This window comes from Reinekea blandensis MED297, assembly GCF_000153185.1.
In the GTDB taxonomy this organism is placed as follows: Bacteria; Pseudomonadota; Gammaproteobacteria; order Pseudomonadales; family Natronospirillaceae; genus Reinekea; species Reinekea blandensis.
This window is the reverse complement of record NZ_CH724149.1, coordinates 115343-173013: the sequence shown is the minus strand read 5'-3', so window position 1 is coordinate 173013 and position 57671 is coordinate 115343. Positions and strand designations below refer to the sequence as shown.

53 protein-coding genes (2 of these 53 running past the window's edge) are annotated in these 57671 nt (G+C 53.5%); 26 read left to right on the top strand and 27 right to left on the bottom strand.

The genetic code is table 11. From position 1 onward, the window contains the following. On the bottom strand, positions 1 to 812 hold the 5' portion of the coding sequence (gene hemH / locus MED297_RS00895; RefSeq protein WP_008041489.1) for a ferrochelatase. Its footprint begins 205 nt before the window's first position; 812 of the gene's 1017 nt are visible here — the first part of the coding sequence; its start codon is at positions 810 to 812; the stop codon falls past the left edge of the window. A 68-nt stretch (positions 813 to 880) separates the two neighbouring features. On the opposite strand from hemH, the gene MED297_RS00890 reads away from it, so the two are divergent. Both MED297_RS00890 and MED297_RS00885 read left to right on the top strand, forming a co-directional pair. Beyond that, positions 881 to 4372, top strand: coding sequence for a PAS domain-containing hybrid sensor histidine kinase/response regulator (locus MED297_RS00890; protein WP_008041488.1), 3492 nt, complete (start codon positions 881 to 883; stop codon positions 4370 to 4372). 147 nt (positions 4373 to 4519) lie between these two features. Beyond that, the gene (locus MED297_RS00885; protein WP_008041487.1) at positions 4520 to 4891 is read left to right on the top strand and encodes a hypothetical protein; all 372 of its coding nucleotides are present in this window, start codon (positions 4520 to 4522) and stop codon (positions 4889 to 4891) included. A 3-nt stretch (positions 4892 to 4894) separates the two neighbouring features. Here the strand turns inward: MED297_RS00885 and MED297_RS00880 are convergent, their stop codons facing one another. The 7 genes from MED297_RS00880 to MED297_RS00850 all read right to left on the bottom strand — a co-directional run bounded on the left by MED297_RS00880 (position 4895) and on the right by MED297_RS00850 (position 11169). After that, positions 4895 to 5098, bottom strand: coding sequence for a hypothetical protein (locus MED297_RS00880; RefSeq protein ID WP_008041481.1), 204 nt, complete (start codon positions 5096 to 5098; stop codon positions 4895 to 4897). Positions 5099 to 5326: 228 nt separating this feature from the next. Further along, positions 5327 to 5983 carry a response regulator transcription factor gene (locus tag MED297_RS00875; protein ID WP_008041479.1) on the bottom strand — a complete coding sequence of 219 codons (657 nt, stop codon included), beginning with the start codon at positions 5981 to 5983 and terminating at the stop codon, positions 5327 to 5329. 61 nt (positions 5984 to 6044) lie between these two features. Continuing rightward, positions 6045 to 6533 carry a hypothetical protein gene (locus MED297_RS00870; RefSeq protein ID WP_154650804.1) on the bottom strand — a complete coding sequence of 163 codons (489 nt, stop codon included), beginning with the start codon at positions 6531 to 6533 and terminating at the stop codon, positions 6045 to 6047. Positions 6534 to 6648: 115 nt separating this feature from the next. Next, positions 6649 to 7887 carry a cystathionine gamma-synthase family protein gene (locus MED297_RS00865; RefSeq protein WP_008041477.1) on the bottom strand — a complete coding sequence of 413 codons (1239 nt, stop codon included), beginning with the start codon at positions 7885 to 7887 and terminating at the stop codon, positions 6649 to 6651. 5 nt (positions 7888 to 7892) lie between these two features. Further along, entirely contained in the window at positions 7893 to 8441 is a 549-nt protein-coding gene (locus MED297_RS00860; protein WP_008041476.1) for a DUF2058 domain-containing protein, read from the bottom strand. Positions 8442 to 8582: 141 nt separating this feature from the next. Beyond that, positions 8583 to 10526, bottom strand: coding sequence for an acetate--CoA ligase (acs, locus tag MED297_RS00855; RefSeq protein WP_008041475.1), 1944 nt, complete (start codon positions 10524 to 10526; stop codon positions 8583 to 8585). Between the two features lie 94 nt (positions 10527 to 10620). Beyond that, positions 10621 to 11169 carry an NnrU family protein gene (locus MED297_RS00850; protein WP_008041474.1) on the bottom strand — a complete coding sequence of 183 codons (549 nt, stop codon included), beginning with the start codon at positions 11167 to 11169 and terminating at the stop codon, positions 10621 to 10623. A gap of 130 nt (positions 11170 to 11299) precedes the next feature. Between MED297_RS00850 and MED297_RS00845 the strand changes: the two genes are divergently transcribed. Next, complete coding sequence (locus MED297_RS00845) at positions 11300 to 11794, top strand: C40 family peptidase (RefSeq protein WP_154650803.1); 495 nt, start codon at positions 11300 to 11302, stop codon at positions 11792 to 11794. 33 nt (positions 11795 to 11827) lie between these two features. Here MED297_RS00845 and MED297_RS00840 read toward each other — a convergent pair whose 3' ends face one another. The 4 genes from MED297_RS00840 to glnK all read right to left on the bottom strand — a co-directional run bounded on the left by MED297_RS00840 (position 11828) and on the right by glnK (position 15481). Next, positions 11828 to 12835, bottom strand: coding sequence for an amino acid ABC transporter substrate-binding protein (locus MED297_RS00840; protein WP_040556364.1), 1008 nt, complete (start codon positions 12833 to 12835; stop codon positions 11828 to 11830). Positions 12836 to 12895: 60 nt separating this feature from the next. Then, positions 12896 to 13720 carry an LEA type 2 family protein gene (locus MED297_RS00835; RefSeq protein ID WP_008041471.1) on the bottom strand — a complete coding sequence of 275 codons (825 nt, stop codon included), beginning with the start codon at positions 13718 to 13720 and terminating at the stop codon, positions 12896 to 12898. A 176-nt stretch (positions 13721 to 13896) separates the two neighbouring features. Continuing rightward, entirely contained in the window at positions 13897 to 15117 is a 1221-nt protein-coding gene (locus MED297_RS00830; RefSeq protein ID WP_008041470.1) for an ammonium transporter, read from the bottom strand. A 25-nt stretch (positions 15118 to 15142) separates the two neighbouring features. Further along, a complete protein-coding gene (glnK, locus tag MED297_RS00825; protein WP_008041469.1) occupies positions 15143 to 15481 on the bottom strand; it encodes a P-II family nitrogen regulator in 339 nt (112 codons plus the stop codon). Between the two features lie 390 nt (positions 15482 to 15871). Between glnK and MED297_RS00820 the strand changes: the two genes are divergently transcribed. From MED297_RS00820 to MED297_RS00765, 12 genes are all read left to right on the top strand, one after another. Next, positions 15872 to 16156: an accessory factor UbiK family protein gene (locus tag MED297_RS00820; RefSeq protein ID WP_008041468.1), complete on the top strand. Its 285-nt coding sequence runs from the start codon at positions 15872 to 15874 to the stop codon at positions 16154 to 16156. A 120-nt stretch (positions 16157 to 16276) separates the two neighbouring features. Beyond that, positions 16277 to 16873, top strand: a complete 597-nt coding sequence (locus MED297_RS00815; protein WP_008041463.1) for a hypothetical protein — start codon at positions 16277 to 16279, stop codon at positions 16871 to 16873. Positions 16874 to 17338: 465 nt separating this feature from the next. Beyond that, positions 17339 to 17902 (top strand): hypothetical protein, encoded by a 564-nt coding sequence (locus tag MED297_RS00810; RefSeq protein WP_008041462.1) that lies wholly within the window; start codon positions 17339 to 17341, stop codon positions 17900 to 17902. Beyond that, positions 17895 to 18458 (top strand): VTT domain-containing protein, encoded by a 564-nt coding sequence (locus MED297_RS00805; protein WP_008041460.1) that lies wholly within the window; start codon positions 17895 to 17897, stop codon positions 18456 to 18458. Before MED297_RS00810 ends, MED297_RS00805 begins: the two co-directional genes overlap by 8 nt. 25 nt (positions 18459 to 18483) lie before the next feature. Further along, positions 18484 to 19494 carry an NAD(P)-dependent alcohol dehydrogenase gene (locus MED297_RS00800; RefSeq protein ID WP_040556363.1) on the top strand — a complete coding sequence of 337 codons (1011 nt, stop codon included), beginning with the start codon at positions 18484 to 18486 and terminating at the stop codon, positions 19492 to 19494. Positions 19495 to 19574: 80 nt separating this feature from the next. Further along, positions 19575 to 20666, top strand: coding sequence for a MipA/OmpV family protein (locus MED297_RS00795; protein WP_008041456.1), 1092 nt, complete (start codon positions 19575 to 19577; stop codon positions 20664 to 20666). A 10-nt stretch (positions 20667 to 20676) separates the two neighbouring features. After that, positions 20677 to 21111 carry a DUF3019 domain-containing protein gene (locus MED297_RS00790; protein WP_008041455.1) on the top strand — a complete coding sequence of 145 codons (435 nt, stop codon included), beginning with the start codon at positions 20677 to 20679 and terminating at the stop codon, positions 21109 to 21111. Continuing rightward, entirely contained in the window at positions 21108 to 21830 is a 723-nt protein-coding gene (locus tag MED297_RS00785; protein WP_237613396.1) for a response regulator, read from the top strand. Before MED297_RS00790 ends, MED297_RS00785 begins: the two co-directional genes overlap by 4 nt. A 3-nt stretch (positions 21831 to 21833) precedes the next feature. Continuing rightward, entirely contained in the window at positions 21834 to 23120 is a 1287-nt protein-coding gene (locus MED297_RS00780; protein WP_008041452.1) for a HAMP domain-containing sensor histidine kinase, read from the top strand. Positions 23121 to 23204: 84 nt separating this feature from the next. Beyond that, complete coding sequence (locus MED297_RS00775) at positions 23205 to 24887, top strand: AMP-binding protein (protein ID WP_154650802.1); 1683 nt, start codon at positions 23205 to 23207, stop codon at positions 24885 to 24887. 192 nt (positions 24888 to 25079) lie between these two features. Continuing rightward, positions 25080 to 26342, top strand: coding sequence for an ABC transporter substrate-binding protein (locus tag MED297_RS00770; protein WP_161599253.1), 1263 nt, complete (start codon positions 25080 to 25082; stop codon positions 26340 to 26342). Between the two features lie 101 nt (positions 26343 to 26443). Then, positions 26444 to 27094, top strand: coding sequence for an LON peptidase substrate-binding domain-containing protein (locus MED297_RS00765; protein ID WP_040556493.1), 651 nt, complete (start codon positions 26444 to 26446; stop codon positions 27092 to 27094). Between the two features lie 26 nt (positions 27095 to 27120). On the opposite strand, the gene MED297_RS00760 is transcribed toward MED297_RS00765, so the two are convergent. Continuing rightward, the gene (locus MED297_RS00760; RefSeq protein WP_008041446.1) at positions 27121 to 28803 is read right to left on the bottom strand and encodes a methyl-accepting chemotaxis protein; all 1683 of its coding nucleotides are present in this window, start codon (positions 28801 to 28803) and stop codon (positions 27121 to 27123) included. 228 nt (positions 28804 to 29031) lie between these two features. Here MED297_RS00760 and MED297_RS00755 point away from each other — a divergent pair, with 228 nt between their 5' ends. After that, complete coding sequence (locus tag MED297_RS00755; RefSeq protein WP_008041444.1) at positions 29032 to 30258, top strand: TsoY family (seleno)protein; 1227 nt, start codon at positions 29032 to 29034, stop codon at positions 30256 to 30258. A 25-nt stretch (positions 30259 to 30283) separates the two neighbouring features. On the opposite strand, the gene MED297_RS00750 is transcribed toward MED297_RS00755, so the two are convergent. The 5 genes from MED297_RS00750 to MED297_RS00730 form a co-directional block, all read right to left on the bottom strand. Beyond that, positions 30284 to 30688: a phosphate-starvation-inducible protein PsiE gene (locus tag MED297_RS00750; protein WP_008041443.1), complete on the bottom strand. Its 405-nt coding sequence runs from the start codon at positions 30686 to 30688 to the stop codon at positions 30284 to 30286. A gap of 114 nt (positions 30689 to 30802) precedes the next feature. Next, on the bottom strand, positions 30803 to 32182 hold the full coding sequence (locus tag MED297_RS00745) for a serine hydrolase domain-containing protein (RefSeq protein WP_008041442.1): 1380 nt from the start codon (positions 32180 to 32182) through the stop codon (positions 30803 to 30805). A gap of 66 nt (positions 32183 to 32248) precedes the next feature. Then, positions 32249 to 33913 (bottom strand): GGDEF domain-containing protein, encoded by a 1665-nt coding sequence (locus tag MED297_RS20935; protein WP_050762837.1) that lies wholly within the window; start codon positions 33911 to 33913, stop codon positions 32249 to 32251. Positions 33914 to 34092: 179 nt separating this feature from the next. Next, positions 34093 to 35169: a class II fructose-bisphosphate aldolase gene (gene fbaA, locus MED297_RS00735; RefSeq protein WP_008041440.1), complete on the bottom strand. Its 1077-nt coding sequence runs from the start codon at positions 35167 to 35169 to the stop codon at positions 34093 to 34095. Positions 35170 to 35487: 318 nt separating this feature from the next. After that, a complete protein-coding gene (locus tag MED297_RS00730) occupies positions 35488 to 36648 on the bottom strand; it encodes a phosphoglycerate kinase (protein WP_008041437.1) in 1161 nt (386 codons plus the stop codon). 293 nt (positions 36649 to 36941) lie between these two features. Here MED297_RS00730 and udk point away from each other — a divergent pair, with 293 nt between their 5' ends. After that, positions 36942 to 37574, top strand: coding sequence for a uridine kinase (udk, locus tag MED297_RS00725; RefSeq protein WP_008041436.1), 633 nt, complete (start codon positions 36942 to 36944; stop codon positions 37572 to 37574). Positions 37575 to 37585: 11 nt separating this feature from the next. Here udk and MED297_RS00720 read toward each other — a convergent pair whose 3' ends face one another. Together MED297_RS00720 and MED297_RS00715 are read right to left on the bottom strand one after the other, a co-directional pair. Continuing rightward, on the bottom strand, positions 37586 to 39613 hold the full coding sequence (locus tag MED297_RS00720; RefSeq protein ID WP_154650801.1) for a methyl-accepting chemotaxis protein: 2028 nt from the start codon (positions 39611 to 39613) through the stop codon (positions 37586 to 37588). 185 nt (positions 39614 to 39798) lie between these two features. Further along, positions 39799 to 40287, bottom strand: a complete 489-nt coding sequence (locus tag MED297_RS00715; protein ID WP_008041434.1) for a TIGR00645 family protein — start codon at positions 40285 to 40287, stop codon at positions 39799 to 39801. A 107-nt stretch (positions 40288 to 40394) separates the two neighbouring features. Here MED297_RS00715 and MED297_RS00710 point away from each other — a divergent pair, with 107 nt between their 5' ends. Then, positions 40395 to 41264, top strand: a complete 870-nt coding sequence (locus MED297_RS00710) for a hypothetical protein (protein WP_008041433.1) — start codon at positions 40395 to 40397, stop codon at positions 41262 to 41264. Here the strand turns inward: MED297_RS00710 and MED297_RS00705 are convergent, their stop codons facing one another. Next, on the bottom strand, positions 41265 to 42788 hold the full coding sequence (locus MED297_RS00705; RefSeq protein WP_008041432.1) for a DUF3612 domain-containing protein: 1524 nt from the start codon (positions 42786 to 42788) through the stop codon (positions 41265 to 41267). It abuts the gene before it with no gap. Between the two features lie 151 nt (positions 42789 to 42939). On the opposite strand from MED297_RS00705, the gene MED297_RS00700 reads away from it, so the two are divergent. Further along, positions 42940 to 43521, top strand: coding sequence for an aldolase/citrate lyase/malate synthase family protein (locus MED297_RS00700; protein WP_008041431.1), 582 nt, complete (start codon positions 42940 to 42942; stop codon positions 43519 to 43521). Between the two features lie 92 nt (positions 43522 to 43613). Here the strand turns inward: MED297_RS00700 and MED297_RS00695 are convergent, their stop codons facing one another. Then, positions 43614 to 45527, bottom strand: coding sequence for a DUF3857 domain-containing protein (locus tag MED297_RS00695; protein WP_083779289.1), 1914 nt, complete (start codon positions 45525 to 45527; stop codon positions 43614 to 43616). Further along, positions 45524 to 46564, bottom strand: a complete 1041-nt coding sequence (locus MED297_RS00690) for a hypothetical protein (protein WP_008041428.1) — start codon at positions 46562 to 46564, stop codon at positions 45524 to 45526. Before MED297_RS00690 ends, MED297_RS00695 begins: the two co-directional genes overlap by 4 nt. A 234-nt stretch (positions 46565 to 46798) precedes the next feature. Here MED297_RS00690 and MED297_RS00685 point away from each other — a divergent pair, with 234 nt between their 5' ends. From MED297_RS00685 to MED297_RS00675, 3 genes are all read left to right on the top strand, one after another. Then, a complete protein-coding gene (locus tag MED297_RS00685) occupies positions 46799 to 48691 on the top strand; it encodes a hypothetical protein (protein ID WP_008041427.1) in 1893 nt (630 codons plus the stop codon). Continuing rightward, positions 48688 to 49278, top strand: coding sequence for a DUF924 family protein (locus MED297_RS00680; RefSeq protein ID WP_008041426.1), 591 nt, complete (start codon positions 48688 to 48690; stop codon positions 49276 to 49278). The genes MED297_RS00685 and MED297_RS00680 overlap by 4 nt, the downstream gene beginning before the upstream one ends. Positions 49279 to 49349: 71 nt before the next feature. Beyond that, positions 49350 to 50087: a DsbA family protein gene (locus MED297_RS00675; RefSeq protein WP_008041424.1), complete on the top strand. Its 738-nt coding sequence runs from the start codon at positions 49350 to 49352 to the stop codon at positions 50085 to 50087. A 70-nt stretch (positions 50088 to 50157) separates the two neighbouring features. Here MED297_RS00675 and MED297_RS00670 read toward each other — a convergent pair whose 3' ends face one another. The 4 genes from MED297_RS00670 to radC all read right to left on the bottom strand — a co-directional run bounded on the left by MED297_RS00670 (position 50158) and on the right by radC (position 52806). Then, positions 50158 to 50865: a lysophospholipid acyltransferase family protein gene (locus tag MED297_RS00670; RefSeq protein ID WP_040556486.1), complete on the bottom strand. Its 708-nt coding sequence runs from the start codon at positions 50863 to 50865 to the stop codon at positions 50158 to 50160. A 378-nt stretch (positions 50866 to 51243) separates the two neighbouring features. Beyond that, entirely contained in the window at positions 51244 to 51402 is a 159-nt protein-coding gene (rpmG, locus tag MED297_RS00665; RefSeq protein ID WP_008041420.1) for a 50S ribosomal protein L33, read from the bottom strand. 11 nt (positions 51403 to 51413) lie between these two features. Then, positions 51414 to 51650 carry a 50S ribosomal protein L28 gene (rpmB, locus tag MED297_RS21715; protein WP_008041418.1) on the bottom strand — a complete coding sequence of 79 codons (237 nt, stop codon included), beginning with the start codon at positions 51648 to 51650 and terminating at the stop codon, positions 51414 to 51416. Positions 51651 to 52131: 481 nt separating this feature from the next. Next, positions 52132 to 52806, bottom strand: a complete 675-nt coding sequence (radC, locus tag MED297_RS00660; RefSeq protein ID WP_008041416.1) for a RadC family protein — start codon at positions 52804 to 52806, stop codon at positions 52132 to 52134. 159 nt (positions 52807 to 52965) lie between these two features. Between radC and coaBC the strand changes: the two genes are divergently transcribed. The 4 genes from coaBC to argB form a co-directional block, all read left to right on the top strand. Beyond that, the gene (coaBC, locus tag MED297_RS00655) at positions 52966 to 54183 is read left to right on the top strand and encodes a bifunctional phosphopantothenoylcysteine decarboxylase/phosphopantothenate--cysteine ligase CoaBC (RefSeq protein ID WP_008041414.1); all 1218 of its coding nucleotides are present in this window, start codon (positions 52966 to 52968) and stop codon (positions 54181 to 54183) included. Beyond that, positions 54180 to 54638, top strand: coding sequence for a dUTP diphosphatase (dut, locus tag MED297_RS00650; RefSeq protein WP_008041412.1), 459 nt, complete (start codon positions 54180 to 54182; stop codon positions 54636 to 54638). The genes coaBC and dut overlap by 4 nt, the downstream gene beginning before the upstream one ends. A gap of 144 nt (positions 54639 to 54782) precedes the next feature. Beyond that, positions 54783 to 57338 carry a phosphomannomutase/phosphoglucomutase gene (locus MED297_RS22590; RefSeq protein WP_008041410.1) on the top strand — a complete coding sequence of 852 codons (2556 nt, stop codon included), beginning with the start codon at positions 54783 to 54785 and terminating at the stop codon, positions 57336 to 57338. A 125-nt stretch (positions 57339 to 57463) separates the two neighbouring features. After that, a protein-coding gene (gene argB / locus MED297_RS00640; protein WP_008041409.1) for an acetylglutamate kinase crosses the window boundary here: on the top strand, positions 57464 to 57671 show its start. Its footprint extends 698 nt past the window's final position; only the first 208 of its 906 coding nucleotides appear in the window; it begins with the start codon at positions 57464 to 57466; its stop codon lies beyond the right edge, outside the window.

Below are 57671 nucleotides of genomic sequence, written 5' to 3'. Positions count from 1 at the left end.
ACGCCTTCGCCAGGTAAGTCGGCCAGCGTATCGGACGTGTAGGGTTCAAGCCATTTCGCCGGACCAAAACGGCTTTGGAAAGTAATCAACACCTTGTCATGCGGCCATCCCAGCGCTTCTGCGAGCAGGCGGCCGGTTTTCTGACAATGGCAATAGTAAGGATCACCTAACTCCAGTGACCGCTTTGGTAACCCATGAAACGACAACAGAATCTTGTCAGGTGCAGGATTCGCCGAGCCTAAATGCGCATGAACCTGTTGGACCAGCGCATCGATATAGGCAGGCTGATCGTACCAGGGGTGCGCAATACGCACGGTCGGTTGCCAGCGCAATGTTTTCAAATGATCGAAAACCGCATCGTTGACCGATGCATTGGTGGTTGCTGAATATTGTGGGTAAAGTGGCACCACCAATAACCGGTCGCAGCCGGCGGCTCGCATGGCATCGAGTCGGGACGCAATATCCGGATTGCCATAACGCATGGCGAAATCCACAACCAACTCCGGCCAATGAGTTGCCAGTTTTTCGGACTGGGCCCGGGTGAAGTACCGCAGCGGTGATTCCTGATCGTCATGTCGCCAGATTTTTGCGTAGGCGGCGACCGACTTCTTAGGCCGGGTGTTCAATACGATACCATTTAAAATCAGCCACCAGATCGGTTTCGGAATTTCGACCACTCTGGAATCGGACAAAAACTCTCTAAGATAGCGGCGTACACTGCGCACCGACAGATCATCAGGCGTGCCCAGATTGACCAGCAGAACGCCAACACGGCCATACGCGACGGAGGGATGTTGCTTTGGTTGATGCATAGTCATTTTCAGTTATGGTAAAAGTGGGTAGTGTAGCGATTACGCTGACGAATAAGAATAAGATCTGCATGAACCCTTGGATTCTCTTTGCCTTTGCTGTGCTCTATTTCGCTTTGCTTTTTGGCATTGCGCTTTACGGTGATTCGCGTTCCGGTCAACGCGTAACCCGACGCCACAGCCATTACATTTATGCTCTGTCACTGGCAGTCTATTGCTCAAGCTGGACGTTTTACGGAGCGGTCGGTACCGCCGCCAACAGCGGCTGGTCATTTTTGCCGATTTATCTCGGACCGTTGCTGGTTTTTGTGTTTGGTCATCGACTGCTGCAAAAGATGATTCGGGTCGGCAAACGACAGAACACAACGTCCATTGCCGACTTTCTGGCGTCGCGCTACGGCAAACAACGCGGTATCGCCCTACTGTCGACGCTGATCTGTACTGTCGCCGGCATTCCCTATATTGCCTTGCAGCTTAAGGCCGTCACCAACTCCATTACCGTGCTCTCAGCGTCTGCGCACCCCGCGCTGCCGATACCCGACACGGCGTTAGTCGTTGCCATCTCGATGATGGGCTTTGCCATTCTGTTCGGCACCCGCCAGGTCGATGTGTCGAAACATCACCCCGGCATGATGCTGACCATCGCATTCGAATCGCTGATTAAACTCAGTGCCCTAATCATCCTGGCACTCTACGTCATCTTTGTTTTTTACAGTGGCACTGATGAATTTGCCAGTGAGCTGGCCGCGGCACAGGCATTCAATTGGTCGGGAATCAGTCTGAACTTCCTGACTCAGTTGTTATTAGCCGGCGCGGCCATTCTGGTACTGCCCCGGCAATTTCATGTCATGGTGGTTGAGAACACACAGCTCAGTCATTTGAAAACCGCGCGCTGGGTGTTTCCATTGTATTTAATCCTGATCAGCCTGGTGATCCTGCCCATTGCCTCCGCTGGTTTGCGTCTGTTCGAAGGCTCAGGCATCGATGCCGACACCTTTGTGCTGTTGTTACCGCTGGCCGGAGATCAGTTTTGGTTAACGGTACTGGTGTTTATCGGCGGTTTCTCAGCGTCTATGGCAATGATTGTGATCACCACACTCACGCTATCCACCATGCTCAGCAACGACGCGTTTGTGCCGTTAATGTTGAAACGACGACTGAACGAATCCTCCGAAGCCGTCGCACCCTGGCTGCTGTTGATTCGGCGTATCATTATCATTGCCGTCATTTTAATTGCCTGGTTGTACAACCTGCTCTTCGGTGAAACTGAAGCCTTATCAGCCATTGGCCTGCTGGCATTTTCTCTGGTGGTTCAGCTACTGCCCGCGCTCATTGGTGGTCTGTACTGGCGACAAGCTCACACCCACGGCGCCTATGCCGGAATGATTGTCGGCAGTCTGCTCTGGTTCTGGACGTTGATAGTTCCCATGCTCAGTCAGGCCGGATTTATCGATCAGACCTTGCTCACCCATGGTCCTTATGACATTCGCTGGCTGCGCCCGGAGTTCCTGTTCGGCTTTGAGTTCAGTGACGCCCTGTCCCGCGGTGTCTTTTTCAGTCTGGCGTTCAACGTGGCGGCCTACGTGTACTTTTCGAGGCGAGCCAAACCCACCTTGGCCGACCGGCTGCAAGCGTCCGCCTATGTTCAGTTCAACGAGCATCTGCAGTCCGATGACAATCGACAGAAGAAAAAACCCCAGGTTAAAACCGGTGAACTGATCTCCATGCTTGAGCGATTCGCCGGAAGCAATCAGACACAACGCTGGATTGATGACTTCGAGCGAGTTAATCATATCCGTCTGCAAGCCCATGACATTCCGACCGCGGATTTCATCCGCTACATTGAACGGACGCTATCCGGCGTCATTGGTGCCAGCTCGGCACGCGCGATGATGCATTCGGCGTTAGCTGGTCGAGAGCTGCACCTCGAAGATGTGGTGACCTTTTTTGATGAAGCCACTCAAGCCATCCAATTTAATCAAAAAGTCCTGTCATCAACGCTGGAGAACCTCGATCACGGGGTTTCGGTGATCGATCGCGACTTGCGGCTGGTCGCCTGGAATCGCAAATACCTGGAAATGTATGACTACCCGAAAGAACTGATTCGCGTCGGCAAGCCGATCGAGGCGCTGGTTCGCTATAACGCCGAGCGCGGGGAATGCGGCCCCGGTGAAGTGGAAGAACACGTACAAAAACGTCTGAATCATTGGCGCAGCGGCACAGCGCATCGCTTCATTCGCGTCCGCAACAATGGTCGCGTGACTGAAATACGGGGTAACCCACTGCCCGGTGGTGGCTTTGTTACCACATTCAACGACATTACCGAGTTCGTCCGGGCTCAGGATGAACTGCGTGAAGCGAAAGACACACTTGAAGCCCGGGTACAACAACGCACTCAGGAAGTTCGTGAAATAAACGCAGAGCTGCGCGCCGAGATTGCCGAACGCGAACGAGCCGAATCTATGATCATGGAAGCCAAGACCGAAGCGGAACTGGCGAATGAAAGCAAAACCCGATTTTTAGCACTGGCCAGCCATGACATTCTTCAACCGCTGAATGCGGCCCGTTTGTACAACACTGCGCTGCTCGAGCAATGGCCGGACAACGCCATTCTGCCAAAACTGGAAAGCTCGCTGCGTACAACAGAGGAACTGATCTCGACGCTGCTGGAAATCGCCAAGCTGGACGGTTCCACGCAGGCACCCAGCTTCGAAACCGTGGAACTGAACCGCCTGTTTCAGTCCATCAATGATGAATTCAGTGCTATCGCCGGTGACAAGCAGCTTCGTCTGATCGTTCGCGAAACCAATCTGTATGTCCGCAGTGAAGCCCGCCCGCTACGCCGGATACTGCAAAACCTGGTGTCCAACGCAATCAAGTACACCAGACGCGGTGGTGTCCTGCTGGCGGCCAGGAAACGGTCGGATCATGTGCAAATTGAAGTCTGGGATACCGGCTTGGGCATTAATGAGTCAGACTTTGAACGGATCTTTCTCGACTTTAACCGCCTGGACCAACATCAGCAGGAAGCACAGGGAGTCGGCTTGGGCCTGAGTGTGGTCTCGCGGATCAGTCAACACCTGGATCATCCGATCCAGGTCCGTTCGCGTCTGCATCGTGGCTCGTGTTTTTCTTTACAGGTACCGCTAGTGGACGACGTACCGATGCCGAAAGCCGAAGGCCCTAAGCGGACCATTCCATCTCATCAGCTTCAACTTAAGGTTCTGGTCGTCGACAACGACCGGCAGAACACCGATGCGCTGAACACCCTGCTCAGTGGCTGGGGCTGCCAGGTCACAACCGCTTCCACCCGAGCCGAAGCGCTTGCCGCCGAGCCACCTGAACTGTTGATTATGGATTACCATCTTGGTGAATCCCTGACCGGGTTCGAGCTGTTTAAGGAACTGAAGCGTCAATGGGGGCAAACCGTGAACGCCATTCTGGTAACGGCCCACGGCGATGCCGAGTTACAACAACAGGCTGCCAATGCCGGCATGGGTTATCTGGCCAAACCGGTAAAACCCATCGCGCTTCGAGCGTTGATCAAAAACCGACAGACCTGACGAACTGGGGCCATGAAAGGGCATCAAAACGCATGAAAGTGTTAACTGGAACTAAAAATCGGTAAAAACCAAAAAGCCAGTGAGAAGCAGTCGACGGATTTAACGGAACAGAGTCGTTACTGTTATTCGTCAGAGGAGACTTTCATTATGTACAGACACAAACTGACCGACGTCCCTGACTCGGTTTTGAAGCAACCCAGCGGAATAAAAAAACAAATGCGCTGGCAAGCGGATTATAACGTGGCTGCGTGGTTCAGATTCGATCGGGTTGCACAGCAACCCATTCGCTTACAACTGTTCTGGCACGATGACAGCGGCCAACACAGTATGAACATCGACCAAACCAACGTGAACGCATCGTCATTGCTGTTGTCGGGCATTGCAAAACTTAAGGTGAACGGACCTTTGCAGGCGATGAGTATCATCGTTGAATGCGAGCACCACGACTATCGAGTCGATGAGCTGTTTGTTCAACCGGCTGCCAACCCCGCGCAGACGGCACAGCGCGCCCAAAGCTAACGCTCAGGCTTTACTGAAGACCGGCTCGTCAACGATGTCGGTCAATACCGGGGGAACTGGCTGATGGCCGCTGGTTTTTTCCACTCTATCGGCCAGGTTTTCCGGTAATTCGTCAAAATCCAATCCTGTTGAACGCTTCAGATGCTCCAGAGCCAGTTCCGGTTTGACATCGTACAGTCGGATGACATTGCTCTTCACTGCTGACATGTTGGCGAACCTGTTATTCACTGTTTCGTTACTATCAGTTCAGCGAGAACCGTGCCAATGAAGTGTTTTCAGGGTTATTTTTCGGGGATTGGAAGCGCAAGCCGCTGATTGCTGGCTTTCAGATTTTTGCCGCGATATCCGAACGATAGTCACATTCGAAAGGATCACAGGTTAAATGCGAAATAGGACGGGAAGTGACCTATTTCGTCACCTCCCATCAGCCTTGGATCAGGCGGAAATCGGCGGGTCGACGTGGAGCTTGTTCGCTAAAATCACCGCTTGAGTCCGATTCAGCACATTCAGCTTACGAAAGATAGCGGTGACATGCGCCTTTACCGTCGCCTCGGAAATGTCGAGATCGTAGGCAATCTGTTTGTTCAGACGACCGTCCTGAAGGTGACGCAGCACTCGCAGCTGCTGGTCCGTCAGTTCGTTAATGCGACGGGCGATGTCTTCCAGCTCAGAATCCGGCGATAGATCGATGTCTGGCCAGTACTCATCGCCTTGTAAGACCGACTGTACTGCGTGCAGTATGGACTCCGCTGCCAGCGATTTAGAAATAAACCCGGCTGCGCCACAAGCCCTTGCCTTGGCAATAATCGAAGGGTCATCGTTCCCCGAAATCACCAGCACAGCGATGGCAGGATAAAGCTTGCGCACTTCAAGCAAGCCAAGAAACCCATCATTACCCGGCAGATGAAGATCCAGCAAAACCAGATCGACTTCGGCATTTTGTTTCAGGAACGACAGCGCCTCTTCCAATGAGGAGGAGAACTCGATTTGTCCAGCCGCCTGCAGCGCATGCGGACCGGTACTCTGAGTTAAAGACAACTTCAGAGCATCTCGAAACAACGGGTGGTCATCAACAATCAGTATTCGATCCACAATTTCCGTCCTTTTCTGATGTTATTCATCAACAGGCTGCACCCAGACATTCTATCGACGATCAATTTACCAACTCACCATACAAAAAACCGGAGCAACCGGACAGTTCAAACATCAGTCGGCTGTAGGCATTTGTCAGCGAAGGAATAAGCTCGGCAAGACGATCTCTGGCCGCTGTGTCATTCAAATCCTGCCAGAGCCGGAGTTGTGTCTGGCTGCGGGTCACAGTTTCTGCAACCGACGTATATAAACGACTCAGGTCGGTCATTGACTCGTAGGCATCGGCTTGAGGCAAAACGCCATTTGCGCAATCAATGGCACGGACAGATAAGGTCGTCGCTACGTCGATATACTGATTAAAATACTGCGAATATTCAGTTTTAAAAGCGTCTGAGTCCAACGGGTCACTTACGGACCATTGGTCATGCAAAACGACCGGCGTTTCCAGAGACATTTCCGAAAAAGACCGTAGCAAATCGCCGGATTCTGTCGCAGAGACTCCGGCGCACAGCACGATCGCGCAACATCCGAGCCATCGTCGACCACTCATGAGCAGCACCCTTGGTTTTTATCATTGTTATTTAACCGGCGACTAACACGCCGGTTTCGTACAGGCGTCGATGATTGTCACTCTTTTTCGTTGCGCTGTCACCCTGTCATGGTGTTCAGAGCGAATCCAATGCCGACTGAAACGCCTCGAGCAGATCATCGGTCTCTTCGATACCCACAGAACACCGAATCATCCGCTCTCCAATACCGAACTCAGCGCGTCGCTGAGCGCCCATCTCAAAAAAGATAGTGCTTGCCATCGGCAGCGCCAGTGTGCGGTTATCGCCCAGGTGGGTCGCATTGATAACGAGATCAATCCGGTTCAACAGATCCGCGCAATCATAGCCTTCCGCCAGATCAAAGCTCAGGATAGCGCCATTATGGCGAAACCAGTCCCGGGCTCGATGATGCTGAGGATGGTTTTCCAGACCCGGGTAGTGCACTCGACTGATTTTCGGATGGTTTTCCAACATTTGAGCAAGCGACAAGGCATTATGACACGCCCGGTCCATGCGCAATGCGATGGTTTCAGCGCCAACCGAAATCTGATAAGCCGCATCGGAACTGAGTGTACCGCCCATATCACGCAGGGCTTTCTTCTTTATCTGAGTCAGCGCCCATTTTTTCGGATCGCCGGTACGATAGCCCTCAAAGATGTGCGGATAGCCCTGCCAGTCGAAGTGCCCTGTGTCGGTAATGGCGCCACCCAAAACGGTTCCGTGCCCGCTGAAGTATTTTGACAGACTGTTCATGACCAGCGAGGCGCCAACCTTTGACGGGTTGAACAAGTACGGAGAGGTCAGGGTGTTATCTACAATAAAGACCAGCTGTTCCTCGCGGCACCACTGGCCCAGGGCTTCAAGATCCGGAATCTGAGTCCCGGGATTGGCAATGGTTTCGGCAAAGACCAGTCGGGTATTAGGCTGCATGGCGGCCTTGGCATTGCGGGCATCAGTCAGGTCCGCGAAGGTCACGGAGACGCCAAAGTTTTCCAGCGTTGTTAACAGGCTGAAGGTATTCCCGAACAGGTACTGGCTGGCAATCACATGATCACCCTGCTTCAGCAATGCAAAAAAAGTCGCATTCAACGCCGCCATCCCAGTGGCAAATACCAGAGTTCCGACACCGCCTTCCGCCTGATTGATCATCGACTGCAGGGCATCGGTGGTGGGCGTAGACTGCCGTGCATAGGAGTGCCCGGTGTTTTTACCCTGAAAAACAGCCTCAAGCCCTTCCGTTGTTTCATAGCCGTAGGGAACACTGTTATAGATCGGCGCATGAATCGGTCCATCGCTGAAGCGCTGCAGACGATCATGGTGCACAATTCGGCTGGTGAAGCCTTTTACTTTGGTCATAGCGGTTACCACATCAGATCGTCAGGAATGACGAAGTCTTTATAGGGATCGTCGTCTTCGGGCAGAGACTCGTCTTTGTCTGCGACAAACACCACACTGGCGGGGCTGCGTTCGGCAATTTTATCGGCAACGGACTTTGTCACCACGTGATACTGATCATCACTGGAGACGATCGCTAACTTGCCGGTCGCGAGGTTTTCCTGAATGCTTTGTGTCACCCAGATGGATTTGATTTTGTTGTCGTGCCGGTCAGCAAAGTTGTATTTAATATCGCCGTCGTCCGAGCGAATCGACGTATGCTGAAGAATCTGCTTCACCTGAGCGAGCAGGGCTTTTTCGTCCGCCTTTTTTTGTCGTTCAAGGTTCAGTTGACGATCGCGTTCGGCTTTTTCGCGTCGGGCCTGCTCCACCGCTGTCTTAGACTCATCGGTGGTTTCCAGTTTGTGTTTACGCGCTTGTTTCTGCTGCTTTCGCTTTTCAGCCTTGTCCTTCTGAACCTGTTTTTTATCTGCCAGGCCCAGTCCCATCAGCTGATCCGCAATGGACTTCGACATTTCAATTACCCTGATCGTAAATGCCCTAATTGAAGCACAATTACCGATGGCGTTGAAGTCGAAGCAAGGAGGAAGGAATCATCAGGCCAGGATAAACACCGTGGCTCTGATGATTCCCATGTCGGGGGAACCCGCGATCGATCAGCGATTCATCCGTTCATCAATCAGGACATCAACCACACCCGGGTCGGCCAGTGTAGACGTATCCCCCAGAGCATCGTACTCATTGGCTGCGATCTTACGCAGAATACGACGCATGATTTTTCCTGACCGGGTTTTCGGCAGTCCGTCGGCCCACTGAATAAGGTCCGGGGTAGCGATCGGCCCGATTTCCTGACGCAACCACTGTTTCAGCTCCTGAGTCAGCTCATCGGAAGGGTAAATGCCGGCCATCGGGCTGACGTAGACATAAATCCCCTGACCTTTGATGTCATGCGGGTAACCCACCACGGCCGCTTCTGAAACCGATGGGTGCGCCACCAGCGCGCTCTCTATTTCAGCCGTTCCCAGACGATGCCCTGACACATTCAGCACATCATCGACCCGACCGGTAATCCAGTAGTAGCCATCTTCATCACGACGAGCCCCGTCGCCGGTAAAGTAGGTGCCAGGATAGGTACTGAAATAGGTTTGGATAAACCGCTCATGATCACCGAAAACAGAACGCATCTGACCCGGCCAGCTGTCCAGCAAGACCAGATTGCCTTCAACGGCCCCGTCCAGTTCCCGACCGTTATTGTCGACCAGTGCTGGCTGAATCCCGAAGAAAGGCCGCGTGGCAGAACCGGGTTTCATTTCGGTCGCACCGGGCAGCGGGGTAATCAGAATGCCACCGGTTTCCGTCTGCCACCAGGTGTCCACAATCGGGCACTCGCCCGCGCCGAAGGCATTGTGATACCACTCCCAGGCTTCCGGATTGATCGGTTCACCGACTGAGCCTAATAAGCGCAGTGACGACAGGTCCGTGCCTTCAACCGCCTTATCTCCGGTCGCCATCAATGCGCGAATCGCCGTCGGTGCGGTGTACAGGATATTCACCTTATGCTTTTCCACCACTTCGGCGAATCGTCGCGGTGATGGGTAAGTCGGAACGCCTTCAAACATTAACGTCACAGCACCATTGGCCAATGGCCCATAGACGATGTAACTGTGCCCGGTTACCCAGCCAACATCGGCGGTGCACCAATACACATCGCCGTCTTGGTAATCGAAAACGTACTCATGAGTCATCGAGGCATAAACCAGGTAACCACCGGTTGTATGCAGAACGCCCTTCGGTTTGCCTGTTGAACCCGAGGTATAGAGGATAAACAGCGGATCTTCTGCTTCCATAGGCTCGCATGGGCATTCGGAATCAACTGTATCGAAACGGTCGTGATACCAAACATCGCGCCCATCTTTCCAATCGACCTTACCGCCGGTGCGCTGAACAACCAGGACGTGGTTCACGCATTTAGTACCCTCATGTTCCAGGGCTTTATCCACATTGGCTTTCAATGGAATGCTCTTAGAGCCCCTTACACCCTCGTCTGCGGTAATGATCAGGTTCGAAGTACAGTCCTCAATCCGACCGGCTAGTGCTTCCGGTGAAAAGCCACCGAAAACAACCGAGTGGATCGCGCCAATGCGGGCACAGGCGAGCATCGCGTAGGCTGCTTCCGGTATCATTGGCATATAAATGGTAATGCGATCGCCTTTCTTGGCACCCAACGATTTGAGCACGTTAGCCATGCGACTGACATTGGCATGCAGTTCACGATAGGTGATGTGCGCGTCGTCTGTCGGTTCATCACCTTCGAAAATGATCGCCGTCTGATCGCCCCGGCTCTCCAGATGCCGGTCGATGCAGTTATAAGCGACGTTCAACTCACCATCGGCATACCAACGAATGCGATGGTTGGTTTTGTCGTAACTGACGTCTTTCACTTCGGTATAGGGTTTAAACCAGTCCAGGCGCTGGCCCTGCTCTCTCCAGAACCCTTCGTTGTCTTCAACCGACTGTTTATACAGCTCAAGATATTGTTGATTATTGACTTTTGTGCGCGCTGCGGCTGCTTCCGGAACCGGATACTTTTCTGAACTCATCGTGCCACCCGTTCTTGTTTTTGTGTTGCGACTATTTTGATTTTCACAGTCGAAAGGACAATGCGACCTTAGTGTATACGACCGAAGTCGTGGCCTACAAAGGCAGACCAAAGAGCACGCCGTGCAGCTGCCAGATGGCGACAAAGACAATCGTCCCGGCGACTACCACCATGGCATCGTATTTTACGGCGACTGGTTCGGTTTGCAGTGCAGCACCACGACGGGTCTGACTGACCATCGCATACACCGAATAGAGCGCAAAACTGCCGAATAACAGCATCGACGCAAGATCACCATTCACAGCCAAGTGCGCAACGGACCACAGGATGATGCCCCACAACATCGGATGCCGGGTAAACCGCTTAATATTGGTTTTCATGTGGGCTGCCGGTAACAGAACGAAACAGGCCCACATCAACGGCAACGTTGCCGGACGTAAAGCCGGCCACGCATCCCAAACGGGCTCAAAGGGTGCCCGAGCTTTGCCGGCGATGATCAGACCCAGCCCGATAAAGGAAATCAGTGCATAAACCCCCTTATAGGGCATGGCACCTAACGCCCCCACCAGATGGTCGCGCAGGGGCGTGGATGAAAGTATGTGAATGGCAAAAAATACCAGCAAACCGATCAGCAGCAGCGTCATCAAGGGCTCCTTGGTCGTTAGTGTCGACGTTAACAATCCTTCCAGTCACCATAGCACAACAACCCTTTCAGCCGTGCGAAACGGACTATCTTCTGCTATAACACCAGAAACCCTGATTGATCAGAATGCGATGCCTCGTTTTATAGCACCTGCAATGCTGTGTCTGTTGTCCGGCTGTGCCGGTTTTCAGAGCCTCGACGCGATGAACGGCTCGCCGGCTACTCTCACCACGGCAACAATGACAACGCCGACCTCCGCCCCTTCCAAGAACGGACTGGATAAGGTGTATGCACAGTATCGGGGGACCCCATACCGCTATGGTGGCACGGACGCTAACGGGTTTGATTGTTCTGGGTTTATCAAGGTGGCCTACAACGAAGCATTTGGAATGTCGCTGCCCAGAACCACGGAGCAACTGGCGGTGAACGGTCAGCCCATTCGCCGCGATCAACTGTCGGTGGGCGATCTGGTTTTCTTCAGAACCAGTGCCAAGCAGCTCCATGCCGGTATCTATACCGGTCAGGGCCGCTTCATTCACGCGTCGACTTCAAAAGGGGTCATCGAGTCGAGCCTCGACAACCAGTATTGGCGGCAACGATATTTCAAGGCCCGACGTTACCTCTAGAGGGCCATGAACTCCGGAGCACAGAAAAACTGTTCAGATCAACGGTGGCGCAAACAGGATACCGCCTTTGCTCCAAAGAGAGTTAAGCCCGCGGTCGATTTCCAGCTCGGAATCCTTGCCGACATTACCATCGTATATTTCCTGATAATTACCCACCTGAGAAATAATGTTGTAACCCCAATCGGATGCCAGTCCCATGGCACGCCCCGTATCTGAGTTGACGCCCAGTAAACGCTGAACGACCGGTTTATTCGACTTACGCATTTCATCGACATTAGCGCTGGTAACACCTAACTCCTCCGCGTTCACCAACGCAAACAGACACCATTTCACGATGTTGTACCACTGCATATCGTCCTGACGCACAGCCGGGCCCAAAGGCTCTTTGGAAATGACCGTGGGTAAAATCCGGGCACTGGAGGGATCGTCGAGCTTTGTGCGTTGGGCATAAAGTTGCGACCGATCCGAAGTAACTGCAGAGCATCGCCCGGCTTTAAAGCCGTTAATCGCCCGATCAGAGGAGGTGAATGACACCGGTTGATACCGTAAACCATGTTCCCGAAAATAGTCGGCCAGGTTCTGTTCGGTGGTGGTCCCCTTTTGCACGCAAATCGCGGCACCATCCAGTTCCTGCGGAGAGCGAATACCCGCATCTTCCCGAACCATGAATCCTTGCCCATCGTAAAAAGACACGCCGGCGAAAATAATGTCCAGAGTGGTGTCACGGCTGTGAGTCCACGTTGTTATCCGCGAAAGCACATCGATTTCACCGGATTGCAGCGCATTAAACCGATCACCCGGGGTCAGCGGGATATAACGGACTTTTTCTGCATTGCCCAGAACCGCCGCCGCAACCGCGCGGCAGACGTCCACATCCAAACCGGTCCAGTTACCATTACGGTCCGGATTGGAAAACCCTGGAATCCCGGTCGAGACGCCACATTTCAGAAAGCCCGTTTTACGGACATCATTGAGCGTCGACGCCTGAGCCAGCGAAAACGCCAAACTGAGGGCCACCGCCACTCCCATTCGCCACTTCATACAATCCTCTTTTTCTTCTTTTGGTACTGCACCGAGTACATTTACCTGTTTTGACCGAGTTTACCGCACTTGCCCCCCGGGCAGCGATGGTAAAGGTACTGCCAGATCCGAACTTGACCAGTTACCCTGCCAGTCCAGGTTCAGATTCTGAGGCCATTCACCGCTGTTCAGTGCATTCGCCAGCGATAAACCGACATCCAGAATCGAGAGGCTGACCATCACCTGTTGTGTTCGTGTTGTCTTTGAATCGAGCGTCTGATCGGCCAAACCTAGCGAGGCCAACGATCGGCCATTGCGATCGAGATCCAATGCAACGCCCCGGGTTGCGATGGAAAACACATTCGGGTTTTCAACCTCAACACCTAAAGCCAGCGTCACTTCTGTGAGTGTCAACGAGCGTACCGACCAATCCGTCAGACGCAACTTCGGCAGTTTCGGAATCGGCACTGTGAACTGTGCAGACCAATCCAACGTTTGTGGTCCCAATACCGGTACATCCAACGTCGGCCGCATACGCAAGGTCAGCGTTGCCTCACCCGCTCGGTAGACATCGCCTGCACGCCGCGCGAGTTCATCATAGACCAAGGCCCAGTCCAGCTCGGTCTCAATGGTGCCATTGGCGGGCAAACCGCCAATGGAGCGGTTCGACAGCGTCAACCAGGGCTGACCTTCCAGCCAGAGTTCCGTTTCCAGTTCACTGACCGGAATCTGATAAGGGTTGCGGTTACGAATCTGAATGCTGGACTGTCCCGTCAAGGCATCCAGGCTGACCGCAGTCAGGCGGGTGCTCTGGTACTGAAAATCGGGTGTTCGATACACATCGGTCAAAGACAGATTGGCGCAACTGCTAAACAGCAGCGCAACCAGGATTGGCCAATAACGCATGGGGTTGTCCTCAGGCAATAGTCGCCACAGATTGGCACCAGTCGCAGATCAGGTCAATTCCAAGTCTTCATTCCCGGAGCATCGTTCAGACTCAATTCAGGTTTCCAACTCTCAAAAAAAAGGCACCCGAAGGTGCCTTTAAGAAGATTCACTCTCTCGCGGTCACCCGCTGGCAATTAGCCTTTATTGAATTCTGGGTAGGCTTCCATACCGCACTCGGCGATATCCACACCTTCGTACTCTTCTTCTTCGGTCACACGGATACCCATGATCGCTTTCAGTACGCCCCAAACAATCAGAGAAGCAACGAAGACCCAGATGAAGATGGTCAGTGCGCCGCCCAACTGACCCAGGAAGGTTGCGTCAGAGTTCAGAGGTACCAGCATCAGGCCGAGGAAACCACAAGTACCGTGAACTGAGATGGCACCGACAGGATCGTCGATTTTCAGTTTGTCCAGAGCCAGGATGCTGAAGACCACCAACAGACCGCCCAGACCACCAAAGATGGTTGCTTCAACCGGAGACACGATGTCCGGACCCGCAGTGATGGTCACCAGACCAGCCAGTGCACCGTTCAGGATCATAGTCAGATCCGCTTTCTTGAACAGGATGCGAGCCAGGATCAGCGCAGCGATGGCACCACCAGCGGCGGCCGCATTGGTGTTCAGGAAGACGATCGCAACCGCGTTCGCTGTATCAACGGTAGAAGTCTGCAGAACAGAACCGCCGTTGAAGCCGAACCAACCCATCCACAGGATGAAGGTACCCAGCGTGGCCAAAGGCAGGTTAGCACCTGGAATGGCGTTAATTTCACCGTTCTTACCGTACTTACCTTTACGTGGACCCAACAGCAGAACACCAGCCAGAGCCGCAGCCGCACCGGCCATGTGCACAATACCGGAACCGGCAAAGTCGAGGAAGTTCAGCTCATACATACCGAACACAGCCTGACCACCCCAAGTCCAGCTACCTTCCATTGGGTAGATGAAACCGGTCATCACGACAGCGAACGCCAGGAATGCCCAGAGCTTCATACGCTCTGCTACCGCACCTGACACGATCGACATGGCGGTCGCAACGAACACAACCTGGAAGAAGAAGTCAGAAGATGGTGCGTAGTACCAGTCATCTTCAGCTCCGGTGACACCAGACTCCAGAATACCGCTCAGGAAGAAGCCGCCGTCGTACATGATTGCGTAACCGCAAACCAGATACATCAGGGAAGCGATCGCAAACAGGGCGACGTTTTTAGTCAGGATTTCCGTGGTATTTTTAGAGCGGACCAGACCCGCTTCCAGCATTGAAAAGCCCGCGGCCATCCACATTACCAGCGCACCGCACACCAGAAAATAAAAGGTGTCGAGTGCATAAGACAATTGCATTACATCGTTCATCATATCTCTCCGACTGGAAATTCGTTAATTAAATGGCTTCGTCGCCGGTTTCACCGGTACGGATACGCACGGCCTGTTCCAGCGTGGTGACAAAAATTTTGCCGTCACCGATTTTGCCGGTGTTCGCTGCTTTCGAGATGGCTTCAATGGACTGGTCAACCACGTCATCTGAAATCGCAACTTCAACTTTGACTTTTGGCAGGAAGTCCACAACATACTCAGCGCCCCGATAGAGCTCTGTGTGTCCTTTCTGACGACCGAAACCTTTAACTTCAGTAACCGTGATGCCCTGAACGCCGATTTCTGACAGCGCTTCACGGACATCGTCCAGCTTGAAGGGCTTGATGATGGCGGAAACTAATTTCATGTTGTCTGCTCCACAATTTTGACTCGTCTCGTCTGATCAGGAAGTCTCTGGTATAAGCCGGCGACCTATAACAGAGGCGTCTTGATCAGACGGTTGTTATGTCAGTCTTTCCTCTGGCAGTTGTTGCTTTTATTTCGCTAGAGAAACGACCTGTCTGTACTTACAATGCACACAATGCTTGATCTGTTGAGTGTGTCGCACAGTGCCAACGAGGTTATTGCGAAGGCTGTGCCAACTCACCAAAGCCCATAAAATCAATAACTTAGAGGCTGTGACGGCCGTCACACCAACAACCTACGCACCAGTTTAGGGCGGCGCACCGTATAGGTGCGCAAAAAAGAGCCAAAAAGAAACACGCCAACCACCACTTTGAAAAAGGCCGGATTCGCTATGAAATCACCCAACGATTTTCTCAATGAACTCACCACTCAACTGACCGATTTACTCGATCAGGGCAAACACACAGGCAACGATGTTCGCGACAACATCCGTGCGCTCATCCAAAGTCAGTTGACCAAACTGGATGTCGTCAGCCGCGAAGAGTTTGAAGTCCAACAGGCGGCGCTTGAAAACAACCGTAAGCAGCTGCGAGCCTTGGAAGCACAACTGTCGGCGCTGGAGGCCGAGCTTGAACAACAGCGCCAGTCATCGGCACCGGACCCATCGCAGCCGTAAAACATGACCACAGGCACTGTTGGTTTCAGCAATGGCCTTGTTATCGTTCTGAGGATCGGGGTTAAGCTGGCGTTCAGATCCGGCCCCCATAATGACGATCCGTCTGCAAGGAGGTTTGCTATGCGTTCATTACTCACCAATTATCTGAGTGCTGCGGTACTGGTTTTCGCCAGCGGCATTCTGGCCACTCAGGTGGTTGCCAAAGAATCGCTGATCGATATGGACAATGCGCGCGTCGGAGGGTTCGGTGGCCCGCTGTTTAAAGTCAGTCAGATCCAGAATGAGCAAACCTTCGAAATCGGCGGCATGGGGGGAGCTACCTTCACCACCGGTAAACATTCAATCATGCTTGGCGGTGGTGGTTATGGCCTGGTGAATGAGTTGGGCTGGAACAACGGTGACAAGCTGGATATGGGGTATGGCGGTCTGATGCTGGGTTACACCTATGATCCGGAGGCGCTGGTGCATGTCGACACCACCCTGTTACTTGGTGCCGGCGGTGTGACCACGATCGATACGGATACGGATATCTCAGATACCGGCTCGTTTTTGATTACTGAACTGTCCGCCGCGGTCGAAGTCAACCTGACTGAGTTTCTGGAAATCGGAGTGGGAGGTGCCTATCGACTTGCTTCCGATCCGTCACTACCGGGCCTGAACAGTAACGATCTGTCCAAACCCAGCGTGTTTATCAGCTTTCAGTTTGGTTCGTTGTAAGTAAAACCCGCTCAACCTTCGAGTGCCGCGTATCGGACGCGCCTTGATTGGGCTGAGCGATCAGCGGTTGACCGTTTTTCTCGCATCAACAGATACCCGTGACGGGGATAATTAGCCGTCACGGTATACCGTTCCCCTCTGAACGACACCAGGTCTCCAATAAAACGTTGGGCGCAATTGCCCGAAGTCAGTTTTAGCATAACGCGTCTCGATCCATGCTCCAGTCTCCGTTATTAACGGCCGTTGTCGCAGAAACTTGAGATTGAAACGCTCTCCTTTTCACACCTGTGACCTACGGCCCATGTCAACCGCGCTCGTCTGCGTTAACGTCACCTTCCGATGAATACGGAGCAGGACGACACAGGACATGAGCAAAACGGATCAACCGACAGGCAGGTCAACACACTTAGCCATCAGCCAAGTCGTTGCGTAAGATAGAACGATCTTGGTGAACACGGCAAACCCATGACTCCGATACTGAAAGGCCTCATCAAATTCTTTGTCTTCCTGATCAGCCTGATCTTGCTGTTGTTGCTGTCGCTGACCATTTATCTGAGTAACCCGGCGCTGATGAACGCCACCCTGCCATACCTTTTTGACACCGATGAGGTCTGCTATGAGCACCGTTGGTCAACCGCGGACAGTGTCGGTCAGGAAAAAACCTGTGAGAAAAAGCTCAAGCGGAGACACCCTGCACCACCTATCTCCAAGGGCGAACTGGTGTACATCCAGACGCTGTCACCGGCGGAGTTTGCCGAGCGTTATCAACGGCCAAACCAATCGCTGGAACAGATGTATCAGCAGTTTCAAGACGAAGGTTACGCACTGTTGAATCAATGGCATGCACGCCATGACGTTCTTGCTAATGAAACCTTAGGTACCGTATTACCCGGATTTGAGCAGCCGTGGCTGGGTTTTCAATTAATGTTCGTTCCGGCGTTCCCTAATCAATGTCTGGGTTTGTTTGTAAACCACCACGCCTGGCTGGATTACTATCTGGTGCTGGAGTTTGCCGCCTGCGATGAATAAAACTTTACTCAGCCTTTGGCTGCTGATCATCGTCACCGGCCTGCTCACTTACTTAAATTGGCTCGGGAACGACCTCAGCACCGTAACTTCGGCCCTGACCGGTTATGTTGACGACTGGTTCGTCCTCAGTTTACTCCTGTACACCCTGCTGCTTTCTGTTCGTGGCATGACGTTTATCCCGAGTACACCGTTACTGTTTATCGGCATTGCGCTGTTTCCTGCGCATCTGACGTTTGCAGCCAACATGGTGGGCATTTTCATGTCCTGTCTGCTGGTTATCTTGGCGATTCAACACGTCGGCATCGATGTTGCCCTCGCCCGGGTCAACAATCGTCACTACGTCAAAGTACGCGACCGAATCGATCGCAACGGTTACTATGCCATCGTTCTGTGGAGTTTTTTTCCGTTTGCACCAACGGACGCCATCGTCTATGTCGCCAGCAGTATGCGGGTCTCCCGGAAAAAAATAGTGGCCGGTGTCATGACCGGCGAAGCCATACTGAACGCCCTATACATCTACGGCGCAGAACTGCTGTTACAGCAATTGCGCTTCTGAACGGTGAATGCCAGAGGACCCGAGCATGAAAGCCATTCAATACCAACAGTACGGTGACCCATCCGTACTTGAACTCAAGGACGACGTACCCGTTGCCGAACTCAAAGACAAAAGCCTTCGAATCCGAGTTGAGGCCTGCGAAGTCACCAAAGGCGATTGTGAGTTGCGCAGCTTTCGTTTTCCGGTCAAGTGGTTTGCACTGCCCTTAAGACTGTACTTCGGCTTTTGGAAACCCCGTCGACAGCGCCGCATCTTAGGTGGTTACATTGCCGGCACCGTAGACGCCATTGGTGATCAGGTTCAGGACTTTGCGGTGGGTGATCGGGTGTTTGGCAGCACCGGTATGACATTAGGTGGTTATGGCGAGTTTGTGACCCTGCCGCACTCGGCAACCCTGGTTAAAACGCCTGAGAATGTCTCTTCCGAACAGGCCGCTGCCTGCATTCTCGGCGGGCTGAATGCCCTGCATTTTATGACGCTCGCTCAGCTTAAACCGGGGCAGCGACTGCTGATCAATGGCGCAGGCGGCAGTATCGGACTGTACGCCTTGCAGATTGCCAAACTTAAAGGCGCTCACGTCACCTGCATCGATGCCGCGCACAAGTTACCGATGCTGTCTCAGCTTGGCGCCGATATGGTCCTCGATTACCAGAACAACCCACTCGATGCTCAGCACCCGCTCTGGGATTGCGTTTTTAACATGGTCGCCGGACTGCCCATGCCCGGCTTTCTGAAGCATTTAACCGAATCCGGAACTTACCTATCCGGCAATCCGACCCTCGCCGATTTTCGTCACGCCCGCCGGCTCAACCATGGCAATCAGCAGCGCGCCATCTTAAAGCTGGCCGGTGAAACCCGGGAAGAACTGCAACAGTTGGCCGATTGGCTGAGCGATGGAACGGTGCAACCGGTCATCGACTCAATGGTCGCCGATCACGACATCCGCCAGGCTCATGAGCGGGTCGAAACGGAACAGCGGCTCGGTGCCGTCATTCTCAGTCGACAAACACCGCTGACGAAAACTGATACAGATTGATACAGATTGACCGAAACTGTTACGACTTGAATTACCGCATTTCGATAGGCTGAGACTCTCTGCTGAAAAGGACACCTAACATGACACTTCATAACCAGGCGCTGAGATTAACCCCCATCCTATTATTCACCTTGGGTACCGCTCTGGCGGCCGATGAACCAAGTACCGATGACAGCGCGCGCATTGAGCATCAGGACGATGGCACCGCGACGGTGGAAATCGTTAAGAACAGTGAAGGCGGTCAAACCATCATTGAACTGACCATCGACGAAGGCGACCCAGATGACGAAAGCGACGATGATGTCGATTTTAAAATTTACCGCGATGGCAAAGAACTGAGCGAAGCTGAAACCGACGCAGAGCTCGAAGAGTGGGAACAGGAAGTCATGGAAAAGCTGGACAACGCTTTTCGTGGCAAGCCACGTAAAGGCATTTTCGCTTTAGCTCAGGACCGCGACGGTGGCTTTCTGGAGCTCGGTGTTGGCCTGGAATACAGCGACGGCGAAACCATGATGCGTGAAGGGTTTGAAGGCCTGGAAGTCGACACTCAGCTCAATGCCAGCCTGCAGGTTTCCGGACTGTTCTACGAGTATTACTCCGACAGCGGCCGCAATGGCGTCTTTGGTCTTAATTTTCTGAACACCGACTATGTCGGCATGGACGTCATCATTGGTAAAGAGCACGACAGTTTTGCCAAGGACAAAGACGATGAACTGTTGTTACCGATTCGTATTCGTGAAGCTGACTGGAGCGTGGGTTTCCGTTCAGCGATTTATCTGGGCCCCCTGGTGATTCAGGGACAGATTCGCGAAGAAATTTCCGGCCGGCATGAAGGCTTTACGGCATCATTGCAGACCGGTGCGCGATTACAGATTAAAAACCTGAACCTGCATGGCATTGTCGGCGCATCTTATCAGTCCGAAGAAGTCATGGACTATTACTACGGTGTCACTGCCGCTGAAGCAAACAGTGACTTTGCTGAGTACAACCCCGGAGACGATCTGACTTACAACGCAGAAGTCGGTGCCTCGTACCCGATCAGCGAAGACTGGATCATTCGCGGCCAGATGAACTATACCCAGTACTCGCAAGCCATCATCGACAGTCCATTCTGGGAAGGCGACAACCGCGAGCATCTGAGCAGTCGACTGATGTTGATGTTGGTGCTGTAAGGAACAAGCCATGTGGGTTTACGATATCGGAAGTCGCCAACAACTGATCCGGATGATCGCCGCCTTACTTTTAGCCGTCGTGGCGACATTGAGTGAGGACGCCCTGGCCCAACCGCAGGGCGAACTGACGCTGACTCCGGAACGTTGCGTCGCCATGAACGAAGGACAGACCTGTTACCAGACCGTCATTGTTCGCTGGCAAACTAATGAGATCGCGGACTATTGTCTGTATCTGCAAGACGAACCGGAGCCACTGGTTTGTTGGGAAAGCGTGCGTCAGGGACGGTCCCGGGTTGAGTTTGCCTCAGACATCTCATTGAGCTATCGCCTGGTTCTGACGCCCCAAACAAGCAACAAACGACAGGAGATCGCCCAGGCCACGCTGACGGTCTCCTGGGTTTACGGCGACAGTAAAAAACGACGCAACAGCTGGAGGCTGTTTTGAGCCAACTCTCACCCTTGAGCACACCGCACATCCTATTGGTTGAAGACGATGCCTCCTTAGCGACCTGGATCGCCGATTACCTGACCAATCAGGGCTACGACATCACGCTTGCGACCAATGGTATCGATGCGGTGACCCTCATCCGAGACGATCAGCCCGACCTGGTCCTGCTCGATGTCAACCTGCCCGGTAAAGATGGTTTTGATGTGTGTCGTGAAGTTCGGGTCTTTTATCATCGGCCGATACTGATTATGACAGCGCGATTAGAAGAAACCGACGAAGTACTGGGTCTGGAAATGGGCGCTGACGATTACATCACCAAACCGGTTCGCCCGCGCGCGTTATTGGCCCGCATCAAAGGGTTGCTGAAACGCGAACTCCACAATCCGGTCCCTGACGTAGCGTCGGATCAAAAACTTCGGCTTGGCGCATTGGTGATCGATGCCACCGCTCGCACCACCACCTTGCACGACGAGCCGGTCCGCATTTCTTCTAATGAGTTCGATGTCCTTTGGTATCTGGCCAGTCACGCCGGCACCATTGTCACCCGCGAACAACTGCTGAAAGATGTCCGCGGCCTGGAATATGACGGTTTTGATCGCTCCATGGATGTTCTGGTTTCACGAATCCGCAAAAAACTGGGCAGCGCCGAACACCCGGATCGCATTAAAACTGTTTGGGGCAAAGGCTATCTGCTGGTTACGGATGCCTGGTCCTGAGCCATGAAAAAACTGAGTCTGTCACTTCTTATTGTCTTGCTGCTGGCCATTGTCGCCCTCGGTTGGGCATTTGATCGGATCTTCACGACGTTTCTGGCCGAAGAACAGAACAGTCCGGTGGCCCACTATGAAATGCTCGGTCGACAACTCGCCGCCGGTCTCAACGACAGTGCCGACCCCGAACAGTTTCTGCTTGCCTGGCAAAACGATCAGGGGACTCAACTGTCATTATTAACGGCCGATGAACTGCCTTTGCCCGACAGCCTCTGGCAACCGCTGCAACAAGGTCAGCCACTGATTCTGGAAACCACCGGCGGTCTGATCCTGCACTATTGGTTACCGGCCCATCAACGCATTCTGGCCATGACGCCACCCGCCCTGCAAACAAATCCAAGGCAAACCATGATTTCGGCCTTGCTCAGCGTGGCTTTTTATTCAGGGATTGCATTACTGCTGTTACTCTGGCTGCTGCCGCTGGTTTTCAGTCTGCGACGTCTCCGGCAAAGTGCCCTGGATTGGGGACGTGGCGATTTCAGCGCACGCCTGCCGTCCCGTCGCTTGTCATACATCACCGACATTGAACGCACCTTTAATCGCATGGCCGATCAGATCGAATCACTGCTGCAGGATAACCGACTGATCAGCAGTGCGGTCTCGCATGACTTACGAACGCCGCTGGCGCGATTGCGTTTTGGCATCGACATGCTGAGCGAATCGACCGATCCGGACGAGCGCCGCCGTTACGAAGACCACCTCAGTAACGACATCGATGAAATGCAGGCGTTGGTGGAAGCCTTATTGCACTATGCCCGGCTGGAACAACACCTGGTACAGCTGGACCGCGAGCCGGTTAACCTGCTCGACATTCTGCAATCCTACGTTGACCATCACCCGAATGGCATGGTGACTCTGGCCACATCTACAGAGCATCTGTGGACGTCCGGGCAAACCACCTACCTGCGCATGCTGTTACACAATGTCCTCAACAATGCGCTGAACTATGGTGCTGGCCAGGTCTGTATTGAAGCGGAGCGAGTGCGTGACCATCACATCATTCACATTCACGACGACGGCCCCGGTCTCGATCCGGCGCAACTGTCGACGCTGGTAAGGCCGTTTGTTCGGGGCGAATCCGATTCCGGACATCAGGGGTTTGGCATGGGCTTGGCCATCGCGGACCGTATTGCGCATTGGCACAACGGGCAGTTACAGGTGCAACGATCTAACCGGTTAAAAGGCGCTGAGTTTCTCATTACCTTACCAGCCGCCAAACCGATTGAATCCAACTGAGCAAACCGTTTTTCTGTGCTGGATCAATCTGAATCGGACGTTTCCCCGTAAGGTGGAACCCTGTTCTGAAAAAATGAGACGATCGTGACCTCATCCCGCGCTGACGCTTTTATGTCACCTTACCAATCTCTGCAGCAACTCAGTCTGCAACTGAACCAGCGTCCTTTTCTGACCCAGCCATTGAGCGACGGTCACATCCGGGTGTACAGCTATCGGGAGGCTTTCGATACCGTCAGTCGATTGGCCGGCGGACTTCGACAACGTGGCCTGGAACCCGGCCAACGCATTGGCATCCTGAGTAAAAACTGTGCGGAGTGGTTCATTCTCGACTGGGCCGCTCAGATGGCCGGGCTCATCACTGTGCCACTGTATCCAACACAAACGGCCGAACACCTCAACGAGGCGCTGAAGGCCGTGCCGGTGCATTGGTTATTCATCGGAAAGCTGGACGATCCTACACTGGCCGATGCACTGGAGGTCAGTCACCTGACGACGGCCAATCTGCCCTACGAGACGATCGGAACGGATCTGGACTGGGCAACGTTGACCGCCAGCGAACCGCTGCCTGAGACCGAATGGGTTGTTCCGACGACATCCGACATCATGACCATTCATTTCACATCAGGGACCTCGGGTAAGGCACAGGGCGTCAAGCTCAGCTATGGCGCGTATCACTACGCTTGTCAGAACACGCGCTCAGCCATGCAAGTAACGCCAGAGGATCGATTCCTGTCCTACCTGCCTGCTGCTCACATTGCCGAACGCATGATGATTCAGGGCAATGCGGTCTACAGTGGTGCGCAGCTGTTTTTTGCTAACGATCTGTCCACCTTTGCAGCCGATCTGAAGCGCGCCCAACCGACGGCGTTCATGTCTGTTCCCCGACTGTGGAAAAACTTCCAGACCGCCATCCACGCGAAGCTGCCGCCAAGCCTGGTCAATGCCCTGCTTGCCATACCGGGCGTCAATCGTCTGTTTGGCCGTCTGGTGCGTCGCCTGCTGGGTCTGTCACACGCTCGTCTGACCGGCAGTGGTGCCGCGGCCATGCCGATTGATCTGCTGACCTGGTATGAAAAGCTCGGCATCCCCATTTCAGAAGCCTGGGGGATGACGGAGACCTGCGGGCTGGCCACCATGAACTACCCGTTTCAATCGAGATCCAAAGGCACAGTTGGACGTCCGGTACCGCAAACCGAGATACGTGTCAGCCATGAAGGCGAGCTGCTGATTCGCTCACCCGGCCTGTTTTCCGGTTATTTTAACGACGACGAAGCCACGACCGCCGCATTTACCGAAGAAGGTTATTTCCATACCGGCGATCTCGGGCAATGGCAGGACAACCAAACCGGTTGGGCGCTGACCGGCCGGTTGCGGGACCCGTTTAAAACCAGCAAAGGTAAATTTGTAAACCCGGGTCCCATCGAAACGCGGCTGCAACAGGAGCCGTTAATCGACCTGGCCTGCGTGTTTGGCGAAAACCAAGGGCAGCCCGTCGCCGCGGTGCAACTCAACCAACCACCCGGCCGCATCAACGGGCTTACCGAGATACTGGAAAACACGCTGGTCAGCATCAACGGCAGACTCGACTCACATGAAAAATTGTCCGCGTTGCTGGTGTCAGACAAGGCATGGACGGTCGAGTCCGGCTGGCTGACCCCCACACAAAAAGTCCGGCGAAGACCCATCAGCGAACATTATCAAAACATTCACACTCACCCGGAAAATCATTCCGTTATTCTGATCAAAGCACCACCATCGCCGCGGTGATCCGCGGCATTCCAGACAAACCTCAACTCGGCATGACAAACCGCTTCCGACCAATCGACGACACATCGGTTTGACCAGAAGGCGACAATCAGGGCAAACTATCGCGCCTACCTATTAGAGCCTGTTATCAGGGCCAGACCATAAGCACATCTCGATACGTGCGCATAACGTTCAATGCAAGTGAGACCATTCATGAGACGAGTCATTATTCTGGTATGCAGCGTGATGCTGACAGCCCCTGCCTGTCTGTTTGCCGAACCGCTGACGGTTGTACAGACCTGGCAGTCACCTAACGAAATCAAAGCTTTTAATGTATTGGAAACCCGCTTCAGTGAGTCGAATCTGACCATTACGACACTGCAGCCTTCGGCCGCGTCCCTCGACGGATCCGAAGCCATCAAAGGATTAGCGAATGGCTTAGCAGAAACCCCAACGCTGATCTCCCTGAGCAATGAGGAACTGCGCCAGTGGTATGACCTGCGCCAGTTACACAGCCTGACGCAGATCGCCCAGGAACAGAACTGGGCGGAACGCATTCCTCCGGAAATTCTGGAGACGGTTACGCATCGCGGACAGATTATTGCCGCGCCCATCAGTGTGCACACCAGCAACTGGGTCTGGGCCAATAAACAACTGGTCGACGCCACGGGTATTGATTATCAGGCCAGTTGGAACGACCTGCTGACCATGCTGCAAGCCATCGCCGACAGTGACCTGACACCAATAGCTCATGACGGCAGCTCTGATCAGGACCTGCTGATCTTTGAAACGATCTACCTTGCCGACTTTGGAGCGCCCAAATACACCGAATTGTTTGACCAGCTGAACCAGACCGCTCTGCGCAACGCTGAAGATGACTTCAACGCGGTGCTCACCAAGATGGCGCAACTGAAACCCTTCATTCAGCGCCTGGACGAAAACGCCGGCTGGCACGAAGCCATTGCAATGTTAACGGCCAACACCGCTGGTCTGGTCATTCAAGGCGATTGGGCGCATGGCGAGCTGGCCAGGCAGGGGCGCATAGCCAATCAGCATTATTACTGCACGGCCTTCCCCGGAGAGCACGATGCCCTGTCCCTACGCGTCGATGCCATTGCAGCACTGAACGCCCGCTCTCAGCCAATGACACCTGAGCAGCGTCGTGCCCTGAACGTGGTCATGGATACCGATGCGCAGTACTTTTTCAACAACTACAAGGGCGGCCTACCCGCGATCAGCGGAACCGGCCTGGAAAGCATCAGTGAATGCCTCCAGTTTGCCGTTCAGCGCAAACAGCAGGCCTTGTCGGCCGGCAATCTGGTCCCATCGCTCTCACAGGGCATGGCGGTTCGGGATGTGATTCGGCGTGAAATCGCCGCGGTGATCCATACGTTCATGACCAGCGATCAGGCACCGATAGACGCGGCGGATGAGCTGCAGAAACGCATGAAATATGCCGCTTACCTGATTAACTGATCAACCGCGTCATACCGTTTATTCAGGTTGATCTTGGCTGAGGTGATCTATACTCGTCACCAGTTCGAATCCATTGACAGTCACTGGCGATGGGAGCCGATATGACCGAAATAGCTGTATTTCCGATTCCACAATGCGTCGCCTTTCCGGGGACGCATTTTCCCCTGCATGTGTTCGAGCCCCGCTACCGGACCATGGTGGAGCATTGCATCGAGACTGGCCTGCCGCTGGCCATCTGCCACGTTGAAAAGCAGGTGCGCGAAGCGCCGAAAGATCAAACACTCAGTGAAGCGCTGAACTCCAATCAGGCCACCTATCGACCGGTACAATTGGTGACTGCAGGCGAGTGTCGATTGCACGAAACCCTTCAGGATGGACGCATGATGATCAGCGTGGCGCTGGATCAACGCTATCGATTGGATCGGGAAGTCCAGGCATTGCCCTTCATGATCTTTGACGCCACCCCAGTGGACGATGATCCGATGTCGCCGGAAGAAGCTCATGAAGCTCAGTTACTCAAAGACAAGCTGATGCATCGGTTGCTGGCCTTAACGGCAGACAGCGTCGAAATTCAGGCCACACTCAACAGCGATACGTGGATTCAGAAACCCGTCGATGCCTTCAGTTTTGAACTGTTCAGCCTACTGCAGACAGACCCGGACATTATGCAGAACCTGTTAGAGATGCGATCACCATTGGCGCGTATGAAAACAGCGCTGGACCTGCTCAGTGAGGTACCAGCGCAGTTATAGGACCAGTTAACAGGCCCTGAGAAGAATCAAGTGCGGAAGTGGCTCGCCACTTCGGCAATTTCTTCGGCGAGCTCCTGCACACGGTGGAACTGAGCCGTGGTTTCTTCGGTCTGATCTTTGATGGCTTCCGAACTGGTGGAGACATCGTTAACCGACCGCGCGATGTCCTGCGCTACCGACGATTGTTCAGTCGCGGCTGTGGCAATCTGAACATTGCGCTCAGCCAGGTTCTCAATGTTCTCTGTGGTCGACGCCACCAGCTCCTGAATTTGCGCCATCGCTTCGGCAACGGCCTCACGGCTGGCGGTACTGCGCGCCATATCATCAGAGGTCTTAGCAGAGGCCTGTTCCAGCTTGGCCAGAATGTCTGAAATCTCCACCGTACTGTCCTGAGACTTCTGAGCCAGAGAACGAACCTCATCGGCTACAACGGCAAACCCTCGTCCCTGCTCACCGGCTCGAGCCGCTTCGATAGCCGCGTTCAATGCCAACAAGTTAGTCTGTTCAGAAATCCCCTGAATAACGCTGAGGACACGATGAATGTCCTGCACGTTTTCACCGAGCGCCTGCGTCGATGTCTGCACGAACTCCATCGCTTCGTTCAGGTTACCCAACTGGTTCAGTGAGTTCTTAACCTGGCCCAGAATATTCTGCATATCCTGATTGGCGTTTTGTGCAAACTCGCGAGTGGTTTCGGAGTTATCGGCGATCTCACTCGCCGTCGAGCTCATTTCGTCGATCGCGGTGGCCACCTGCAAGGTGTTGTCTTTCTGAGTTTCGGTTTGCAACGCCAGTTCTGACTGTTGCTGCATCGACTGCGAAGACATATCCAGCAACTGCTGACTGTTTTCCTTCAACAACTGAATGTCATTGCGTAATACGCCGATAAACCGGTTAAAGTTCGTGGCCATCTGATCGTAAATGTCGATGACGGATCCCGGTACGGTTCGGGTCAGGTCGCCATTGCCATCCGCCAGTTCGGCGACCGAGCGGCTGAACTGTCCGGTGAGTTTCTGCGATGAGCGGATCGCAGCCACACCGGCCACCAGCACCAACAAAGCAATCACCACAAAACTGACCAGGAAACTGCTGCTGGCCTGGCGCTCAACCTGACGCGCCTCTTCTGCAAGGTCGGCGACCATGGCATCAATGGAGTCTAGGTAGATTCCGGTACCGATAAACATGTTCCATTGCGGAATACCAATCACATACGAGTATTTTGGACTGGCTTCCGTTTCACCCGGTCTGGGAAAATAGTAGGTGTAGAAATCACCACCTGTACGAGCGATTCGTGTCATGTCCTGAATCAGGTACTGACCATTCTCATCCTGAAGATTAATAAAGTTATCACCTAGGCCCGCTTGGCCCGGCCCCAGCAGAAGCCGGGTTCCATCGTACTCATAACCAAATAAGTAACCGTCACCCTCATCAAACTCATAGGTTGTCAGCACTTCAATGCCGGCTTCTTTACCCTGTGCACCGGGCTGGGACAGATAGGGTTGAATCAGAGAGACGGCCGACTCGACAACGGTGCGGATACGCTTCTTCTCCACCTCAAGAATGCGCTCCTCGGCCATAACCGTAAAATCGCTGGCCATATGATCAAGCGAACGAACCTGCATGATTCCAGCGGATACGGCCATGATCAGAAATGGTACGAACACCATCATCATCATGATGCCATTAAAGGATCGAAAAGGGTTTTTCATGTATGTGCTCCAAAAAAGGCGACAAAAACGCAACGACTACTCTGACCGTTGTATCGGCCTGTATTGTTGAGTCTAGAGGGGTTTTTCAAAGTTGGTTAATCAACGTCTCGTTCGACATCTGTTTGAAATTGATTTAAGTCAAAAATAATATTAGAAAATTCTAATTAATGAGCACAAAAGACTTCCATTCCTTTATATTAGAAAACACTAATTAAAAGGAGGAATGGTATGTTTTTCAGGCTCAAACAACCCACGGCAGAGGGCTACTCCCCTCTGTTTTTTTTGTCCGCACTGGGCAGTGGCGGACTGTCGATCAGCTTTTTCATGTACCTGATGTTCTGGATGCCACACCAAGGCAGTCCGATCCCTGCATTCAGTCACATGGCCGACGTCTTTCAGGGCTCAAGTCTCTGGCTGCAGATCACGGCCGTTATCGCCATGGTTGGCATTATCGGCTTTGCCATTAATTATTTCCGAATGTTGCTCTGGAACTTGTCGTCCTATCAAGCCTTTCGACAGACCGACGCGTTTCAGAGCCTGAAAAACTCCAATGCCGAAACCCAGCTGATGGCGATTCCGCTGACGTTGAGCATGGGTGTCAACGTGCTGTTCATCCTTGCGGCGGTGTTTGTTCCCGGGCTCTGGGGTATTAAAGAATGGCTGTTCCCGTTTGCTTTACTCGCCTTCGGTGCGATAGGGGTGCAGGCGTTTCGCATTTATCTCGACTTCTTTTCCCGGGCGATGACCGAAGGTGGGTTCGATTGCAGCAAGAACAACAACCTGTCGCAGATCCTGCCGGCGTTTGCCTTTGCCATGATCGGCGTTGGGTTTGCCGCGTCCGCCGCCATGAGTGACCTGCCGGTCACGGTCATCATTGGCATGATCGGCGCGATCTTCTTTACGGTGACTGCACTGGTGCTGGCGTTAATTAAGCTGGTACTGGGGTTCCGCGCTATGTTTGAGCACGGCGCTGCGGTTGAAGGCTTACCCACCCTGTTGGTGATGATTCCGGTTCTGACCATCGTTGGCATTACCCTCATGCGGTTAAGCCATGGCGCTCACGTGTTGGTGGATGTGCACACCGGATCGCCGTTTTTCTGGCTGACGGCATTCATTGCAATGCAGGGCATGTTTGCAATTCTGGGCCTGTCGGTGAAAAAGCGAACCAACTACTTTGGTCGGTTCGTGCATGGGTCAAACCGATCACCCTCTTCTTTTGCTTTAATCTGTCCGGGTGTGGCCGGCTTTGTCCTGCTCAACTTCTGGATCAACAAAGGTCTGGTTCCGGTGTTACCGGCTGAAGTGCTGAGTAAGTTCGACTTAGCCTACTTTGTTCTATACCTGCCGCTGATTTATCTACAGTACAAAACCATCCGACTCTACAGCCTGCTCAATCGCAAAGTGTTGGGTGTTCACCCAGACAATGGTTCATTCGACGCCCGAACCGCGAGCTGAGTTTCTGCCACATCGCTGGAGGAGGTTATTCCTCCAGCTGATCCTGCTTCGGGTAGGGGTACTTCAAATGCCCGAAACGAATAACAAACACGGTGACGGCCAGTAACAAGCCCGTCACCGCAATCCCGACGATCCGCCAGGTATCGAGGCTTTTCATATCCAGAATCAGGTAACGCGCCAATGCGATGATGGCAATGTACAGTGGCATCCGCACCGGCAGCTTTCCTGTATCCAGATAGAGCGCCACCATGGCGAACACTTCCAGATAGATAAACAGCAACAACAGATCCGCCAGCGTCACCGCACGGTTATTGACCATCACCATGATTTCCTGAAACACCGCAACCACCGTCGCGGCGGCAATGACCAGCAAGGCAGTCATTTCAATGGTTTTCAGCGCTTGGGTTCTTACTTGTTTGAGCGGCATCATTCCCCCTTCACACTTTCGGATGCTTCAAGAGCCAGTTAACCGGGTCACGTACATGGCTGCAAGCTCACGAGCCGATTTATTATTCGCAATGCTGAGTTGGCACCGCGATGAGGCTTATTCCGCTTCCTGAAACCAGGCGCGGATCTCCGCAAAGTTTTGATCATCGATGTAATCTTTCGGTGACCAACCCAGCCGGACAATCACCAGCTCATCGTCCGGTAACACCAGTACCCGTTGCTCTCGATTTCCCTGCGCTGCAAAGGCGCTGTCCGGTAGTGATGGCCACAAGGGGGAGTCATCGCCGCGATTGAGCCACCACTGGTAACCGTAATCGGATTTATTATCGGACCCGTTCGGCATAACCGCGCGCTGGTAAAAATCCTCGGTAAAGAAGCGCGTTCCGTTGAGCTCCCCGCGGTTCAGCATCAATTGACCAATCTTGGCCCAGTCCCTTGCTGATGCGTAGAGGTAGGAACTGCCGATAAACAGACCCGATGCATCCATCTCATAGGCAACAGACGTCATACCCAATGGGCGAAAGAAGTCATTGACGATGGCGTTCACATCGCTTTGCACACCCCCGGTGATGCGCTGTTGAACCAAGTCTGCGATCAGGTTGGCCGTACCCGATGAATAATTAAAATGCGTGCCCGGCGCAAAGCGAAGCGGACGTCCAGCCGTGTAAGCGCCCGCATCCGGTTCCTGAAACAGCATCCGTGTCGAGGGCTCACCCGGATCGTATTCTTCATCAAAATCCAGCCCGTCGGTCATGTGTAACAAGTCTTCCAGACGAATGTCGGCACGATCATCATCGGCCCAATGCGAATAAAGGGTGGTTTCGTTCACCGACAGACGGTCGCGCATTTCCAGCATCCCTACCAGCAACGCATTGACGCTCTTGGTCATCGACCATCCGAGCAAAGGCGTCTGTGCATCAATGCCATCAACGTAGGATTCAGCGACGATCTGGCCCTTGTGTGCAACCAACAAAGCACGGGTATCATGACCATCGGCGTTGTCGGCCGCCAGCATTGCGTCGAGTCGCTGTTGTATCAGCGGGCGGATGGTCAGCACAGAATCGCCCCTGGGCCAGGCGGCATTGGCGGCGTGCATTGTTGGCCAGTTAACCGAAGCTCGAACGTCTATACCGGCATAGTCCAGCGCGCAACCAATCCCTTCCTGATAAGACGCTGTCCGCGTTTTAATGCCGAGCAGGGAAGCACTCACGGACTTCTCAGTCTCATTAAACTCATAATCCAGCATGGCCAGAATGGGCGAATAAACCTCAATATCCGCCGCGGTTTTTTCCAACGTAAAACCACTGACAAAGTAGCCTGAGCAGGCGAGCTTGGCACCAATGCCAGTGGCGACCGCCGGTGCGTTATAGAGATATTTTGGGGAATAGCCGACCAGAAAATACACCGCGGCCAATAACAGTGACAGGATCAGCACCAGACCGGCTGCCCACTTCAGCAGTAACGTCTTAATACGCATGGGACTCTCTTACTGTTTTTTTGTTTGCGAACAAACTACACAGTCCACCGGGGCTTTGCAATCGCCTCAGGTGTTAGCAACTGACGGTTCATCAGGACGATGAATGCACGTTCGATCTTTACCATTGAGCTTGGCGTCGTACATGGCCTGGTCAGCTTCGGCAATCAGAGTATCGGCGGTATGATTGGCCTGAACTTCACAGACGCCCGCACTGAAGGTAATCGGGCGATCATCAATGGTCTGCGATTCGCGGATTTGTTTACGGACTTTTTCAAGATAACGAAAGGCTTCTTCAGCGTGAATCCCCTTGGCCAGAATCAAAAACTCTTCACCGCCCCATCGTGCGATGGTATCGGTTCGGCGGGACACCGACTGCAAGACGTAGGCTACGCTTTTCAGTACGGCATCACCAATGTTATGACCGAGTTGATCGTTAATCAGCTTGAAGTCATCCAGGTCCAGGAGCATCAACGTCGACGGCAGTTCGTAGCGTTGATACTCAGAAACGGCATCTTCAATCATAGGCAACATTGCCCGGCGATTATACAGCCCTGTGAGCGGGTCTTGTCGCGACAGTGTTTTCAGTTCGCCATTAGAAATGGACAGCGCTTTTTTGGTGTCCTTCAACATTCGGTTGGTTTGGTGTAAGCGATCCACGAGTCGCTTCAACCGCGAATTCCAATAGAGACTGAGAACGGACACGAGAATAAAGACCAACAGCACCCAGAGCAGAACACGATCATTTCGCTGATACCAACGTTCCGGCTCATTCAGCAGGATGACCGGAGTCGACAGTGAGGTATCCAACCGAAACCGCCGGGCGGCCGTTGCATCAATGTAACTCTGACTGGTCGGATAAAAACCGGCAAACTCACCAAAGCGCAGATAGTCCATCACCGCTTCAACCATACTCTGACCGGTCCTCGCCGGATCAGACAGATGTCCGCCAATCATCCCGGTCCCAAGATAAGTTGCATAGCTGCCATAGACAGGGACATTGGTCGCTTCAGTGAGTTCCTTCAGGGCGTCCCGTGGCACAAACGCTTGCCCGTCGGAATCTTGAAACATCGCGCCATAAAAGATGGCCGTTTGCTTGTCCAGATCCGTCAGGCGCGTCAACAACTCTGGCCAACGAAAATCGGATGGCACTTCCAGTGCAATATCGGGAAAACGCTGAAGATAAGACTCAATTACCGGTCGAACCCGACGGGCAGGCGGTGCACCTGACTCGATAACCACCAGTCGCTGCAGATCGGGGTTCTGCTCACGAATGATTTCCAATGTTCGCTCAATAAAATGCGTCTGATCATTACTGAACAGCAGTCGGTTCTGCTGCCGGACAACAGACCGATTGCTTAGGGCGTGATGAATCTGAATCAACGAGTCGAAAACCGGCATCTGTTCAAGAAAGGCTGACGACGGCGCGGAATCGGCAATGACCGCATCGAGATGGATCGATGAGTACTTTTCGCGTAAATACTGGCGGAACGTCTCCGACTGCTGTTGATCGCTGCGGGTTACATCGAGGTTTTCAAAAAACAGCGTGACATCGGCGTCTTCAATGGACATTTGTGCGGTCTGCACACCGTCATTAAAGCTCAACGTCCATGGCAGACGCTGATAGTAAGCGTTAATGACCAGAATATTTACAGTGTTCTCGGCTGGCTTTGCCTGTACGGGCAAGCTCAGCAAGCATCCAAGCACAAAGAACAGGTGGACGGTCGGTCTCATTGTACAGGTGTCATCCATTGTCAGCTGTGGATGCAGAATAGACCAAGACCGTCAATTTGATAAGTATTTTTTACATCAAAGCACAAGCTTTTTAAGCAACCATGGACCACAAAAAAGGCCCGCATCGGCAGGCCTTTCTATAAATGGTGCGTTACCACACCGACTTTAACCAACTCAGATTAAAGTACGTCGTAAGCGTTCAGTTCTTTGAATGCTTGCTCCAGACGAGTCACCATGCCCTGCTGGCCAGCACGCAGCCACACACGGGGGTCATAGTATTTCTTGTTTGGAGAATCCGGACCTTCCGGGTTACCAATTTGTCCTTGCAGGTAGTCATGGTTTTTCGCTTCGTATTCACGAATACCATTCCAGGTCGCCCACTGAGTATCGGTGTCGATGTTCATTTTAACCACACCGTAAGAAATGGACTCTTCGATTTCTGCTGCAGTTGAACCGGAACCGCCATGGAAAACAAAGGTCAGACCTTTTTCAGACAGACCAAATTTCTCAGCGCAGTAGGCCTGAGAATCACGCAGAATGGTTGGCTTCAGTTTTACGTTACCTGGCTTGTAAACGCCGTGAACGTTACCGAAAGATGCTGCAATCGTGAAACGTGGAGAAACCGCACTCAGCACTTCGTATGCGCGTGCAACTTCTTCTGGCTTGGTGTACAGGTCCGCCTGGTCAACATCGCTGTTGTCCACGCCATCTTCTTCACCACCGGTAATACCCAGTTCGATTTCGATGGTCATGCCCATCTTATCCATGCGCTTCAGGTATTCAGCACAGATTTCCAAGTTTTCTTCCAGTGGCTCTTCAGACAGATCCAGCATGTGAGAAGAGAACAGTGGCTTACCGGTTTCTTCAAAGTGCTTCTCGCCCGCATCCAGCAGTCCGTCGATCCAAGGCAGCAGCTTCTTGGCGGCATGGTCGGTGTGCAGAATCACAGGAATGCCGTAGCTTTCGGCCATAGCGTGTACGTACTTAGCACCGGCAACAGCGCCTTTGATCTGGTTTTCCTGACCTTCACCTTTCAGGCCTTTACCCGCGAAGAAACCTGCACCACCGTTTGAGAACTGAACGATGACAGGTGCCTTAACTTTCGCTGCAGCTTCCATCACGGCGTTGATGGAGTCAGAGTTCACAACGTTAACCGCTGGCAATGCGAATTTTTCGGCTTTCGCGATTTCAAAAATCTTTTGCAGGTCGTCGCCGGCAACAACGCCTGGCTTTACTACGTCTAAAATCTTAGTCATTTGGGCTTACCCTTAATAGGTTGCTTAATTTACCGGTAAGCACACGTGAGGCTTATTTGCCGAGCGCTAATCGTCGTCCTGACGGCTCGCTTCGGACGTCCTGTCCTCAGACGTCGTCAAATAAACCTCACGCGCACTTACCTGTGTCCGTGCCTACCTGATGTGCCAGTGACCCAAGGTCATCGACTGCCGGCTTTGCTTTTGAACTGCGTCGCGAACAAGGATGTTCGCGCCGAGACTACACGGATGTTTTTACGTCGACAGTTCAAAAGCAAAGCCGGCGGTTGATGGCCGGATAGAGCCACCAGATTTAAAATATTACTTCGCGCGCTCTTCCAGAATCTCGACTGCAGGCAATTTCTTACCTTCGACGAACTCTAAGAACGCACCACCACCGGTGGAAATATAGGAGAACTTGTCTTCCATATCGAATTTCTGAATCGCTGCGATACAATCACCGCCACCCACAACTGAAAACGCATCGCTTGCTGCAATCGCCTCGGCAATGGCACGAGTACCTTTGTCGAAGTTGTCGAATTCAAACACACCCGCTGGGCCATTCCAAAGGATGGTTTTCGCGTTTTTGATCACTTCGGCGTATTTCTTCTCAGTTTCAGGGCCCAGGTCGAGAATTTCTTCATCGTCGGTCACCTGATCAACGGCTTTAATGGTCGCTTCGGCCGTTGCAGAGAACTCCGGTGCGGTACGGACATCAACCGCTTCCGGGATGTCCAGCTCAGCCATCAGCTTTTGTGCCTGAGGGATCAGATCCGGTTCATGCAACGATTTACCAACATTGAAACCACGGGCAGCAACGAAGGTATTGGAGATACCACCACCAACAATCAGCTGGTCGCACACTTTAGACAGGCTTTCCAGAACGGTCAGCTTAGTGGATACCTTAGAACCACCAACAATGGCCACCATCGGACGAGCGGGCTCATCCATGGCTTTACCGAGGGCGTCGAGTTCGCCGGCTAACAAAGGACCGGCGCAGGCGATTTCGGCGTACTTGGCCACACCATGAGTCGACGCCTGAGCCCGGTGCGCAGTACCGAAGGCGTCCATGACGTAAACATCACACAGTTTGGCCATTTTCTTGGACAGCTCGTCGTCGTTTTTCTTTTCGCCTTTATTGAAGCGAACGTTTTCCAGAATCACGACGTCAGCGTCGGAATCGACGCCGTCCAGCCAATCTTTAACCAGCGGAATCTCACGACCCAGCAGTTTACCCATGTAAGCCGCAACCGGTGCCAGAGAATACTTCTCTTCGTACTCACCTTCCGTCGGACGTCCAAGGTGCGACATGATCATGACCTTCGCGCCTTTTTCCAGCGCCAGTTCAATGGTCGGCAGTGAAGCTTTGATACGCTTGTCTGACGTCACTTCGCCCGCGTCATTCAAAGGTACATTGAGGTCCTGACGAATCAGTAAGCGCTTACCGGCGAGATCCAGATCGGACATTTTGATCACAGACATGGCAGTTCCTTAAACGTTGAATTGGGATTGAATTGTTGGGCGACATTGTAGCCACTTGGCGGACGATTATCACCCAGTATGTAATTTTATTACAAAATAGTTGATGCGAATCATCGAACAAACTGTTGTCACTAACCTGCGGTCAGACCGGGGCAGATCAAGCCTTCCTGGTATTTTTGCGGATTAGTGGGCGACAAGCTTTGCATAACCTTCTAAAATTCGCCGAAATCAGCATTAAACGACCGCCACGGCTTCACGATGTCAGAGGCGGTCTCCAGATATCAGGACCCATCATGAACGACGCCCCCATCTTTATCGGTATTGCCGGCGCCTCGGCATCCGGTAAAAGCCTGCTGGCACATACCATTCATCACGAGTTGCAGTTTGAGTTGGGCGAAGGGGCGATCTCAATCATCAAGGAAGACAGCTACTACAAGGCCCGTCATGATCTGACCTTCGAGGAACGCGAACAGATCAACTACGACCACCCCAATGCGTTTGATCATGATCTGCTCATCGAACAGATGGATGCACTGGCCGGCCAACGCTCGGTTGAAGTCCCCGTCTACGATTACAAAATGCACAACCGTTCGGATCGAACCACCACCCATGTGCCCACCAAAGTGATCATTGTGGAAGGTATTTTGTTGCTAAATGACAAAAACATCCGCAAACGTCTCGACGCCAAGGTATTCATGGATACCGATCTGGACATCTGCCTGCTGCGACGCCTGAAGCGCGACATTGAAGAACGTGGCCGTACGGTCGACTCCATTATCGAGCAGTACAAGCGCACCGTACGCCCCATGTTTATGGAGTTCGTGCAACCTTCCAAGCAATGGGCAGATATCATCGTGCCACGCGGCGGCAAAAACCGCGTGGTCATCGAGATGCTCAAAGCCCGCATCAAACAGATGCTCGAATAACGCTTAGCTGACTATTGAGTCCTGAACAGAGCCACGGACTCGCTTTGTTTTTGCACTAAATCGCTGAGTTCCACAAACGCCTGCGCGTTCTGCGACGCATTGTCGAGAATGCGGTCAGCAATGACGGCGATTTCTTCGATTTCTGCGGTCACCTGATGGGTCGTCTGTCGTTGTTCCGAGGTTTGACTGTCGATGTCCGCACTCTGCTGATTGATGCCCACCAGCGCCTTTCGAATGGCCTGAACGGAAGCCTCCGTCCGTTCAGCATTCTGCACCAGCACATCGAGACGGTTGAGGTTCGCTGACATGGTTTCCGACGCTGTGGCGGATTGAGTTTGGAACCCAGCGATCAGGGTATCGATCTGTTCCGTCGCCGCCTGCGTTTTACCGGCCAAACTGCGCACTTCATCGGCCACCACCGCAAAGCCACGCCCTTGTTCACCGGCTCTGGCCGCTTCAATCGCCGCATTCAACGCCAGCAGGTTCGTCTGCTCGGCAATGCCCTGAATGGTGGTCAGGATTTGCGAAATGTTCACCGACTCGTCTTTTAAACGTCCGATCACCTCCCCGGCGGACGACACCCCCGAGGCCAGCTCTTTGACGTTATCAAACGTCGACTGCACGTTGTCGTTGGCTTCTTCGGCCGATTGGCTGACGCCATTCACATCCTCCAATGTCGACGACGCCCCCTGACTGATCTGCTCAGAGCTCTCGGTCAGCCGATGTGTCGCACGCACAATACTCTCCGATTTCTCTTTCTGATCACTGAGCTTACTCAATGAGTTCTGGGTGGTCTGGGTGACTCGCTGAGTCACGGTTTCGATGAACCGGGCATTTTCCGAGATCCCTTGAATGATCGTGCGCAGATTGCGGATTAATCCGTTAAGGCCTTCGGCAATGACGCCAAACTCATCACGGGAGCGGATGGCAACATCCTGCGACAAATCACCGTCGCTGACGTTAGCCAAGACGGCCTGTATCTGTTTCATCGGCCGGCGAATAGAGCGAATGACACTGACAATTACGGCACCGCCAAGAGCCAGCGACACCAGCAATACGACACCCAGAGTGCTGAAGGCCCGCTCGTTGACCGACTGAACCCGACCCGCTGTGGTCACCGTTTGCGCGGCAACCCGGTCAATCACCGCCTGATGCTGCGTAATACCGGAGTTCACTGCTTCGGCCAATTGCTGCAACAGTTCGGTATCCCGATCCTGCAACTGGTTTCGCTGCACATAGAGATTAAACAGCGCCTCGTCGTTACCGATGATTTGGTCTGCTAACTCAACGTAGGGCAAAGTTTTGCGGTGGATGTAGTTGGCGGTACTCTCCAGAGCTTCCATTTTCGGTGCCAGTTGGTCGATGTTCCGCTGCAGATTGCTCATCGTAATCTCCAGCGTATCGGGGTCAGTAATGCCCACCACAGCGGCCGACGCAGATCGCATCAACCGGAGCTTTTCCATCACCAGGCGAGCATCCACTTCCACCTGAATGGCGTTAGGGTCTTCCTCATTTTTCAACCGGTTGATGGTGGTTTCAACCAGCCGCATGTCACCATCGAAACTGAGCCAACTGCCGGAAACGGACTGATAACGTTCGTTGAACTGTTGTGCCACCAACAACGCATCCCGATGAACATCCAGATGCTGAGCCCCGATGTCAAAACTGACTTGCGCCGCCTGCTGGGCCGCGTCGACGCGTGTGGTTAGCTCCGTCTCACGGCTGGCCGTCAACACCTGCTGATAGGTCGAAATATATTCACCGACAGCGGCTTCAAACTCGGCGCGGTAAGTGGCCATGGTCTCCGGAGTTTCGCTGGCGGCGTGTTGAGACACCGACTTATTTGCATTCTGTAACTGGATCTGTAGCGAATAGGCCCGCTTGAGCAGGGGCAGCACCTCATCGGCCAGGCCATTAAACTCAGCGCCGGTCTGACGTTGGTTGTTCACCGCGACCAGCGTCGTCACGACCATCAAAGCCAGAACCAATGTGAATCCAGCCGATATTTTGCCAATCAATGTTATTGTTATTTTTTTCAATGAAACCTCCGGGCTCGGAATAACGACATCTCACCGTTCCCTGGTGCGTTTTTCAGACCTCAGGTCTGAGCACAAGCCTTCAGTATAGAAAGGTTTTCTGAGCGTGCGCGGCCTGCGCAGCGGAGGTTAAGAAAATTTGTCTCGGGAGGAACGGCCAAGCCCGGAACAGACCCGGCCGCGATAAATCAGTGTTTGGTGATTTTGTCGAGAAAGCCCATGGTGAAGGCCGACAGAACAAAGGTTAAGTGAATCAGCACATACCAGATGATTTTCTCTTCATCGTAGTAGGTCAGATTCATAAAGACCTTCAACAGATGAATAGACGAAATGGCCACAATCGACGCTGAGACTTTGTTTTTCAGGCTATTGGAGTCGAGCTGTCCCAACCAGGCGAGTTTCTCATCTCCCTCATCGATGTCCAACTTGGAGACAAAGTTTTCGTAGCCGGAAAACATCACCATGACGATCAATCCGCCCACCAGCGCAATATCGACCAGTGTTAAGGTCACCAGAATCAGGTCCACCTCTTTCATCGTCCACAAGGTCGGTACCAAATGAATGACTTCCTGAAAGAACTTCACACCCAACGCCAATAAGACCAGGCTCAAGCCCAGGTAAATCGGTGCCATGATCCAACGCGACGCGTACATCAGGCGTTCAAAAAAACGTTCCATAGTCTTCCCTATTCTCAGTTTGCGGACGAGGTTTTACCATAATGCACGCATCAGTCATACCGCTTATACTGAAACCACACACCGACTCAGCGCTGACGGCCTAACTCATGATATCTCGTTGTTTAATCGTCCTGACATGCTCGCTGACCCTGTCCGGTGTCTGGGCGGACCCCATCCTCATTGCCCGCGAACATACCGACATGTCGCCCTTTGCCTTGGTGATCAAAACCCTGGAAGCCGCTCTGCAGGCCTCGGACGCGCCAACCTCTCTGATTTGGGCGGATGCTACCGATATGAATCAAACGCGAGCGATCATTGAAATGGAGCAATGTAACGCGCCATTCGATGTCTATTTCACCGGCTATGACGCGACGCGAGAATCCCGGCTGCTTCAGGTTGATGTGCCATTGACCGGCGGGTTGTTGGGTGTGAGGGTCTTGGCCGTCCGTAACGATCGAGTCGACGAACTGGCTGCCAGAGTCAACCAGCCACGCGGGTTGGTGATTGGCTCCGGCAGTGGCTGGCCCGGCACCCGCATTTTGCAGTCCTATGGCTATTCCGTGCAGACAGCGCCGTATTTGTCGCTTTGGCAGATGCTGGAAAGCGGCCGAGTAGACGCGTTTCAGCGGGGGATTCAGGAAGCCCAGCTCGAGCTGGCATCCCGACCAGAACTGACCACCTTACCGAACACCCTGTTTATTTTCCCGATGGATTTTTTCCTCTATGTGTCGCCTTGCCGAGCCGATCTGCATCAGCAGTTGACCGAAACGCTGACCGCTTTTGCGGACTCGGGCGCACTGGAACAGCTGCTGCGCAAAGACCCGACCGTACAGAATGCCATCGCTCAGTTAAGCCAGCCAGAAACCCGTGTTCGGGTAATGGCCGAACCCGACGATCCGGACCCGATCTACGATTTGCTCTTGCGCTATGGACTGACCGAAGTTCAGGCTCTGCTTCGCCAACAGCTGGCAAACTGATCAGCCCCGGTTCCCATAGCAACAGGGAGTGCGAGGACAGTTCGCGCTTTTTGAACAGATCAGCTGAGCCGGTTCCTGTGCCCCCCGATCAATCCAGTTAATGTTGAGGATCCGCGACACACTGGACAGTTCCGTGCGGATGTTTTTCGGGATCGTCGCGACCCCGCCTTTACTGACACAGGCATCTTTCAGGGTCTGCGCCATCTCTTCCGCGTTGTTGCCTTTGGTTTCCAGCGCCGGGTTCAGGTCGATCCCGGCGGTCAGAACGTGACCGTTGCCGGCCATGTCGTTGACCTTAATGGACTCACAACAATAGATGCGCGGACCGGTCACCGTATCCAGAATCGAAATCTGGGCCGATGAGACGTTAACCTCTTCGTTGATTTTCCGGAACACCGCCCATTGTGGACAGGGGTCATCGACCGCACTGAGGTTCCCCCAGGGCAAAGGAATCCCGTTCCCGCGGTAAACCGCCTTCAGCTTGCCGGGCGAATAGGCATCAAAATAATGCCAGTGCGAGTAGGGCGAGACCGCCGTCATACGGCGCATCGCCACCGAGGCAGAGACGCCCACCTGCTTATGCACGTCAATTTCATACCCCATCCTGTCTAGCAACTGGCGGAACGGCACCCGTGGACACAACAACGCGCCGGCAAAAAAACTGGACTCAAATGAGCGCCAAGCCCGCAGGATGTTCTTCGCATTGACCATGGTAGAAGCCGTATTAATGTCGCCAGCCTTATTGAACTTACCGCCGTGACTGCCACCGACCGCCTTAACCGTTTGATAGCCGTCCTTGGTATGCAGCACACAATGTCCGATGTGCACGGCCATTTCGTACTTCAGGCGGGTCGGGAAGTCTTTCAGCGTCTCGTTTAAGAACAAGACACCGTCTTCCAGGTAGGATGAAATGATGTTTTTCGAATACACCCCCAGCTCATCGATGACACCCTTCGGTGGCTGACGGAACCAGCGGACACCCAAGCCCTGTTTTTTCAGCAACGCCGTCAGATCTTCGACCGACAACGGCATGCGCTTCTGTCCGACCTCTTCAGCGGCACGTTCCAGGTCGGGGAAGTGGTTCTGATGATGTTCCTGATAGGCCCGAATCAGCAAATGAGCGAACTGTCGGCCGGAAACGCCAGCCTGAGAGAGCAGTTCCGGGATGGCGATCTGCAGGATGTCATTGGAGAACAGAAAGCTCGGTTCCAGCGGCATGCCGGGAATGCCGCCCTTGGTTTCACTTTTCACCGGGGCGATGGCCTCAGCCTGCGGCTCATCGTCCAGAAACCAGTCAGCGTCCTTCTGGAACACCGCCGCGATGACTTCGAGCATGTCCAGGCTGGGCGTGCGCTTACCGCGTTCAATCATGGAAAGGTAGCTGACACTGGGGGCGGAATCCGGGTCGACGCGAATACAGCGTGCTGACAGGTCTTCCATGGTCAGATTGTTCTGTTTACGCAGGTTCCGGATCTTGGTACCGAGAAAATGCGACTGGCGGATCAGGCTTTTACTGGCTTTCATTTTGTAAAATTCACATTGTGAAATTTTATTTGTGAAATTGTATTGTTTTTTACCCTATAGTTCCACTCATGCCATGCAGCACAGCCGAGAACAACGAAAACACGGTGACATAAGCTGAGCGTAACCCGAACTGACGAAGAGAGTGAAAACGATGACTGCCCAACCACACCCGCAAATCGATCATGGATTTGAAAGCTTCATCAAAGAAGAAGTCACGCTGATCAGCTCGCTCAACGATGCGCGCATTCAGCAAATGATGGACTACAGCAAACAGTTCCTGGACAAGGTTTTCCCGCTGTCAAAAGGATCACACAAAGACGTGCGCAACTATGTCGTCTACTACCAGCACCTGCTGGCCTTCTTTGAAGATGGCACACAGGCGGGTCTGAAGTCACCGAAGCAGTTTGTCGCACTGAGCGGCCATAAAGAAGATCCGACCTCAGTGGTGCTGAAGAATGATGAAGGCTACCACGTTGAAATCATCTTCAACCCGAATGGTAAGCGTGGCCGTCGCGACGCCGCCTGTGTCGACGACATTCAGGTTGAAACCAAGGCTATGGATATGGGTGACGTGACCATTGCCGCTAATGACGAACCAAGCCGAACGCACTGGTTCAGCATGGTCCGCGGTGACAGTGAAATCACCACCACCAAAGCCGGCAAGCGCATCTGTAAATGCATCGAGAAAGCAAAGAGCTTCACCGGCAAAGACGGCGAAGATTACCGGATCTGAGTGCCGAACATCGAGCACAAGCTCGAACTATCGGTAACCAATCCCCTGAAAAGCGCAGCACCGACTGCGCTTTTTTTTGTGCTTTTGGAGAACTAGGGGTTGGCGCTGTCAGCGCTGAAAGGCGCTTCAATACGAATGGTCTGCAGAGCCAGAAAGCGATCCAACAGCTGATTGAACTCATCCTGTTCAGTTAAGCCGATCGTCTGATGCGGTATCTCCAGGATTGTCTCGATCGACAGCCGGCCATCATTGAGTATTTTGCTCACCCGCTTAAATGAACCGAACCGATGCACCAGTTCCACAGTCGGAGCGGGACTCATGACCCGCCAATGCGCAGTCACATCCACGTTATATCGACTGCGATAGCGAACGCCATCCAAGGTGACGGCGTCATACTCATTGTCCAGGTAGCTGGATTGAAGATCGTCAACCAACCAGGCATCGTCTTCGGTATACCGCAGATGATTGTCCGTGGTCGCAAACGCACTGTAGTTGGCCTCGGTACGCACCTGCAGTTGTCGGTAATCATCTTCCCGCTGGGTCCCAGCCAGAGCCATGGCACTCACATTGTCCGTATCGGCAACCACCTGCTGATATTGTCGAACCAGCATTTGCTGTTGCTCATCGGTATCCGAGCCTCGTAACTGCTCGCGCATATAGGCGGCAAAGGCATCCGAATAGGTTCGCGTTTGCACTTCGTGAAGGCCGCCGGCCTCGGTAAACACCAGTTCTGAAAGGATATCCATGGTCCAGCGGTGTTTCTCGGCGGGTATCTGTTCTGGTTTGGTCGTGGATGTCAGTGGCAAGGCCACTTTACCCTGTATCCAGTTGGATGTGCTCTGCCAATGAACAGTGCTGTCCGTTGGGTCCAGACAGTATCGCTGCCCCTGATACGCCAAGCACAATACGATGTGATTAAAGTAATTCAGGCTCGGCAAAACTAAGCGATCAGGATCTGTTCGATTGGTCGATACCAGCACCGGCGTCGCCTCCACCCCTTCGAGCGCCAGCAAAGCCTGAAGCAGTGCCGTTTTATCTTTGCAATCGCCGTATCGGTTCCGGATCACCGAATCATTGGTATGGGGCGTATGCGTATGCCCTTCTGTCGAAAGAGACACATAGCGGATGTCTTCAGCGACAAACCGAAACAGCGCTTCGATGCGCTGAGCTTTGGAGTCGATACCGTCAACAAGTCGCTGATACAACGACTCGACTTCAGACTGCTCAGTGAACGCATTCTGATACAGGGTTAATGCATGCGCGGCCAGCTCGCTCCAATCCAGATTAACGGCAAAACTGACCCCTCGTAACTTATCTCGCCAGTAGGTCGTGCTGTCAAACTGCAAGGCGGGAATGTCTTGCCCTGAGCAGCGGGTCTCATGGGCCAGTGACTCACAGTAAACGGCAGGATGTGAATTATCCCAGTTCAGCGTGACCGTGGGTGCGCGAACAATCAGTTCGAACTGTCGCAACGGAAACAGACTTTCCGCTCTTATATGGTCCGCAAAGGGCGTCTCTGTAAGCTTAAGATCTGAGGTAATTTCGTAGTCCAGCACCGTATAGCCATTGGCCTGCATCCCCGGCAACGCCAAATACAGAACCCGGCCGTTGCTGAAGGTATTGTATTGATCGCTGTCGCCGTATTGAGCATTGGCGGGGTCAAACTGACTGACGGTGCCATCGGGTGATAAAGTCGCCGCGGTGTGGACCCGGACCGATTCACTGACATCATCAAAGTAAATCGATTCCGTGCCATATTCTTCCACCGATGAGGTATCGGGATAGAACCAGAGTGCCTGAATACGGCGAGTCACCTTGTTCCCATCAACATCGACGACGATTCGCCGCAAGACATTCGTCACTTCATCATAGCCGGCGACCTGTTCCTGCTGATCGAGCTTTGCCCGCGCGATCAACGCATCGCTGTCCATTGGAAAAACGACTGACGCCCATCCGTTCGCGGGCATGAGCCATACGCACAGCAGGGCAAACATTATTCTGTTCATTGGAGGGAGAATCCTTCTATGGCGGCCCGGATACTGGTCATGATGCCTCCGTCTTCCGATTCCGGCGTGGCAACGAGGGCATAGAGTTCATAAACGGTTCCATCTCGTTCCAATACCGCCGAGAACTGAGCATCGGTACCAAAGTCAATGGATGTAATGCATTCCTGAACCGCTTTCACGTTTAATGAACCCGGTTCAAAGGTTTGATGTTCGGAACAGACCATGCCGTCGTCGATGTTCATGGCCTGAATGTGTCGGGACGCCAACACCTCGTTTACGGACTGGTTGGAATATTGATACACGTTAACGATGAACCCCCTGTTCACACCGCGCAGTGTCACCAGATCATCCGGATCTTCCGGGGTCTCTATCTCCAGCCAGGGCACGCGTTGAATCGGCCAGGTAAGCCCGGTGCCTTCGACGGTAAAAGCCGGGACATCAACATGCCGGGCCAACACGTCCTCCATCATGGACTCAAACACCATCAATGCGGCCAACACAATCGTCAACAGAAAGCCCATGATCGCCACGACCCACTCCCACCAATGAGTCGCCGGTTGCCTGGGCTGCTCGTGCAAGCGGGTATCGACCCGTTTAATTCGGTGAATGCGCCATGCCAGCAGACTGTATAAACCGGCCAGCAGCGCCAGGATAGGAAACAGCCAGAACTCGGCCACCGTCTCACTTCGGTTGATGACGGAGGACAACAGGGTCAATAACACCACCGCGATGATCCACAGAACCGCGATCCAGTTCTGCAACGTTAACCCCATTCGCTGCTCATACCCGGTGAGTTCACGATGCAGAGACGGTAGTGCGAACAGTTGCGCCGGTAAAAATAACGGAACAAAAAACCATAGCCATGGCTTACGTTGACTCTGGTAGAGCTTTTTCAGATCACGGATCTGTGACACCAACAGAAACGGCGTATAAAGGCCTAAGGTGAGCAACAAAAGTAAGAAATCGAACCAGGCGGTGCGGGGGGCGGTGACCGACCCGGAAATCTCAGGCTCCGGTGCCGATACAGACTCAGTCATGAATTTATATCCCTGTTCATAAACAGCCTGAACCCTACCTCAGAGCCCTGAAAAAACCAATGTCTCTCGTCAGCCAAAGGTACAACTCTCAGGCTTCATCTCAATTGACACTGATGACGACAAAATTATAGCGAACCACCCCTCATTCCATCCCTCCAATGCTTGAATAGCGCGGGATATCGGGTAGCTTAACGAGCATGATAATAACGATTCAGTAGTCGAGGTTTCGGATCGATGGAAAACGCGCGCTATCACCTGGTGTTTGAAGGGTTCAAACCCGATGCCAACAAAACCGCCGTCAGCTTTTCGCTGAAAGATCAGCTGTCCCTGAACGACAGTCAGATTAATGACATGATGGCCGGTCGCCGGACTGTATTAAAAGAAAATCTCAATAAAGAGTCGGCCCAGAAGCTGGGTCGTGAACTCACCCAGGCCGGCCTGATTATCAAAGCCAAGGCGTTAGCGGTAAATCAGAAAAACAGTCCGGAAGAGGTCCGCAAGCACCTGCTCAATGGCGGGATCGAACAATACTTTGCGAGCAAATACCGGCACGCCAGCGATGAACTGGAAACTCAGTTCAGTCTGATTATCCTGGCGGCTATGGCGGTCGGCACCTACTTTATACTGCCACTGATTGGCCTGGCCATTCTCAGTCCGCTGTTGAACCTATCGATCTGGGGCAGCCAGTTTGTGGCGGCGTTCATCCAATTACTGATCGCCAGTTTGTTTTTTATCCCGGCCGTTGTCCTTCGGCCACGTCCTGCGCAGGTCGATGGTATCGCTGTGGATAAAGACACCGAAGAACTGCTTTGGCGACTGACCGACAGCCTTGCTGACTACCTGTCCGCGCCTAAGGTCGCGGATATCATATTGGTCAATGACCCGGTCTTGAACGTTCACCAGAGTCCCAAACAATGGCTGAAAAACAGCTGTACGCTGGAAGTTGGGTTACCGGTAATGGAGTCCCTGACCTTGCAACAGTTTGTCGGTCTGCTGGCCATGCGTATGACGCCTCGGGCGTCTCGCTTCTATGCGCTGACGTGGGGTTTATTCATTCAATGGTACCGCGCGCTGCGTACCCTGCATAAAAAGACCGCCCTGTTGTTGAACAACTGGGTGCTGCCTATGTATGAGCATCAAAATCAGCGGGCGCAAAACATTGCCAAAGACCTGGTCGGCATGGGGGAATGCCGACGATTACAACGTATTGAAAAACGCTTCACAGAACTGGAACGCGATTGGCCAGAGTTCACCGAGTACTGCCACCGTCTGCGTTTACGCGGCACGCAATGGCAATCGCTGGTGGTACGGGATTCACAGGCCGACAAAGAAAACGATGAGATTCATGCCCTGTTCCGTATTGAGTCACCCGCTCTGTGGGCACTGTCGACAACCGAAGGCTATCAGAAAGCCATCAGCCGCCAGCAGGGACAGGCGGTCTTTACCATGCCTGGCCAACACCTGTGGCAGACCTTCCAGAAATACATTCCGTTGGCTGACCGCTTCAACGATCAGCTGATTCGTCCGGAAGCGCTGATACCACCAACCGACGCCAGCCCCCGAAAAAAACGACCGAATGCGTTGCTGCTGAACCGCCAGGCACAGGACGTCTTGCATACTCAGCAGTTGATGATTGAACAGTCGCTGGAGTTGCACGCCAAACCGAAAAAAATTAAAGATGTGAACGTTCAAATCAGCAAATGGCGGGCTACGGCCAATGCGTTGTGGCCTGAAGATGCGTTGCAACACAAACTCATGGGCATCGCCAAAGGCGCCTTTTCAGCATTTCAAACCCTGCAACAGATTCAAATGTGGCGACTCAACGACCAGAAGGTTCCTCAGGATAAACAGCGACGTCGGGACCAACAGATTCTTAAACAACACCAGAAGTGGGTCGGGCAAGTTCAGAAGCTACCGGCCTTACCCTTGTTGCCGAATGGCAGCGGAAAGCTGTCCGACCAAATCCAGACAGCACTGGGTGAAACGCCTCTGAGCGAACTGTCCGTTCAGGACATTCTGCAAAATCAGGCTTACTTCCTCGATTTAACACGCACCTACTGGGTGTTTATCGCCGGCCAGATACTCAAACCAAAAACCTTTGCTGATGAGATGGAGCAACAGGCATGAGCGATTGGCAACAGGTATTGGCGTTTTGGTTTGGTGACCAGTCGCCGCCGGATAAAGCCCGGCAAAAACGCTGGTTTCAAGCGTCGGACGCAACCGATCAGGCCATTGCCGCTCAGTTTAAAGACACACATACCCGTCTCACGCAGGGTTATCCGGACGACTGGCCAAACACACCCCACGCCCGCCTCGCGGCCATTTTGGTGATTGATCAGTTCAGCCGGAATCTTTATCGCGGACAAGCTCAGGCTTTTTCCTGGGATGCGATGGCCGTTGAATGGGCTGTTCAGGGGTTAGATCAAGGCCAGTTCGATTCGCTGACACCGGCCGAGCAGGGTTTTGCTGTCTTGCCACTGGTGCACTCCGAATCACTGCCGTTGCACGATCAAGCGCTGACATTTTTGCGATCGGCTCAGCAACAAGACGAACCTGACGGAATCCTTACAGGCTTTCTCTCGTCGGCCCGGGAGCATCGCGATATTATCGCCCGATTCGGTCGTTATCCGCATCGAAACGCCGTACTCAATCGGTCATCGACCCCGGAAGAAGCCGACTACCTGGCAAACGGAGCCAAGCGGTTCGGCCAGTAGCGATGAACTTTTTACCTGCTCTCGGGTCTTAAGCCAGACCCGTTTGAACCAATCTCTTGTTTGGAGCCACCATGTTAAAACCTTCCTTTATCAAGATTGCCGGCGTTTTGCTGGGGTCGCTGATGCTTGTTGCCTGCGCGGCGAATGCGGACGACCTGTCCCGAGATGACGTTGAACAGATTGTTCGCGATTACATCCTGGAAAATCCGGAAATCATTTCAGACGCCATCCATATCCTGCAGGAGCGCGCCGAAAATGAACAAGCGGCTCAGCAAGCCGCCGCGCTGACCGAACTCCAGGGCGCCCTGTTTACCAACGACCTGGATCCGATCGGCGGCAACCCAGACGGCAGCCTGACACTGGTCGAGTTTTTCGATTACAACTGCGGCTACTGCAAACGCTCAAACAGCGTCCTGCAGGCATTGATCGCCGACAACCCAAATCTGCGTGTGGTCTACAAAGAATGGCCGATCCTGTCGGAAACCTCTGCGCTTGCAGCCCGGGTTGCGCTGGCGGTTAACCTGAAGCAACCTGAGTACTATGAAGCCCTGCACCGTGCATTCCTGGAAGCCAGCAGCCTGCGCAGTGAAAAGGACGTCTGGAATGTTGTTAAGAAAGTCGGGGCTGATCGCGCTATCATTGAGCCCGCCCTGCGCGCGCCGGAAGTGGAGCAGCACTTACAGCAAACCTCAGTCCTGGCGCAGCAACTCGGCATCACCGGAACACCGGCCTTTATTGTTGGCGACCAGGTTCTGAAAGGCGCCTATCCTCAGGAGCAAATCCAACAGGCCATCGATTCGCAAAGCTAAAACCGTTGCGCCCTGCATAAAAAAACCCGGCCATGGCCGGGTTTTTTGTTTAAAGAGGCCTCACCAATGATCAGGCCGTCACGCCGGTTTCCAGATCATCCGCGGCGGTGCGTGGCTTCTTCTGCATCCGTTCCATTTGAGCATAAACAACCGCCTGCGCTTCACGCATCAGCGCTTCAGGATCGCCCTGGTCGGTCGGGATCGGTTTGTGAATATATATATCAATCACCCCTGCGCGTTTGATGTACGACTTGCTCGGCCAGTACTCGCCAGAGTTATGCGACACCGGCACCATGGGTGCACCCGCCGCTTTAGCCAGTACGGCTCCCCCCTTACGAAACGGCAAGGGTTCACCCGGTCGGGTGCGCGTGCCTTCCGGAAAGATCAGCACGGAGCAGCCATCCGCCATGCGGGCTTTACCCTGATCCACAATCTGGCTCATGGCCTGTCGACGATTACTGCGATCAATGGCAATTGGCTTCATCAGTCCAAAGGTCCAGCCAAACAGCGGGATTTTCAACAAACTGGCTTTGGCGACCTGTGTTTGCGGCTTGAACAGATGCTGCATGTAATAGGTTTCCCAAGCCGACTGGTGATTGGAAATAATCACGCAGGGCTCTTCGGGGATGTTTTCACGTCCATGCACCCGCACACGGATACCCAGTACGTACACGGTCAGGAAATGCATGACCTGCGCCCAGCCACCAATCACAACGTGATAACGGGCCGGATAGGGAATCAGAAAGGCAATAAACCCGAAGATCAGCGCCCAGGTCATGGTGAATGGGACACTGACAAGATAAAAGAGAACCGTTCTAAAGACTGATATGAGCATCCGTTCAGCACCACCCAATTTGTTCAATTTTTCAACAGTGTACGCCAGCACAGTCGACTGTCTGCATCAGCGAAGTGAAATAATCGTTTCCATTATGGAAAGGACAGTTGTCTATTAAAAGAAAAATTCACCGCGAAAGCGCCCGGTGACCTGCGCTCAAGCGATAAGTTTACGTGGAAAAAGCGGTGTTGGAGCACAAGAACCCGTCAAATATCCCATCTGTTTAATCACAATTGAGAAGTACTTATTATTTTGGCACACAAAAAACCCGGCTCAGGGCCGGGTTTCTGGAAGCAGTTAAACTGCCATGTCGAAAACCAATTACTTGATTTTCGCTTCCTTAAAGATCACGTGCTTACGTGCTTTAGGGTCGTACTTTTTGAATTCCAGCTTATCTGGAGTTGTACGCTTGTTCTTGTCTGTCGTGTAGAAGTAACCAGTACCGGCAGAGCTGACGAGTCGGATCTTATCGCGTGGCATGTTGTGGCTCCTTAAACTTTTTCACCACGGGCACGGATGTCTGACAGTACAGACTCGATACCCTTTTTGTCGATGATGCGCATACCTTTAGTAGAAACACGCAGTTTAACGAAGCGCTTTTCACTCTCAACCCAGAAACGGTGTGAGTGCAGGTTCGGCAAGAACCGACGCTTAGTTTTAATTTGTGAGTGGGAAACATTGTTCCCGGTTACAGGACGCTTACCTGTAACTTGGCAAACTCTAGACATTTTTGGACGCCTCCAGTTGTCGGTGACACCGAATTCAACAATAAATAATTCGACCACAGGAGTTTTAGATTTCAGCGCGTGCCGTTTGCAGTGCAGTAACATCATTCCGATGGACTGAATGTCTCCGCACTGTGTCCGAAAATACGGGCGTCGCGTGAGACCAAAACAGCGTTTTAACCACGTTTCGACCGAAGTCAGCCGGCGATTAAACTCAAACTAAAATCGTTGGGACCTGGGGCCCTGATTCAAAGAGGCGCGATTTATACCAGAAGATCCCGATTAACTCAAGAAAACATGGCGATTTTTTGGACGGTTACCCACCCTAGTGACCCATGCGGGAAGTTCGGTTACTCATGGTCACAGCCAGTGAGGTCAGAACAAGGCGGAAAATCGCAGGCATAGTGGGGCTATGTCAAGATTTCCCAGCGACGTTATGGCCTCTGTGGCGTCGAGCTGTGTGATTTAACTTCCACATGGTCCACTAGAGCAAACCGCGCTCAGCAAAACTGACGACAATGCCCTGCCCGACCACCATATGATCCAGCAAACGCACATCCACCGTCATCAATGCTGACGCCAATCGCTTGGTGATCATCTGATCCGCCTGACTGGGTTCGGCAATGCCGCTCGGGTGGTTATGGGCCAGAATCACCGCGGCCGCATTGTGCCGCAGCGCCGCCTTAACCACTTCCCGTGGGTATACCGCTGCCGTATCGATGGTTCCCTGAAACAGAGTCTCAAATGCCAAGACCTGATGCTGGGCACTCAGCCAGATGCAACAGAATTGCTCATTTTGTAAATGACTCATCTGAGCCAGCAAAAACTGTCGGGTATCGCCCGGCGACGTCAGCGATGCCCGCTGTGTCAGATCGGCCTTCAGGTAGCGGCGAGCCATTTCCAACACCGCCTGGAGCTGAACATACTTGGCCGGTCCTAAACCCGGGCCTTCACAGAACCGGGCTTGGTCCGCCGCAAACAGTGAGGTCAGGTTGCCAAAGCGATTCAAAATGGATTGCGCAAGCCCCACGGCATCAAGACCGGGGATTCCGGTGCGCAGGAAGATCGCCAGTAACTCGGCGTCCGACAGCGACGCTGCACCGCTGTGCAGCAGTTTTTCCCGCGGGCGTTGTGCCTGCGGCCATTCCTTTATTGACATATGCAGTCCTTTGAGTGATCCGATAAGACGTCTGGCTGTGGTATCCTGCCCGTCCTGGGCGCAGTCAGACCCTCGCACTGTAACAAATATCCCGTAATCACGGGAACTGCGTAGGTCAACCTGTGCTCTAAGGCTACTTTCTGACTGGAACCGCACACTATGGAACCCTTAGCCCTGAGAGATAAACGCATTCTGGTCGGCATTACCGGGGGTATTGCCGCCTATAAATCCGCTGACCTGGTCAGGCAGCTGATTAAAGCCGGCGCAGAAGTCCGTGTGGTGATGACACCGGCCGCCTGTGAGTTCATCACCCCGCTGACGCTGCAAGCACTGTCTGGCCAACCGGTCAGCCGGTCTCTGCTCGATGAAAGTGCGGAAATGGGGATGGGGCACATCGAACTGGCCCGATGGGCCGACCTGATGCTAATCGCACCAGCTACCGCGGACTTTATCGCCCGGTTAAACGCTGGCATGGCCAACGATTTGCTCAGCACGCTCTGTCTGGCAACTCAGACCCCCATTGCACTGGCCCCGGCCATGAACGAAAAAATGTGGTTGAACCCACTGACACAGGCCAACCTTTCGCGTTTGCAGTCGGTACTACCGACACTGCGCATCTTTGGTCCAGCCTCGGGTGAGCAAGCGTGCGGCGATCTGGGTTACGGCCGCATGCTCGAACCAAGCGAGCTGGTTCAACTGACCGCGTCGCAGTTCCAGACGCCCCAACTCAAGGGCAAGCATCTGGTGATCACCGCAGGGCCGACGCGTGAGGCCATTGACCCGGTGCGCTATCTGAGCAATCACAGCAGCGGCAAAATGGGGTTTGCTCTGGCGGAACAGGCCGCACGCATGGGGGCGTCCGTTACGTTAATCAGCGGCCCGGTCACCCTGCCGACTCCCGCTGGCGTCACGCGCATCGACGTCACATCGGCTCAGCAAATGCTGCAAGCCGCTGAACAGTCGTTAACGCGCTGCGATGCTTTTATTGCCACCGCCGCCGTCGCCGATTACCGACCGAGCGAATCTGCGGCCCAAAAACTGAAAAAGGGCGAAGCCGATCTGAGCCGGATCGAACTGACCGAAAACCCCGACATTGTCGCTACCATTGCCCGGCATTCGATGCGCCCGTCACGGGTAATCGCCTTTGCGGCTGAAACGCAGGATCTGGAAGCGTACGCACAACGCAAGCTTGATAAAAAACAGGTGGATGCGGTAGTCGCCAACGATGTCTCCCGGACCGATATTGGCTTCGGCAGCGATCAGAACGAAGTGCTGTGGGTGACCCGGGACCAGAGCCAGCCCTTTGGGCCCGACACCAAATCCGCCGTCGCCACCTTTATTCTTGAACAACTGATGACTTTGGATACCTCTGCATGACCCACAAACTGCAACTGAAAATTCTGGACCCTCGCGTCGGACAGGACATCCCTCTGCCAGCCTACGGCACCGATGGCGCTGCCGGCATGGATCTGCGCGCACTTCTGGATGAGCCACTGACCATTCAACCCGGTGAGACGCACCTGATCGGTACCGGGCTGGCCATTTACATCGAAGACCCGGCACTGGCGGCTACCATTTTGCCGCGTTCAGGTTTGGGCCATAAGCACGGCATTGTGCTCGGAAACCTGGTCGGCCTGATTGATTCGGACTATCAGGGCGAGCTGATGGTGTCTTGCTGGAACCGGGGTCAACAGGCTTTCACCATTGAGCCGGGTGATCGCATCGCTCAACTGGTCTTGCTGCCGGTTGTGCAGGCGAGTTTTACGGTTGTGGATGAGTTTGCAGATACCCAACGCGGGGCGGGCGGCTTTGGCAGTACCGGCCATAACTAGTGTTCTTTTACTGCCGGGCTATTAACGCTCGGCCTCCGTTCCGTTAAAGTAGCCTGAAAGCGCTTTATTTTCCTACCCAACCGGGCTGGACACCATGCTAGAGTAGACTAAACGCCGACGACTTCAGACAAAGAGGGCTAGTTTGTGGCCAAAAAAAAGACCACCCCGAAAAAGAAAGGTGCCGCACCAAAAAAATCCAGTAAAGGTAACCGCAGCGTTCTGAGTTTTTTGCTGTTGCCGATTCTGTTCGTTTTGATCGCAATGGGCGCCGCGGCCTATGTCGTCATTAACATTCTCATTGCGCCGGTGAATGATCGCCACCAGCAGGCATTGATCGACAACATCGCTAATCAATACGACGCCTACATTAATAACGTCCTTGAACAGCATGACTCGCTGATGAACCAGATCGCGTCCAGCCAGTACGTCATCGATCAGGTCAGTCAGGGTGATGCCGAGCTGCTCTTGGAAGCCGAATCCTTTATTGCCAGTCAGATCCCTTATGGTCTCTCTGTACACGTGTTTCCGGTCCGCCAGTCCCGCTTGATACCAGACGATACCCCGCCGCTGTCGCACGCGGGTCTGGACATGATCCGCAAAGCTGAGCAGGGCCAGAACCTGTCCATGGAAGCGCATCAACACGATGGCGAGGCTTATCTGCAATCGGTCAGAGCCGTACGCAACAATTCTGGCCGCCTGATTGGCACCGTAGCCATTGCACAGTCCCTGGATTATCTGTCCGAACAACTGGGCGGCATCGATGGCACCAAAGGCAACCTGGTGATCGAGCAGCAGTTTGAAGGCGCTCCCCGTCAAACACTGCTCACCTATGGCGCGAAAAACACCAACGAAGTCATTCGATTAGGCGTCAGCAATCCTAACTGGACCTTAACCTTCCAGCCCTCGGACGAACTGGCCTACGCCAGTGTGCTGAGCACCAATTTGCTGTGGACCGTATTTGGCGCACTGGCCATTGCCTGCATCCTACCGATTTTCCTGGCTGGCCAACGGGTACAGCAAACCCTTCGTCACGATGCCAATGCCTTTGCCAGAGAAGTGCAGAACCTGCTGTCCGGTCAGAAAACCGCACACTCCGATTTCGAGTTCGCCATCTTCAGCACACTGGCGAAAACCATCAACCGCATGCGTATGGGCAAACAACAGTCTGGCCGGGGGCCATCAGCCTCGACAGGTGGTGCCATTCTCGACACGCCGGCGCGAGCGCCAACCGCTCAGGACGACGTCACCGATTTTGACGTTTCCATGATGGACAGTGACAGCGACCTGCTCGGCATGAATCAATCTTCGGCTCCGGCACAGCCGCAATCGGCGGTGCAGCCCGACATTTTCCGGGCCTACGATATTCGTGGCATCGTCGGTCAGGCTCTGACCGCAGACACCGCACAGCAGATCGGGCTGGCCATAGGCTCTGAAGCCTATGACCGAGGCGAGCAGACCATTATCGTCGGCCGTGATGGTCGCCTGTCCAGTCCCGACCTGACTCAAGCCCTTATTCGAGGACTACAGGCCAGCGGACGGGACGTTATCGACATTGGCATGGTGCCAACACCCGTTTGTTATTTCGCCTGTCAGCACCTGAAAGTCGGTTCCTGCGTCATGGTGACCGGCAGTCACAACCCGGCCAACTACAACGGTTTTAAAATCGTTCTCGGCGGTAACACGCTGATGGACGATGAAATCAAAGGTTTGTACCACCGCATTGAGAACCAGAACTTCCTGTCCGGGTCTGGCAATCTGACCAATCAGGATGTTTCCGCCGCCTATCTGCAACGCATCGGTCAGGATGTGAAAGCCAAGCGACCGCTGAAGGTCGTCATCGATTGCGGTAACGGCGTGGCTGGTAACCTGGCCCCTCAACTGGTGAAAGGCGTCGGTTGTCATGTCTTACCGTTATTCTGTGACATCGATGGTAACTTCCCGAACCATCACCCAGACCCGTCCGATCCGGCCAACATGCAGGACCTGACCCGAACCGTTGTGGAAACCCGAGCCGACATCGGTCTGGCGTTTGACGGAGATGGCGACCGTATTGGTCTGGTGACCAACAGCGGTAAAGTGATCCCTGCCGATCGGCTGCTGATGTTGCTGTCAAAACAGGTACTGCAAAACAACCCCGGTGCGACGATTCTGTTTGACGTGAAAAGCTCTCGCCGTCTGAAAAACCTGATTCTCGGCTTCGGTGGCAAGCCGGTCATGTGGAAAACCGGCCACTCCTTCATGAAGCGAAAGATGCGAGAAACCGGCGCCGCGTTAGCCGGGGAAATGAGCGGTCATATCTTCTATCAGGACCGCTGGTTTGGCTTTGATGACGCACTCTATACCGCCGCTCGGTTGATCGAAATCCTGGCGGACCAAAACGAAACGATCGATACCCTATTGGCTGAACTGCCGCAGGATTTGTCCACGCCGGAGCTGAGCATCAGCACGACCGATGAGCGTAAGTTCCGGGTCATCGAAGCGCTGCAACGTAACGCCCAGTTCCCGAATGGACAAATCACCGATATCGACGGTGTCCGCGTCGACTACCAGGATGGCTGGGGCCTGGTACGCGCCTCGAACACCTCACCTAAGCTGGTGTGCCGTTTCGAAGCCGATAATGCAGATGCACTGCGCCGCATTCAGGACCAGTTTAAACAACAGATGCTGGGCGTTGACAGCCAGCTCCAGATTCCTTTTTAATGCGCAACGATTGCAAGTGAGTCTTCACTAACGGCCCCGGCCCGAGGACTCAACAGCCAGCTAAACGTCACCAGCCAAGCGGCTGGTGGCACCCGGTCACGTCAACCTTCACCGAATGGAACGCTATGTCTTTGGATAATAAAACGGCACTGGAGTTTGTGCAGGTTCTGCACGAAGCGCTACCGTATCTGCAACGTTTTCAGGGAAAAACCGTCGTTATTAAATATGGCGGCAACGCCATGGTCGACGAACAGCTGAAAGCGGACTTTGCGCGCGACATCGTGTTGCTGAAAACGGTCGGCATCAATCCGGTCGTCGTGCATGGCGGCGGAC

Excerpts from the sequence above, each read along its gene's own strand:
- MED297_RS00755 (WP_008041444.1), top strand. The coding sequence starts at position 29,032 with ATGTTTTTCAGGCTCAAACAACCCACGGCAGAGGGCTACTCCCCTCTG.
- MED297_RS00765 (WP_040556493.1), top strand. The coding sequence starts at position 26,444 with ATGACCGAAATAGCTGTATTTCCGATTCCACAATGCGTCGCCTTTCCG.
- MED297_RS00840 (WP_040556364.1), bottom strand. The coding sequence starts at position 12,835 with ATGAAGTGGCGAATGGGAGTGGCGGTGGCCCTCAGTTTGGCGTTTTCG.
- MED297_RS00770 (WP_161599253.1), top strand. The coding sequence starts at position 25,080 with ATGAGACGAGTCATTATTCTGGTATGCAGCGTGATGCTGACAGCCCCT.
- MED297_RS00700 (WP_008041431.1), top strand. The coding sequence starts at position 42,940 with ATGACTGCCCAACCACACCCGCAAATCGATCATGGATTTGAAAGCTTC.
- dut (WP_008041412.1), top strand. The coding sequence starts at position 54,180 with ATGACCCACAAACTGCAACTGAAAATTCTGGACCCTCGCGTCGGACAG.
- MED297_RS00795 (WP_008041456.1), top strand. The coding sequence starts at position 19,575 with ATGACACTTCATAACCAGGCGCTGAGATTAACCCCCATCCTATTATTC.
- MED297_RS00745 (WP_008041442.1), bottom strand. The coding sequence starts at position 32,182 with ATGCGTATTAAGACGTTACTGCTGAAGTGGGCAGCCGGTCTGGTGCTG.
- MED297_RS00800 (WP_040556363.1), top strand. The coding sequence starts at position 18,484 with ATGAAAGCCATTCAATACCAACAGTACGGTGACCCATCCGTACTTGAA.
- MED297_RS00705 (WP_008041432.1), bottom strand. The coding sequence starts at position 42,788 with ATGAAAGCCAGTAAAAGCCTGATCCGCCAGTCGCATTTTCTCGGTACC.
- MED297_RS00780 (WP_008041452.1), top strand. The coding sequence starts at position 21,834 with ATGAAAAAACTGAGTCTGTCACTTCTTATTGTCTTGCTGCTGGCCATT.
- MED297_RS00835 (WP_008041471.1), bottom strand. The coding sequence starts at position 13,720 with ATGCGTTATTGGCCAATCCTGGTTGCGCTGCTGTTTAGCAGTTGCGCC.
- MED297_RS00805 (WP_008041460.1), top strand. The coding sequence starts at position 17,895 with ATGAATAAAACTTTACTCAGCCTTTGGCTGCTGATCATCGTCACCGGC.
- MED297_RS00870 (WP_154650804.1), bottom strand. The coding sequence starts at position 6,533 with ATGAGTGGTCGACGATGGCTCGGATGTTGCGCGATCGTGCTGTGCGCC.
- radC (WP_008041416.1), bottom strand. The coding sequence starts at position 52,806 with ATGTCAATAAAGGAATGGCCGCAGGCACAACGCCCGCGGGAAAAACTG.
- MED297_RS00810 (WP_008041462.1), top strand. The coding sequence starts at position 17,339 with ATGACTCCGATACTGAAAGGCCTCATCAAATTCTTTGTCTTCCTGATC.
- MED297_RS00815 (WP_008041463.1), top strand. The coding sequence starts at position 16,277 with ATGCGTTCATTACTCACCAATTATCTGAGTGCTGCGGTACTGGTTTTC.
- MED297_RS00685 (WP_008041427.1), top strand. The coding sequence starts at position 46,799 with ATGGAAAACGCGCGCTATCACCTGGTGTTTGAAGGGTTCAAACCCGAT.
- MED297_RS00845 (WP_154650803.1), top strand. The coding sequence starts at position 11,300 with ATGCCTCGTTTTATAGCACCTGCAATGCTGTGTCTGTTGTCCGGCTGT.
- MED297_RS00675 (WP_008041424.1), top strand. The coding sequence starts at position 49,350 with ATGTTAAAACCTTCCTTTATCAAGATTGCCGGCGTTTTGCTGGGGTCG.
- MED297_RS00670 (WP_040556486.1), bottom strand. The coding sequence starts at position 50,865 with ATGACCTGGGCGCTGATCTTCGGGTTTATTGCCTTTCTGATTCCCTAT.
- MED297_RS00885 (WP_008041487.1), top strand. The coding sequence starts at position 4,520 with ATGTACAGACACAAACTGACCGACGTCCCTGACTCGGTTTTGAAGCAA.
- MED297_RS00865 (WP_008041477.1), bottom strand. The coding sequence starts at position 7,887 with ATGACCAAAGTAAAAGGCTTCACCAGCCGAATTGTGCACCATGATCGT.
- MED297_RS20935 (WP_050762837.1), bottom strand. The coding sequence starts at position 33,913 with ATGAGACCGACCGTCCACCTGTTCTTTGTGCTTGGATGCTTGCTGAGC.
- MED297_RS00830 (WP_008041470.1), bottom strand. The coding sequence starts at position 15,117 with ATGATGAACGATGTAATGCAATTGTCTTATGCACTCGACACCTTTTAT.
- MED297_RS00710 (WP_008041433.1), top strand. The coding sequence starts at position 40,395 with ATGATATCTCGTTGTTTAATCGTCCTGACATGCTCGCTGACCCTGTCC.
- MED297_RS00880 (WP_008041481.1), bottom strand. The coding sequence starts at position 5,098 with ATGTCAGCAGTGAAGAGCAATGTCATCCGACTGTACGATGTCAAACCG.
- coaBC (WP_008041414.1), top strand. The coding sequence starts at position 52,966 with ATGGAACCCTTAGCCCTGAGAGATAAACGCATTCTGGTCGGCATTACC.
- MED297_RS00860 (WP_008041476.1), bottom strand. The coding sequence starts at position 8,441 with ATGTCGAAGTCCATTGCGGATCAGCTGATGGGACTGGGCCTGGCAGAT.
- MED297_RS00730 (WP_008041437.1), bottom strand. The coding sequence starts at position 36,648 with ATGTCTGTGATCAAAATGTCCGATCTGGATCTCGCCGGTAAGCGCTTA.
- MED297_RS00695 (WP_083779289.1), bottom strand. The coding sequence starts at position 45,527 with ATGAACAGAATAATGTTTGCCCTGCTGTGCGTATGGCTCATGCCCGCG.
- MED297_RS00890 (WP_008041488.1), top strand. The coding sequence starts at position 881 with ATGAACCCTTGGATTCTCTTTGCCTTTGCTGTGCTCTATTTCGCTTTG.
- MED297_RS00790 (WP_008041455.1), top strand. The coding sequence starts at position 20,677 with ATGTGGGTTTACGATATCGGAAGTCGCCAACAACTGATCCGGATGATC.
- acs (WP_008041475.1), bottom strand. The coding sequence starts at position 10,526 with ATGAGTTCAGAAAAGTATCCGGTTCCGGAAGCAGCCGCAGCGCGCACA.
- rpmB (WP_008041418.1), bottom strand. The coding sequence starts at position 51,650 with ATGTCTAGAGTTTGCCAAGTTACAGGTAAGCGTCCTGTAACCGGGAAC.
- MED297_RS00820 (WP_008041468.1), top strand. The coding sequence starts at position 15,872 with ATGAAATCACCCAACGATTTTCTCAATGAACTCACCACTCAACTGACC.
- MED297_RS00750 (WP_008041443.1), bottom strand. The coding sequence starts at position 30,688 with ATGATGCCGCTCAAACAAGTAAGAACCCAAGCGCTGAAAACCATTGAA.
- MED297_RS00715 (WP_008041434.1), bottom strand. The coding sequence starts at position 40,287 with ATGGAACGTTTTTTTGAACGCCTGATGTACGCGTCGCGTTGGATCATG.
- glnK (WP_008041469.1), bottom strand. The coding sequence starts at position 15,481 with ATGAAATTAGTTTCCGCCATCATCAAGCCCTTCAAGCTGGACGATGTC.
- MED297_RS00690 (WP_008041428.1), bottom strand. The coding sequence starts at position 46,564 with ATGACTGAGTCTGTATCGGCACCGGAGCCTGAGATTTCCGGGTCGGTC.
- MED297_RS00760 (WP_008041446.1), bottom strand. The coding sequence starts at position 28,803 with ATGAAAAACCCTTTTCGATCCTTTAATGGCATCATGATGATGATGGTG.
- MED297_RS00850 (WP_008041474.1), bottom strand. The coding sequence starts at position 11,169 with ATGACGCTGCTGCTGATCGGTTTGCTGGTATTTTTTGCCATTCACATA.
- rpmG (WP_008041420.1), bottom strand. The coding sequence starts at position 51,402 with ATGCCACGCGATAAGATCCGACTCGTCAGCTCTGCCGGTACTGGTTAC.
- MED297_RS00680 (WP_008041426.1), top strand. The coding sequence starts at position 48,688 with ATGAGCGATTGGCAACAGGTATTGGCGTTTTGGTTTGGTGACCAGTCG.
- udk (WP_008041436.1), top strand. The coding sequence starts at position 36,942 with ATGAACGACGCCCCCATCTTTATCGGTATTGCCGGCGCCTCGGCATCC.
- fbaA (WP_008041440.1), bottom strand. The coding sequence starts at position 35,169 with ATGACTAAGATTTTAGACGTAGTAAAGCCAGGCGTTGTTGCCGGCGAC.